We start from the raw sequence: 56619 nt of genomic DNA, 5'->3' as shown, positions 1-56619 counted from the left end.
GGTGGTGGCCGGAGTCAGTGCGGCTCTGGTCAAAGGCGACCCCGTGATCGTCGTGGGGCACGTCTACACCAGCGAGTACGACGATCGCGACGGCAACCGGCGCTCGTCGGTCGAGGTGCGTGCGACGTCCGTCGGACCCGACCTGGCCCGTTGTACTGCACGTATCGACCGTGCCAAGCAGCAGACCGATCAACAGTCCACAGATCAACACGACGAGTCCGGGGACCCGGAGGTCGATGAGGCGGAGCAGTCCGGCGATGCGCTGCCCTTGACGGCGTAGCGCCGGCACGCGGTCGACAGAGCCGCTTGAGTAGCCACTTGAGTAGCTCTGTCGGCTGTGCTCAGACGGCCACGCCTACGATGGTCCGCGGGCATCACCGATACTCGCGATATTCGAAAGGCAACATCACGGCATGGCCGAATTCATCTATTCGATGCGGAAGGTCCGCAAGGCGCACGGCGACAAGGTCATCCTTGACGACGTCAGTCTGAACTTCCTTCCGGGCGCGAAGATCGGCGTCGTCGGTCCGAACGGGGCCGGCAAGTCGAGCGTCTTGCGGATCATGGCCGGACTGGACACCGCCAACAACGGCGACGCCATGCTCCAGCCGGGCGCGACCGTCGGCATCCTGCAGCAGGAGCCGCAGCTCGACGAGACCAAGACGGTCCGCGAGAACGTCGAAGACGGCGTGGCGATCAAGGGCAAGCTCAACCGGTACAACGAGGTTGCGGAGCTGATGGCCACCGACTACACCGACGAGCTGATGGACGAGATGGGTCAGCTCCAGGAGGAACTCGACGCGGCCGACGCGTGGGACATCGATTCGCAGCTCGAGCAGGCGATGGATGCGCTGCGCTGCCCGCCGCCCGACGAGCCGGTTACCCACCTCTCCGGTGGTGAGCGGCGCCGCGTGGCCCTGTGCAAATTGTTGCTGTCCAAACCGGACCTGCTGCTGCTCGACGAGCCGACCAACCACCTCGACGCCGAGAGCGTGCTGTGGCTCGAGCAGCACCTCGCCGACTACAAGGGCGCCATCCTGGCGGTCACCCACGACCGGTACTTCCTGGACAACGTGGCCGAGTGGATCCTTGAACTCGACCGCGGCCGCGCCTACCCCTACGAGGGCAACTACTCGACGTACCTGGAGAAAAAAGCCGAGCGCGTGGCCGTTCAGGGCCGCAAGGACGCCAAGCTGCAGAAGCGACTGCAAGAGGAACTGGCCTGGGTCCGGTCCGGGGCCAAGGCGCGTCAGGCCAAGAACAAGGCGCGCCTCGGCCGCTACGAGGAGATGGCTGCGGAGGCGGAGAAGACCCGCAAGCTGGACTTCGAGGAAATCCAAATCCCGACCGGGCCGCGGCTCGGCAACGTCGTGGTCGAGGTCGAGCACCTCGACAAGGGATTCGAGGGCCGACAGCTCATCAAGGACCTGTCTTTCACGTTGCCGCGCAACGGCATCGTCGGCGTCATCGGCCCCAACGGCGTCGGTAAGACCACGTTGTTCAAGACCATCGTCGGGCTCGAGCAGCCGGACAGCGGCATTGTCAAGGTCGGCGAGACGGTCAAGCTCAGCTACGTCGACCAGAGTCGCGCGGGAATCGACCCCAAAAAGACGGTGTGGCAGGTCGTCTCCGACGGGCTGGACTACATCGAGGTCGGCCAGAACGAGGTGCCGTCCCGCGCTTACGTATCGGCGTTCGGCTTCAAGGGGCCCGACCAGCAGAAGCCGGCCGGTGTGCTGTCCGGCGGTGAACGCAATCGGCTGAACCTGGCGCTCACCCTGAAAGAGGGCGGCAACCTGATCCTGCTCGACGAGCCGACCAACGACCTCGACGTGGAAACACTGAGCTCGCTGGAGAACGCACTGGGCAACTTCCCCGGCTGCGCGGTGGTCATCAGCCACGACCGGTGGTTCCTCGATCGCACCTGCACGCACATCCTGGCGTGGGAGGGCGACACCGACAACGAGGCCAAGTGGTTCTGGTTCGAGGGCAACTTCGGTGGCTACGAGGAGAACAAGGTGGAACGCCTAGGTGCTGAAGCGGCTCGTCCGCACAGGGTGACCCACCGGCGGCTCACACGCGACTAGTGTCGCTCGTGCGGATCACGGAGCCGCGCCGGCGGCGACATGGTCTCAAGGAGCCGCCCCGCGGCGACATCCACTACGGGATGGTTCGTGCCTGAGTCGAGGAGCGTCGCATGTCGGTGAATCCGGGCACCGGAGCCGGTGTTCATGGGGACCCGGTGCTCAGCCAGGAGGCCGTCGCGCGCATGGCGCGGGCCTTCATGGAGACCTACCGCGGCCCGCACGCCGACGCACCCGCCGCCGACGCGGCAGTCACGATGCCGGTGCAGATGTCGGCGGGCCGCGTGGTCTCGCCGGCCATGGTGACCGGCCATCTGCGGCTGGCCCGGCACAGGCCGGTGGGTGATACCCGCGTGGCCGTGTACGTCGCCGACGACCCGGCGGGATTCGGGCCTGCGCTGCAGATCGTCACCGACCACACCGCGATGGTGATGGACTCGGTGACCGTCGTGCTGCACCGGTTCGGCATTGCGTACACCGCGGTGATGAACCCGGTGTTCCGGGTGCACCGCGGTCCGGCCGGAGAGCTGCTCGATGTGCGCCCGCTCGTCGACGCAGGCGGTTCGCGGGACGGCATCGACGAGGCGTGGATTCACGTCCAGCTGTCGGCTACCGCCGACGTGAAGGCAGTGGCCGAGGTGGCGCAGATGCTGCCCAGTGTGCTCGCCGACGCGCACCAGGTCGCCCTCGACTCGGGGGCGTTGTCGTCGACGCTGCGGGGGCTGGCCCATGCCCTCGACGCCGATCCCGAGGGCCGTTTTCCCGGGCCGGATCGCAGGGACGTCGCGGCGCTCCTGCGCTGGCTTGCCGACGGGCACTTCGTGTTGCTCGGATATCAGCGCTGTGCGGTCCATGACGGGCAGGCATCGGTCGATCCGGCCAGCCGGCTCGGCGTGCTGAGAATGCGCCGCGATGTGCTGCCGCAGCTCACCAAGGACGACGATCTACTGGCGCTGGCCCAGGCGACGATTCCCAGCTATCTGCGTTACGGCGCCTACCCCTACATCGTCGTGGTCCGCGAGCGGATTGGCCCCAACGCCGTCGAGCATCGGTTCGTCGGGCTGTTCACCGTCGCGGCCATGAACTCCAACGTGCTCGAGATCCCGCTGGTCTCGCGGCGGGTGAACGAGGCGCTGGCGCTGGCCCAGCGCGACCCCAGCCATCCGGGCCCACTGCTGCTCGACATCATCCAGACCATTCCCCGGTCGGAGCTGTTCGCGCTGTCGGCGCCGCAGCTGCTCGACATGGTCAAAGCCGTGGTCGACCTCGGATCGCGGCGCCGGACGCTGCTGTTCCTGCGCGCGGATTCGCTGGCCCACTTCGTCTCATGTCTGGTGTATCTGCCCCGTGACCGGTACACCACCGCGGTGCGGCTGGAGATGCAGGACATCCTGGTCCGTGAACTCGGCGGCGTCAGCATCGAGTACACGGCGCGGGTGAGCGAATCACCCTGGGCTGTTGTGCATTTCACGGTTCGTATGCCGGCGGACTCCGGTCCGCAGGACATCGACACGTCCCTGGGCAACGAAAGCCGGATTCAGGACCAGCTCACCGAAGCGGCCAGGACGTGGGGCGATCGGCTGATCGGTGCAGTCAAGACAGGCTCGATCGATCAGCGCACGGCCGAGCACTACGCCACCGCGTTCCCCGAGGTGTACAAGCAGGCGATCCCGCCGCTGAACGCGATCGGCGACATCGCAATCATCGAGAAGTTGCAGGACAACTCGGTCAAACTTGTGCTCGCCGACGGCGACGAGGAAGGCGTCTCTCACCTCATCTGGTATCTCGGTGGCCGTTCGGCGTCGTTGAGCCAGCTACTGCCGATGCTGCAGTCGATGGGCGTCATCGTGCTCGAGGAGCGCCCCTTCACTGTGACCAGACCCGACGGGCTGGCGGTGTGGATCTACCAGTTCAAGGTCTCCCCTCACCGGGGTATCCCCGAAGCGCCCAAGGGGCCCGAGCGCGAGGCCACCGCGCAGCGGTTCGCCGATGCCGTCACCGCCATCTGGCACGGTCGCGCCGAGATCGACCGCTTCAACGAACTGGTGCTGCGTGCCGGTCTCACCTGGCAGCAGGTGACCATCCTGCGCAGCTACGCGAAATACCTACGGCAGGCGGGGTTTCCGTACAGTCAGTCGCACATCGAGTCGGTGATCAATGACAACGCCAATACCGCGCGGTCGCTGGTCGAGCTGTTCGAAGCGCTGTTCTCGCCGACAACCGACGGGTCGGAGGGCGCGCCGAAGCGCCGTGACGCGCAAGCCGCCGCAGCCGCGGTGGCCGCCGACATCGACGCGTTGGTCAGCCTGGACACCGACCGGGTACTCCGCGCGTTCGCGTCGATGATCCAGGCGACTTTGCGCACCAACTACTTCGTCAGCCGGTCCGAGTCGGCGCGCCAGCAGAACGTGCTGTCATTCAAACTGAACCCAGGCTTGATCGACGAACTTCCTTTGCCGAGGCCGAAATTCGAGATCTTCGTCTACTCGCCGAGGGTCGAGGGCGTGCACCTGCGGTTCGGGCATGTTGCTCGTGGCGGACTGCGTTGGTCGGACCGCCGGGAAGACTTCCGCACCGAAATCCTCGGGCTGGTCAAGGCGCAGGCGGTGAAGAACGCGGTGATCGTTCCCGTGGGCGCGAAGGGCGGATTCGTTCTCAAGTCACCGCCGGTGCCAACCGGTGACGCCGCCGCCGACCGTGACGCCCATCGCAACGAGGGCGTCGCGTGTTACAAGCTGTTCATCGCGGGACTGCTCGACGTCACCGACAACGTGGACAAGGCCACCGGCGAGGTGACACCCCCGCCCGAGGTGGTGCGCCGCGACGGCGACGACGCCTATCTGGTGGTCGCGGCCGACAAGGGCACCGCGACGTTCTCCGACATCGCCAACGAGGTGGCCAAGTCCTACGGGTTTTGGCTCGGCGACGCGTTCGCGTCCGGCGGGTCCGTGGGCTACGACCACAAGGCGATGGGTATCACCGCCAAGGGCGCGTGGGAAGCGGTCAAACGCCACTTTCGCGAAATGAGCGTCGACACCCAATCCGAGGACTTCACCGTCGTCGGCGTAGGCGACATGAGCGGCGACGTCTTCGGTAACGGGATGTTGCTTTCCAAGCACATTCGGCTGCTCGCCGCATTCGACCACCGCCACATCTTCATCGACCCCGACCCCGATGCGGCGCGATCGTGGGAGGAGCGCAAGCGGCTGTTCGGCCTCCCGCGATCCAGCTGGGAGGACTACGACAGCTCACTGATCAGCGAAGGTGGCGGCGTGTACAGCCGTCAGCAGAAGTCCATCTCGCTCAGTGAGCGGGCGCGCGCGGCTCTCGGCATCGAGAGCGGGGTGGAGGAGTTGACGCCGCCGAACCTGATCAAGGCGATTCTGCGGGCGCCTGCGGATCTGCTGTTCAACGGCGGCATCGGGACGTACATCAAGGCCGAGACGGAGTCCGACGCCGACGTCGGCGACCGGACCAACGATCCCGTTCGTGTCAACGGAAACCAGGTGCGCGCCAAAGTGATCGGCGAGGGCGGCAACCTCGGCGTCACGTCGCTTGGCCGCGTGGAGTTCGACCTCGCCGGCGGCCGGATCAACACCGACGCACTGGACAACTCGGCCGGGGTCGACTGTTCCGACCACGAGGTCAACATCAAGATCCTCATCGACTCGCTGGTGACCGCGGGCAAGGTCAGCCTGCAGGATCGCACTGATCTGCTGCTGTCGATGACCGATGAGGTCGGCCGCCTCGTTCTCAAAGACAACGAGAACCAGAACGACCTGATGGGTACCAGCCGCGCCAACGCGGCCAGCCTGCTGCCGGTGCACGCCCGGATGATCAAGGAGTTCGTCGCCGAGCGCGGGCTCAACCGCGAACTCGAGGCGTTGCCGTCGGAGAAGGAGATCCGGCGGCGCATCGAGGCCGGTCTCGGTTTGACGTCTCCGGAGATCGCGACGCTGATGGCCCACGTGAAGCTGGCGCTCAAAGACGATGTTCTCGCCGGCGACCTGCCCGACCAGGAGGCCTTCGCCGCGCGCCTGCCCTCGTACTTTCCGACCACGCTGCGCGACCAATTCGGTGCCGACATCCGAGCACACCAACTGCGCCGCGAGATCGTGACCACCATGCTGGTCAACGACCTGGTCGACACCAGCGGCATCACCTACGTCTACCGGATCACCGAGGACGTCGGCGTGGGACCGGTGGACGCAGTGCGAAGTTACGTCGCGACCGACGCCATTTTCCGGATCGGTGAGGTGTGGCGCCAGATCCGGGCGGCGGACGTGTCGGTCGCCTTGGCCGACCGGATGACGCTCGACCTGCGCAGGTTGGTCGACCGGGCCGGCCGCTGGCTGCTGAACTACCGTCCGCAGCCGCTGGCCGTCGGCGCCGAGATCAACCGGTTCGCCAAGAAGGTGGCCGCACTGACGCCACGGATGTCGGAGTGGCTTCGCGGCGACGACGAGGCGATCGTCACCAAGGAAGCCGACGACCTCTGCTCGCACGGCGTCCCGAAAGACCTGGCGTACATGGTTGCAACGGGCTTGTACCAGTACAGCCTGCTCGACGTAATCGACATCGCCGACATCGTCGACCGAGAGCCGGACGAAGTCGCCGATACGTATTTCGCGTTGATGGACCACCTCAATACCGACTCCCTGCTGACCGCAGTGTCGCACCTGGAGCGCGATGACCGTTGGCATTCGCTGGCGCGCTTGGCGATTCGCGAAGACATCTACAGTTCGGTGCGGTCATTGTGCTTCGACGTGCTCGCCGTCGGTGAGCCGGACGAAAGCGGTGAGCAGAAGATCCAGGAGTGGGAGGCGACGAACAGCGCGCGCATCGGCCGCGCTCGCCGGACGCTTTCCGAGATCTACGAGAGCGGAGAGCAGGATCTGGCGACGCTGTCGGTCGCGGCCCGCCAAATCCGCAGCATGACACGGACGAGTGGAACGGGGACATCTGGGTGACGGGTTTTGTAGCACCGGTGCATGTGCGGTGGTCGGACATCGACATGTACCAGCACATCAATCACGCCACCATGGTCACCCTGCTCGAGGAGGCTCGTATTCCGTTCCTGCGCGAGCCCTTCGGTCCGTCGATCGAAACGATCGGGCTGCTCATCGCGGACGTGAGAATCTCCTACAAAGCACAACTGCGGCTCATTGATTCGCCGCTGCAGGTGACTATGTGGTCCAAGCGGGTTCGTGCCGTCGACTTCACCATCGGTTACGAGGTGCGGTCGGTCGGCGCGTCGCCGGAGTCGAAGCCGGCGGTCATTGCCGAGACGCAGTTGGCGGCGGTGCACATCAAAGAGCAACGTCTGGAACGACTTTCGACGCAGCAGCGAGAGTATCTGCAACGCTGGACACGATGAGCGAGCGCGGTCTGTGGCTGGACAACTCGAGCCATCGCGAGGACCTCGCGGCGTTCGTGGAGCGGGCGCTACGCCTCGACGAGGCGGCGGTAATCCGGCTACGGGAGCGCGAGGGCGGGCTCGTCGTGGCGTGGGTGTCGACGGGATTCGACGTGCTCGCCAGTCGCGTGGTCGAAGGCAGGCTCAAGCCGGCCGACTTGTCAGCCGGTGCCGACGCGCTCGCAGCCGGGTTGGCCGCGATGCAACGCGACGGTTTTGTGGAGCCCGGGTTCGCGATGGACTCCGCCTGGCGCGGCGGGCTGCCGCCCGAGGCGGGGTTCGTCCACCTCGACGACGTGCCCGCCCGTGTGGTGCTCGACCTGGCGCAGCGTGGAGTGGCGTTGGCCAAGGAACATTCGAGCGCGCACGGGCCGCCGGCGTCGCTGCTCGATCAGGAGGTGGTGGCCGTCAGCTCGGGTGAGGCCAGCGTCGGCATCCCGATGCGGTGCGTATTCGCGTTGACCGCGATGGGATTTCTGCCGCAGACGGGTGAGGCCGTCGCCGCCGACGAGATCGTGCGCGTGCGGGCGATGCCCTCGTGGTTGCGCATCGACGCGCGGTTCGGTTCGGTGTACCGTCGCCGCGGCGACCCCGCGCTGGTCCTGCGCTAGGCCAGCCAGGCGGCGGCGTTGGCCGGTAGGTGGCCGTCGATCACCTCGTCGCTGGCCAACAGCAATTCGCCGCCGGGCAGCGGTACCGCGGTGTCGCCGGCATTCAGCACGCAGACCAAGCCGCCACTGCGCTGGAACGTCAGACACCCGGTGGGGGAGTTCAGCCACTCGATGGACCGGCCGTCGAATTCCCCACGGCTGCTCCGTATCTCGATCGCGCGGCGGAAGAACGACAACGTCGAGCCGGCGTCGTGAAGTTGCTTTTCGACCGTCAGCGCAGCCCATTCCGGCGGCAGCGGCAGCCACGTGTCGGGCGTGTCCGAGAATCCGAACGGTGGAGTGTCGCCGTCCCAGGGAATCGGGATGCGGCATGCGTCGCGCCCACGCCGGGTGTGTCCTGACCGCTCCCACACCGGGTCGCGCAACGCCTCGTCAGGCAGGTCAACGTTGGGCAGACCCAGTTCCTCGCCGTTGTAGAGGAAGACGGCGCCGGGCAGCGCAAGCATGACCATCGCCATGGCTCGTGCCCGGGCGAGGCCGACCTGGCCGCCGCCGTAGCGCGTCGGCTCGCGGTCGACGTCATGGTTGGCCAGCGTCCACGTCGGTGTCGCGTCGGCGATCGCCGCTGCGGCCATCGAGTTCTCGATCGCCCCTCGGATGTCGGCGGCGTCGAACTCGGCGCGCAACAGGCGGAAGTTGAAGCCGAGGTGCAACTCATCAGGACGCACATACCGGGCGAACTGCTCGTTGTCGTACACCCAGACCTCACCGATCGCGACGGAGTGCGGATAGTCGTTGAACACCGTGCGGATCTGGCGGTGGATCTCGTGTACGCCGTCGTTGTTGAAGCGCGGGTCGTCGTCCATGTCGGCCAGCAGCATCTCGGCCTTGACGCCTTCCATGTCGGGCAGGCCCGGCGGCTTGGCCATGCCGTGCGCGACGTCGATGCGGAAGCCGTCGATGCCGCGCTCGAGCCAGAACCGCAACGTCTTTTCGAGGTCATCGAAGACCTCAGGGTTGTCCCAGTTGAGGTCCGGCTGCTCGGCGTCGAACAGGTGCAGGTACCACTGTCCGGGATTGCCGTCGGCCTCGACGATGCGCGTCCATGCGGGGCCGCCGAAGATCGACACCCAATTGTTCGGCGGGTGCAGGCCGTCGGGGCCGGTGCCGTCGCGGAAGATATAGCGCTCGCGCTGGTCGCTGCCGGGACTGCTGGCCAGCGCGGCCTGGAACCACGGGTGCTGCGAACTGGTGTGGTTGGGCACCAGGTCCATCGTGACCTTCATACCCAGTGCGTGGGCGGCCTCGGTCAGCCTATCCAGTGCGGCCAAGCCCCCGAATAGCGGGTCGACGTCGCGCGGGTCGGCCACGTCGTAGCCGTTGTCGGCCATCGGGGAGACCATCACGGGGTTGAGCCAGATGGCGTCGATACCGAGTGTCTTGAGGTAGTCCAGCTTGGCGGTCACGCCGTCGAGGTCGCCGAACCCGTCGCCGTTGCTGTCGCGGAAAGAGCGCGGGTACACCTGATAAAACAGCGCGCGCGACCACCAGGGTGCCGGACCAGGGTGGGGCATCAGAACGCTGAATTCACCATCGAGTGAGCGGCCATCTCCAGGTAGGCGAGCAATTCCCTGCGGTGCTCGTCGTCGAGCGTTTCCGAGTCGATCTCCGCGACGGCCGTGTGCATGCAGCGCAGCCAGGCATCGCGTTCGATGAACCCGATCTTGAACGGTGCGTGGCGCATCCGCAACCGGGGATGCCCACGCTGGTCGGAGTAGGTCCGCGGCCCGCCCCAGTACTGCTCGAGGAACATCCGCAGCCGGACCTCGGCGGCCTCGAGATCCTCGTCGGGATAGAGCGGACGAAGTATCTCGTCCTCGCGCACCAATTCGTAGAAGCGCGACACGATCGCGTGAAACGTCTCGTGGCCACCGACTTCGTCGTAGAACGAACGCTGCGGCTGAGTCACTCCACCATTGTGCTTGGTCGCCGGATGTGGCTGGTCACCGGTCGCGTCACACGATGTTCATTGGACTGACCTGCGAACACGTGCAGAATTGTCGTGCGAGCGGCGGAAATCCATGGTGGACTGTCTTCTCGGAGGACGTATGGCGCATCGGAAAAAGAGCCACCGGCACGGCGCCGGGCCGGCAACGCCAGTGCAGTCGCGTGTCCTTCACAGCGTCGAGATCCATCCGCCGGGTATCAGCGACGGCTCGATCTGGGGCCGTCGTCGAGTCCTTCTGTTGAACTCGACGTTCGAACCGTTGACCGCTCTGCCCATGCGGCGAGCGGTCATCATGCTGATGTGCGGCAAGGCCGATGTGGTGCACGACGACCCCGGCGGGCCCGTCATCCACTCCGCGACCCGCTCGATCGTGGTCCCGACCGTGATCCGGCTGCGGTCCTTCGTGCGGGTGCCGTACCGGGCCCGTGTCCCGATGACCAGGGCCGCATTGATGCACCGCGACCGGTTTCGGTGCGCATACTGCGGCGCGAAGGCCGACACCGTCGACCACGTGGTGCCCCGCAGCCGTGGCGGCGACCACTCCTGGGAAAACTGCGTGGCGGCCTGCTCGACGTGTAACCACCGCAAGGCGGACCGTTTGCTCGCCGAACTGGGGTGGACGCTTCGGAGCACACCCCTCCCGCCGAAGGGGCAGCACTGGCGGCTGCTGTCGAGCGTGAAGGAACTCGACCCGGCGTGGGCGCGATACCTGGGTGAGGGCGCGGCGTAGTCCGCGTCGGTGGCGCTTCGCGCAGGCGCTCATCGCGTTGCGATAGGGTTTGCTTCTGTGAGCACCGCACTGACACACGCGCTACTCGTTCTGGTGCCGCTGGGGCTGACATTGGTGTTGATCTTGCTGATCTGGCGCACCAAGGGCCCGCACCCGGCGAGCTACAAGTTGTCCGAACCCTGGAAGCACTCCCCGATCCTGTGGGCGTCGGAAGAGCCGATGGATCACGGCCACAACACGGGGCAGAGTTATGCGGCCGACTCCGCCGCCCACGGCGGAAACGTAGGCGAGCACGAGTCACATTCGGTGGCGATTGGAGGCGGCGCAAGTGGCAAGTGGTGAAGTTGCGGTACGCGGGCACCGGGCAGCGGTCGAGCACGCCGACCTGCCCAGGGGCTTCGTTGTCACCGCGAGCGGCCGCATCTCAGGAGTTACCGAGCCCGGCACGGTGTCGGTCGACTATCCGTTCCCGGTCAAGGACCTGGTGGTGCTCGACGACGCGCTGAAGTACGGGTCGCGCGCCGCGAAAGCGCGTTTCGCGGTGTACATCGGCGACCTCGGCGCGGACACGGCGGCCACCGCTCGCCAGATCCTTCGTCAGGTGCCGACGCCGGATAACGCTGTGCTGCTGGCGGTCTCGCCCGATCAGCATGCGATCGAGGTCGTCTACGGCATGAAGGTCAAGGGCCGCGGAATCGAAGAGGCTGCGCCACTTGGTGTTTCGGCGGCAGCAGCGTCGTTCAAAGAAGGCAACCTGATGGATGGTCTCATCAGCGCGGTGCGCGTGATGGGTGCCAGTATCTCCCCACCCTGACGGCTGAGCCGTCCGGTGAGCCTATGGTCGCGATGGGTTCAGAACTCCTGGCAGCAGGACGAGGGCCTCGAGCTTCCGACGTGGGTTCAATGGATCGCCGGAGGGTTTGTCGTCCTCGCCGGCGCGCTCTATTTAGGGATCGGAATTTACACCGATCAGCAACAGCTCGATCCCGAGGAACTCACCGCGATTGCGGCGTTGGAGGACACGTTGCGGCCGCGCGGCGCCGTCGAGGACGCGGTGGGCCACTACGAGACGGTGATGCAGCAGATCGCCGACGAGTTGTCCGTTCAACAGCCGGGATTGACATGGCGCTGGGAGCGGCGAACCAGTCGTTTCGGCTGCGAGGGTGAATTCGAAGACACCTCAGCCGTGCACATGCGCACCCGTCATCTCGTGGCCGATGAACCGATTCCCGGTGACAAGTGGGCCGCGGCCCATCAGGTTGTGCGCGACCGTGCGTCGAGCCTCGGCGTCGGCTATGTCAGCGGACTCAAGGTGAGCGATGGCGCCGGCGGCGCGATAGACCTGACTCAGGGCGACGTCGCGGTGCTGTCCGGCGTGACACCGTGTCAGCTGAAGCGCGAAGAATTGGACTCGGCTGGTTAGTCGACCTGCGCGAAAGCGCCGGCGACTTCGTCGGCGGGTGATAGCGAGGCGTCTCGCAGCAGCGACGCGCGTATCTGGACGTAGCGCTCCAGAAATCTTCGCTCGTCGAGACGCTTGCGCCGCATCCACCCGGTGACCTCGTCGTTGCACTTGCTCGTGTTGCACGCTGCGCATGCCGGCACGACGTTGTCGAGTGTGTACCGCCCGCCGCGGGAAATCGCCATGACACAGTCGCGTTGAAGGACGCTGTCGGTCGAGCCGCAGTACGCACAACCTTGCCACGCCGCTTTGATCGCCGCCCACTGAGAAGCCGTCAAGTCGTTGACGACCGCCTTGACTCGGCGCTGACGTCTGCGCGCCGCACGCGCTTTTCGACTTCGGCTAACGGCCATTTCGAAAGCATGCCGCGCTTGCGTGCGCACGTCGCTGTTCGCGAGCGGCGTGTCGCGCAGCAGGAACCACCGCTTGCGCTAGCCGGCGTCGAAGGCGCGGGCCCGCAGCGAGCGTTCCACGCCTGCGCGGCCTTCTATCACCAGTCGGCGCAACGCCGGCGGGACATCCGGATCGGACAGGTAGCGGTCCGCGGCGTCGAGGCCATCCTGGCTGATGTCCCACGACGGGTACAGACCAATCACGACAGTCTGGGCGACCTCACTCGAGCGTCGTTCCCACACACCGGAAATCGCGCCGAAGTAGCGGTCCCGGAACGGGTTGAGCAGCTCCTGCTGACCTGGCCGCACGAACCCGCCGATCACCGAACGCGCGGTGATGTTGGCCAGGGTGTCGTCCTCGATCACCTGCTGCCAGGCCGCCTCCTTCACCGGCGTCTGCGGCCTGGCCGCTGCCGCCGCGGCGGCGTGTCGCCTGCCCGCAGCTGTCGGATCCTCCTGTGCCTCGGCGTCGATCATCGGCGTCGCCGCCCCGTCGCCGTCGATCGCACCCGCCGCCGCCAGCGCCACAACGATGCGCCAGCGCAATTCCGTGTCGACGACCAAGCCAGGCAATCCCTGGTCGGCGGGGTCGGTGTCCAACATTGCCCGCAGGACCCTTGCGTGCGGGCCGCTGAGCACCGAACCGCATAGCGCGTTGACATAGGCCAACTGGTGGTCCGAGCCGGCGTCGGCGCTGCGCGCCAGCTCCAGCAGTCGGTCCGCAAATTCCGGCCAGCCTTGCGAGAGCGCCCACTGCGGCTCGGCGTAAGAGCTCAAGGCGGTCTGAGCCTGCAGTAAGAGCCGCTGCAACACACCGACTTCGGTCTCAGCGTGCACACCGCCGCACACCAGCGACACGAAGTCGCGCGCCTTGAGCTCGGCTTCGCGCGTCATCTCCCACGCCGCCGACCACGCCATCGTCCGCGGCAGTGGTTCGGCGATGTCGGAAATACGCGTCAACACGGTCTGCAGCGAGTCGGGATCGAGCCGCAGGGAGCAGTACGTCAGATCGTCATCGTTGACCAAGATCAACTTGCCACGCGAAATGCTCTGCAGCGCGGGCACATCGGTGTGTTCGCCCTCGATGTCGAGTTCCTCGCGGTGGATCCGGACCAGCTTGCCTGACCCGTCGTCGTCGTACACGCCGACAGCCAACCTGTGCACGCGCGTCTCGCCCGCGCCCGGTGCGGCGCCGCTCTGCGTGATGCCGAACCGGGTGAATCGACCGTCGGCGTCGACGTCGAAGTCTGCGCGCAATGTGTTCAGGCCCGTGGTCTTGAGCCACTGCCGGCCCCACCCCGACAAGTCACGGCCCGACGCCTTCTCCAGCGCACCGAGCAGGTCGCCGAATGTCGCGTTGCCGAATGCGTGGTCGCGGAAGTAGTCCCGAAGACCGGCGAGGAATTCTTCCAGCCCGACGTAGGCGACGAGCTGCTTCAGAACCGAAGCGCCCTTCGCGTAGGTGATTCCGTCGAAGTTCACCTCGACGGCCGCAAGGTCTGGAATGTCGGCCGCCACCGGATGCGTCGACGGAAGTTGGTCCTGCCGGTAGGCCCAGGATTTCTCCACATTGGCGAACGTCGTCCAGGCTTCGGTGTATTCGGTCGCCTCGGCCTGGCACAGCACCGACGCGAAGGTCGCGAACGACTCATTGAGCCACAGGTCGTCCCACCACTGCATGGTGACCAGGTCGCCGAACCACATGTGCGCCATCTCGTGCAGCACCGTCTCCGCGCGCCGCTCGTAGGAGGCCCGGGTGACCTTGCTGCGGAAAACGTAGTCCTCGAGGAACGTCACCGCACCCGCGTTCTCCATCGCACCGGCGTTGAACTCCGGAACGAACAACTGGTCGTACTTGCCGAACGCGTACGGCACGCCGAAGTTCTTGTGGTAGAAGCCGAATCCCTGCTTGGTCTCGGTGAAGAGCCGCTCGGCGTCCATGAACTCCGCCAGCGACTTTCGGCAGAACAGACCCAGGGGGATCTCGCCGTGGTCGTCGGTGTAGGTGTCGTCCCAGCGGGCGTACGGGCCGGCGATCAGCGCCACCAGATAGGTGCTCATCCTCGGGGTGACCGCGAAGGTATGGCGCCTACCCCTGGCCTCGTCGCCGGAGTCCTCCACGCTGACGGTGGCGCCGTTGGACACCACTTCCCAGTGCGCCGGCGCGGTCACCGTGACGTCGAACGTCGCCTTGCGATCGGGTTGGTCGAAGCACGCGAACATCCGCTTGGCGTCGGCGGTTTCGAACTGCGAGTACAGATAGACCTCGTTGTCGACCGGGTCGACGAACCGGTGTAGGCCCTCACCGGTGTTCGAGTAAAGGCAGTCGGCATCGACCACGACCACGTTGTGCTCCGCCAGCCCGATCAGCGGGATGCCGGTCGATTCGTCGTAGCCGGACACGTCGATGGCGTGCCCGTTGAGCGTCGCACTCCGGATCGTGTCGGCGGCGATGTCGATGTAGCTGTCGGCGCCGACCTGCGCGTCGAACTCGACGGTGGTCACCGAACGGAACGTGCGCTCACCCGGCTTTCCGGTGCCGTCGGTGAGGTCGAGCTCGATGCGGTAGTTGTCGACGGTGACCAGCGCGGCGCGTTCGACGGCTTGGTCGCGGGTCAGGTTGGGAAGTGCCACCCGACCAACCTATAGGCCGCCGGGGCTACAGGCCCGGGATGGCCCGCGCTGCAGGGAGCCAGTCCAGGAAGGTGCCGTTGCCGATCGAGGACATGGCCTGCGGGCAGTACATCGAAATCGCGATACCGGTGAAGAAGGCGGCCATCTGCGGTGGGACACCGTTGTTCGACACTTGTGAGTAGACGCTGGCAAGCGACTTGCCCGGTTCGACGAGCATCGGGCACACGGACCGACCGAGGTCGGCCGTGTTCACCGGGTTGTTGTACGCCATACCGCCGTCGCGAAGCGCGCGGAGAAATGAGTCGTCAAGCGGATCTGCGTGGGCGGGCGCGGCGAACATCGCCGCAGCGGTCGTGATGCCGATGCCTAGCGCGAGTGCGCGGGCTGTTCGATCAAGGTGTTTGTTCACTTTGGTAACGATTGTTCACAACAGTCACATCCGAAACACGGTTTGATAACCGTTTGCACATTAAGGCGTTTCTTATGCCGCTGCGTCTCCGTCGCGTGCTTCGGGAACATGATTGTTGGGCACGCCGTTGTGCTGAACGCAGATCTGCCCGCCGATCGAGAGGACACCCATGGCTGAGAAGTCCGTCGCTGATTTCTGGTTCGATCCGCTGTGCCCGTGGTGCTGGATCACCTCGCGGTGGATCCTCGAGGTCGAGAAGGTTCGCGATGTCGAGGTCAACTTCCACGTGATGAGCCTGGCGGTGCTGAACGAGAACAAAGACGACCTGCCCGACGAGTACCGCGAAGGCTTGAAAAAGGCCTGGGGGCCGGTGCGCGTCGCGATCGCCGCCGAGCAGGCCAAGGGCCCAGAGATCCTCGCCCCGCTGTACACGGCGATGGGCACGCGGATCCACAATCAGGGCATCGAAGACTTCGACCTCATCATCAGAGAGTCGCTCGAGGAGACGGGATTGCCCGCCGAACTGGCCGAGGCGGCCACCTCCGACAAGTACGACGAGGCGCTGCGCAAGAGCCACCACGAAGGCATGGATCCCGTGGGCGAGGATGTCGGAACCCCGACCATCCACGTCAACGGCGTCGCATTCTTCGGACCGGTGCTCTCGCGCATCCCACGCGGCGAAGACGCCGGCAAGCTGTGGGACGCATCGGTGACGTTCGCGTCCTATCCGCACTTCTGGGAACTCAAGCGCACCCGCACCGAACGCCCTGAATTCGATTGACCGCTCACGGTCGTGTTCGACTGAGTACGTCGGCCGTGCACTGACCGGCCGCCGTCCTCTGCCAGAATGGCCGCCATGCGCGTCTACCTGGGAGCCGACCACGGGGGCTTCGAGTTCAAGCAGCGGATCATCGAGCATCTGCGGTCGAACGGCCACGAGCCGATCGACTGCGGCGCCTTCGTCAACGATCCCGACGACGACTATCCGGCGTTCTGCATCGCGGCCGCCGAGAAGACGGTGGCCGATCCCGGCAGCCTCGGGATCGTGCTCGGCGGGTCGGGCAACGGCGAGCAGATCGCGGCCAACAAGGTGCCTGGCGCGCGCTGCGCGTTGGGGTGGAGCATCGAGACGGCGAAGTTGGCCCGCGAGCACAACAACGCGCAATTGATCGGCATCGGCGGCCGGATGCACACCGAAGAGGAGGCGCTTGCGATCGTCGACGCGTTCCTGTCGACGCCGTGGTCGGAAGCGCAGCGGCACCAACGTCGTATCGACATCATCGCCGAATACGAGCGGACGCACGACGCGCCACCGGTGCCCGGCGCGTAAGGCATGCCCGAAGGCCACACCCTGCACCGGCTGGCCCGGTTGCACCAGCGCCGCTTCGCGCGCGAGCCGGTCATGGTGTCCAGTCCGCAGGGCCGATTCGCCGATGGAGCCGCGGCGGTCAACGGCCGGGTACTCAAGAAGGCCACCGCGTGGGGCAAGCACCTTTTTCACCATTACGACGGTGGCCGCGTCGTACACGTGCATCTGGGCCTGTACGGGACATTCAACGAAGCGCCGGTTCCGATGCCCCTTCCGGTCGGCCAGGTGCGCATGCGGATGATCGGCACGGAGTACGGCACCGACCTGCGCGGGCCGACGGTGTGCGAGGTGATCGAAGTGCCTGACATCGACGACATCGTGGCGCGGCTCGGACCCGACCCGTTACGGCGGGACGCTGACGGCTCGCTCGCTTGGGCGCGGATTCGAAAGTCGCGCAGGCCGATTGGCGCATTGCTGATGGATCAGTCGGTGCTGGCCGGCGTCGGCAACGTCTACCGCAACGAGTTGTTGTACCGCCACCGCATCGACCCGTACCGGCCGGGCACCCGGATCGATGAGTCCGAATTCGACGCGATGTGGGTCGACCTGGTCGAGCTGATGAGAGTCGGGCTCCGCCGCGGCAAGATCATCACCATTCGGCGCGAGGACGACCACGGGTTCCCGTCGTACCGGCCGGGCAGGCCGCGCACCTACGTGTACCGGCGCGCCGGCGAACCGTGCCGGATCTGCGGCACCGGCATCCGCACCGCGGTGCTTGAGGGTCGGAACCTCTTCTGGTGCCCGAACTGCCAGAAGTAGGCGCTGCCGGGACAATCGGCGAGTGGAATTAATCCTCGTCGTCGTCGGCGCGATCGTCGTCACCGCCATTGCCCACCGCCGCGGGCTGGAACCGGCGCTGATCATCGTCGTCATCGGGGGCGCCGTGTCGTTCCTGCCGGAGTTCGAGGCGCCGGAACTGGATTCGCACATCCTGTTGACCGTGGTGCTGCCGCCGCTGTTGTACTCGGCCGCGCTCGATTTCTCGTTCCCGACGTTCCTGCGCAACATCCGCCCGATCATGGGTCTCGGCGTCGGCCTGGTGGTGGTCACCGCGTTCACGGTGGCCGCGATCTCCTCGTGGCTGGTCGTGGTGCCGCTGACGTTCGCGACGGCGCTGGTGCTCGGCGCGATCGTCGCGCCGCCTGATGCCGTCACCGCCGTGGCAGTGGGCCGCAAACTGGGTCTGCCCAAGCGGGTGATGGCGATCCTGACGGGGGAGAGCCTGATCAACGACGCCGCCGCGCTGACCCTGTTCACCATCGCGGTGAGCCATGTCGCCGGTGGTCACACGTTCATCGAGAACCCCTTCATGCTGTTCGGCTACAGCGCGGTCATCGGGCCGCTGGTGGGTGCGGCGCTGGGCTACGTGACCCTGTGGATCCGCAAGCGACTGGCCAATCCCGGGCTGGAGACGGTGCAGGGTCTGGCGGTGCCGTTCGCGGCCTTCCTCGCCGCCGAAGAGTTGCACGCCTCAGGGGTGCTGGCCGTCGTCGTCGCGGGCTTCGTCGTCGGCAACGGGACGCTGGGCGCCGGTTACCAGACCCGTCTGCAGGAGCGGTACGTCTGGAACTCGGTCGACGTGCTGCTCGAGGCGTTCGTGTTCGCATACATCGGACTGCATCTGCGGTTCGTTCTGGAAGACCTTCGCGAGGCCCACGAATCGCTGCGCCAGGTTGCGGTCGCGTCGGTCATCGTGTTGTTGATCGTGTTGGTGATCCGGCCGCTGTCGGTGTTCGCGATTTTCGGCCGCAACAAGTTGTCGCGCCACGTCGAGACGAAGTTCAGCGTGCCGGTCCCGACCGCCGGTGGCCGCGGCGCGCTGGGCACGCGGCGACGAGACAAGCCGCAGGGCAAATGGCGGTCGCGGATCGACCGTCGCGCGCTGTCGTGGCGGGAGAACGTCGTGGTGTCGTGGACCGGCATGCGTGGTGTGGTGACTTTGGCTGCGGCAGCGGCTATTCCACCCACGACCATCACCGGCGAGCCGTTTCCAGAGCGGGCGACGATCCAGGCGATCGCATTCGTGGTCAGCGTTGGCACGCTACTGATTCAGGGATGGTCGTTGCCGCTGCTGATCCGGCGACTGCACCTGTCGCGCTTCTCCGATGACCACGCCGCCGACCGCGAGGAGGAACTCAAGGCCGAACGGCTGGTGCATGACGCCGCCGACGAGGTACTGGCGCAGTTTCGCGCCAACCCGCCGCGAAACCTGAGTCCGCGGGTGGTCGAGGACATCGAGGCGATCGTGGCACGGCACTCGCAGGACGCCGACGAGATGCCCGATCCGGAGGCGCACACCAAACGGTCGGAGGTGTTCACCGCGCTGTATCGCGATGTGCTGGCCAGTCAGCGGGCCGCGCTGATCGCCGAACGCGACGCCGGGCGCATCGAGGACGAGGCCGTACGGTGGATGCTCGAACGTCTCGACCTGCAGGAGGCGGGCGTGTCGGCGCGCCTGGAGAGCCGCTTCTAGTCCAGCGCTCTTCAGCGCGAACGTTCCGTACCGCTCGACAATTCCGGCGAAACTTCGAGCGGTAACGAACGTTCGCCGCAGAGGGGTTAGAAGCCGCCGCCGAAGTCGCCGCCGCCGCCGAAATCTCCGCCGCCCCAGTCGTTTCCGCCGCCGCCCCAGTCGCTTCCGCCGCCATCGCCGCTGCCGCTATCGCCTGCGCCCTGGTCATGCCCCTGCGCGAAACCCTGTTCGTAGCCGCTGCCATGCATGCCGGAGAACATCGCGTCGAACAGCAGCACCGAACCCAGACCCCAAGCGCCGGCCACCAGCGCCGGCTTCCACCACGGCTCGGAGTACCAGCCTGCGGGCACGGGACGGCCCGCGACGCGACCGCCGGGGTAATAGTTCGGGGTGCGCTCCGACGGGGCCGGCGACGCCTCGATCTGGCGACCTTCGAATTCCACACGACGGTCTTCGGTGACGGCGCCTGCCGACCGCTGCCCGGCCAGGGTCTCCAACTCCGGCCCCGGGTCCATGCCCATCGCCACCCGCGCGGCCCGTACGTAGTAGAGGCCTTCGAGTGCGCTCTCCTTTGCGAGCAACGCCTGCTTGGCCGTCGTGGCCTGCTCGATCTGCGATCCCGCAGCGGTGTAGCGCTCGGAGGCGTCGGCCAGCGCCTGCTTGGACGCGTCGTCGGAGCCGCTGAGGTTGAACACCTGACCACCGAGGCGTTCGATGACGCGACGCGCATCGGCCTTCGCATCGTCGAGCGAAGCGGCCTTCCGCCGGTCCGAGGCCTTCATCGCGGCGTAGATCACCACCCCGAGCGCGACGACGACCAGCACCACAAGGACGAGCAGAACGCCATTCATGATGCCCAGCGTACCTAGCGTAAGTCCTGGAAATCGGGTCGCGAACGGGCCGCGTTTACGCCGAGAGCGGAGTCTCGGTGAGCCCGGCCAGGGCCTCCGGCAGCGGTGCGCGGTGCAACACTCCGAGGCGCTGCGTCGCGCGGGTGAGTGCGACGTAAAGTTCTGCCGCGCCGCGTGGCCCGTCGGCCAGAATCCGGTCCGGCTCGACAACCAGCACGGCGTCGAACTCCAGACCCTTGGTCTGTGACGGCGGTACCGCACCCGGCACGTCCGGCGGACCAATCACGACGCTGGTGCCTTCCCGGCCTGCTTCCGCGCGGTTGAATTCCTCGATAGCAGTGTGCAAGTCGTCGTCGGTGACATGTCGGGACCAGGGCTGCACTCCGGACGCGCGGACCGACTCCGGTGGTTCGGCATCCGGCGCGATCTCGGCGAGCAGCGCTGCGGCCACGGCCATGATCTCGGCGGGCGTGCGGTAGTTGACCGACAGCGGCCGGTAGATCCAACGACCCGGGACATACGGTTCGAGCATCGCGTCCCACGACGTCGCGCCTGCGGCCGACCGGCGCTGGGCGAGGTCACCGACGATGGTGAACGACTTGCTCGGGCACCGCCGCATCAGTACCCGCCAGTCCATTTCGGACAGCTCCTGCGCCTCGTCGACCACCACATGGCGGTAGGTCCAATTACGGTCCGCGGCAGCACGTTCGGCCAGATCGCGGGTATCACGCTCGACGAACCGCTCCGCGAGATCCTCGGCATACAACAGGTCGGTCGCGAGCAGACGGTCCTCGTCGTCCATCAGGTCTTCTCGGCTCTGCATCAGGTCGAGCACCCCCGCTGCATATTCGGCTTCCGCCCGCTGTTCGCGCTCGGCGGTCCGGTCGTCCGGCTTGTCGGGTCCGAGCATGTCCACCAACTCATCGAGCAGCGGCACGTCCGACACGGTCCACGCATCACCGTCTGCGCGCCAAAGCGTTTCGTCGGCGCCCGCCGCGCGCAACCGCTCGCGCGACTGGTACAGCTGCGCCAACAGCGATTCGGGCGTCAGGAGGGGCCAAAGTTCCTCGAGCGCGGCGGCGAACTGTTCGTTGTCCGCGAGTTCGCGCACGAGGTCTTCCCGCAGGTTCTCCCAGGCGCCGCTGTCCTGTCGGGTCAGCCAGCCCTTGCCGATCCTGGCGATCCCGCGTTCGGTGAGCACGTAGGTGATGATGTCGACGAACACCGCACGAGCCTCGTTGTGCGGCAACCCGCTGGCCCGCGCTTCCTCGATGGCCCACTGCGCGGTTTCGGCATCGATGCGCACCGTGACGTCGGTCAGTTCGATCGGCAGCGGCTCGGCCGGTTGTCGCTGCCGGTCCGCGATCGCCGCGGCGAGCACGTCGAGCATCTTCAGCGAGCCCTTGAGCCGCGCGGCGTCGGGACTGTCCTCGGCGGTGGCGTGCAGCCCGGGCACGAGGTCACCGGCGGTCATGAAGACGACATTCGTCTCGCCGAGCGAGGGAAGCACGCGGCCGATGTGGTTGAGGAACGCGGCGTTGGGACCGACGACGAGGACGCCGTGGCGTTCCATCCGCTCGCGTTGCGTGTAAAGCAGGTACGCCACCCGGTGCAGCGCCACGACGGTCTTGCCGGTGCCCGGGCCGCCTTCGATGACGAGCACGCCGTTGTGGTCCAGTCGGATGATCTCGTCCTGCTCGGCTTGGATCGTCGCGACGATGTCGCGCATGCCTTCGCCCCGTGGCGCGTTGACCGCTGCGAGCAACGCCGCGTCGCCGCGCTCGTCGCTGCCGGGCCGACCGAACACTTCGTCGGTGTAGTCGACGAGCTGACGTCCGCGGCTGTGGAATTGCCGTCGGCGCCGCATGTTCTCCGGGTTGGCGGCGGTCGCGACGTAGAACGGCCGCGATGCAGGCGCGCGCCAGTCGAGCAGCATCGGTTCGTAGTCGTTGGCCTCGTCGAACAGCCCGATGCGGCCGATGTAGGACCGCTCGCCGGTTTGGCTGTCGAGCCGGCCGAAGCACAGCCCGTTGTCGGCCACGCTCAGCCGGTTCATCTGCTTGGCAGTCGCCCGCACCTCGGCGTCGCGGTCGACGAGCGTGCCGCCGTCCTGGGCGTCGATCGGGCTGCGCATCGCCGCGCGGTACCGGTTCCGCACGCGCTCGCGCTCGGCGTCGAGCTTGGCGTACAGGCCCGCGACGTAGGTGCGCTCGGACTGCAGCTCGTCGTCGATTGTTCCGGCGGTGAGCAGGTTGGCCGCGGTCGTCGCCCCGTCGGAGCGAACATCGGCGGCCACAGCCTGCGCGCGGCGGCGCACGTCAGGAACAAGAGCAGCGTTCAACGCGGCGGACAGCGATGCGACGGTCGGTATCGGACCGTCGTGTGCCGTCCCGATACCGAGTTCGGCGACGCGAGCGGCCCAGTACGGCTGGTCGGCAGCCTGCGGCACCACCACCTGGGGCACGCCGGCGCGGGCCGCGGTGGTCGTCGTTCCGCCTCCGCCGTGATGCACGACGGCGGCCACCTTCGCGAACAGCGCCTGTTGGTTGACCTCGCCCACGGTGAAGCAGTCGTCCCGATCGTCGATCGGGATCAGCTCGGCCCATCCGCGTGACAGCAAAACGCGCCGGCCTTCTGCCCGGACGGCTTCGATGGCCACCCTGGCGACGTCCGCCGACATGGGCATGCTGCCGAAGCCCACGTACACGGGCGGCGAACCGGCGTCGAGGAACGCCTCGAGATCCGCTTTGAGTGGCCGATCGTCAGGTAGAAGCCACGCGCCGGTCTGGACGACGTCGAGGCCGGCCGCAGGCCGCCAGGGGTCGAGGGTCGGATCGGTCGCCAGCCACGGGCGATCGCCGATGACCTGCTCGCGGACGAAGTCGCGGACATCGTCGACCGCCGGAAGGCCATGGGAGTGGCGGAAGGTGTTGAGCGCCTCGCGGAACATCGCGTTGACATTCGCGGCGCCGGGCATCTCGGGCGGGAAGGGCCTGCCGGGATACAGCAGTGGCGGCTGCTGCGGCGAAGGCAGCATGAGCTGCTGAAAGGTGGCATACACGAAGCTGACCTTGAGCTTCTCGGCGACCGACCGCACCCCGGCCGCGGCGGGCATCATGCCGGTCGCGACGAACGCGTCGCAGCCCTCGGCGGCCGTGACGACGGCATTCGCCGCAGCGAACTGGTCGGCGAACAGGTCGCCCGGCGCGCCCGTCGCGAGATTGCGCGCCGATTGTCCGACCGGTACGTGGTGCACTCCGACGCGGCCGATCAGCTCCGCGAAGTCAGGCGGTGCGCACAGTCGGACCTGCTCGCCGTGGGCCCGCAGTCGCTCGGCCAACGCGACCATCGGTTCGACGTCGCCGCGCGATCCGTACGTCGACAACAGCACACGCAAGTCGCACTCCCAGTTCTCGAGTTTCGGGTCAGGACAGCGAGTTTGAGGCACGACCGGGGCCTTGCCGCAAGCCCCCTGTGCGTTATAAGTTAGTAGTGGCAAGGAGATGGCTCCTTGCCCATTTTTCTTGTCAGCGGCCGGAATGTGAACGGTGGACGGCAGCGTCACCGACTCCCTGGCCCCTTGGTCGAACGCCGACGGACCTGCGCCCGGGCGCGACCGGCTGAAGTCCTGTTGGAGCGGGCGACGGGAATCGAACCCGCGTAGCTAGTTTGGAAGACTAGGGCTCTACCATTGAGCTACGCCCGCGTGTACAGCAAGAGCAAATCGTACCGGCGGCACCCGATTCAAATCCAATTGAAGGCGTCGCGTGTCCAGCCCGTAGTATCTCGCGTGGTCGGCTTGTGTTTTTGGGTCGGCCGCACGGGCGCGGGGTGTAGCGCAGCTTGGTAGCGCATCCGCTTTGGGAGCGGAAGGCCGCAGGTTCAAATCCTGTCACCCCGACTGCAACACGCACCACAAGCACCACACGAAGAACACGAGGAGCATGACCTTGAAGAGCACCGTCGAGAAGTTGAGCCCGACACGGGTTCGCATCAACGTGGAGGTGCCCTTCACGGAAATGGAAGCCGACTTCGACCAAGCCCTCAAGCAGATGGCCAAGCAGGTGCGCCTGCCCGGCTTCCGGCCCGGCAAGGTTCCGGTGAAGCTCCTCGAACAGCGCATCGACAAGCAGGCGATGCTCGACCAGGTGGTCAGCGATGCCCTTCCCGCGCGCTACAGCGAGGCCGTGACGAGTTCGGACGTCCGCCCCATCGGCCAACCGGAGATCGAGATCACCAAGAAGGAGTACGGCGAGGATCTCCAGTTCACCGCCGAGGTCGACATCCGGCCGGACATCGACCTGCCCGACCTTGAAGGGCTCACGATCACCGTCGACCCGATCGAGGTGACCGACGAGGACGTCGACGCCGAACTGCAGTCGCTGCGCGCGCGCTTCGGCACGCTGACCGGCGTGGAGCGGGCCGCCGAGAGCGGTGACTTCGTCTCCATCGACCTGTCGGCCACAGTCGACGGTGAGGATGTCCCGGAGGCTAAGACCGAGGGTCTGTCGCACGAGATCGGTTCGGGTCAACTGATCGAAGGCCTCGACGACGCCATCATCGGCCTGACGGCGGGGGAGACGCGGGTCTTCACCACCACGCTCGCCGCGGGTGACCACGCCGGCAAGGAAGCGCAGGTGACCGTCACGGTCAACTCGGTGAAGGAACGCGAGCTGCCTGAGCCGGACGACGAGTTCGCGCAGTTGGCAAGCGAATTCGACACCATCGAGGAATTGAAGAACAGCCTCACCGAACAGGTGAGCCGCGTGAAGCGTGTCCAGCAGGCCGAGCAGATCCGCGACAAGGCGCTCGAGACACTCCTAGAGCAGGTCGACGTGCCGCTGCCCGAGAAGGTCGTGCAAGCGCAGATCGACGACACGCTGCACAACGCGATCCACGGACTCGACCACGACGAGGCGCGCTTCGCCGAGACGCTCGAGGCCCAGGGCAGCAGCCGCGAGAAGTTCGACGAAGAGAACAAGACGAACGCCGAGAAGGCCATCAAGACCCAGCTGCTGGTCGATGCGATCGCCGACAAGCTCGACGTCCAGGTCGGTCAGAACGACCTGACCGAGCGTTTGGTGCTGATGTCGCAGCAGTACGGCCTGGAGCCGCAGCAGCTGCTGCAGTATCTGCAGGAGAACAACCAACTGCCCGCGATGTTCGCCGACGTGCGCCGCGGATTGACCGTGGCCGCCGTTGTCGACAGCGCCACCGTCAAGGACACGAACGGCAACGTGATCGACACCTCGGAGTTCTTCGGTCGGCCGGACCAGGCCGCCGACAGCGCCGAGGAAGCATCAGATGATGCGCAGGCCGAGTCGGAAGCCGACGCGGAGTCAGCCGACGCCAAGTGACGCTGTGAGCGAACGCGCCCCGTCTGGGGAGTGTGCGGCGCCGCAGGTTGGTTAGTGTCGATGAGTATCGGACGTGAAGAAAGCAGGTATCCAGTCGTGACCTACATGCGTGGCGCCTCACAAGGCCTCAACCTTGTCGACTCGGTCTACGAGCGGCTGTTGGCCGAGCGGATCATCTTCCTCGGCTCGCAGGTCGATGACGACATCGCCAACAAGCTGTGTGCTCAGATCTTGCTGCTGTCTGCTGAGGACCCCACCAAGGACATCCACCTCTACATCAACTCGCCCGGCGGCTCGATCAGCGCCGGGATGGCCGTGTACGACACCATGGTGCTCGCGCCGTGTGACGTCGCGACCTACGCGATGGGCATGGCCGCGTCGATGGGTGAGTTCCTGTTGGCGGCGGGCACCAAGGGCAAGCGCTACGCGCTGCCGCACGCGCGGATCCTGATGCACCAGCCGCTCGGCGGCATCACCGGCGGCGCCGCCGACATCGCCATTCAGGCCGAGCAGTTCACGGTCATCAAGAAGGAGATGTTCCGGCTGAACGCGGAGTTCACCGGGCAGACGCTCGAGCGCATCGAGGCCGACTCCGACCGCGACCGCTGGTTCACCGCGCAGGAAGCCCTCGAATACGGCTTCGTCGACCACATCATCACCAGCGCCAGCATCAACGGCTCAGGACCAGGAGCAGGACTAGACAAATGACCGACCACACGGACCCCCGTCTTGCGCCGCAGGCGCGCTACATCCTGCCGTCGTTCATCGAGCACTCCAGCTTCGGCGTCAAGGAATCCAATCCGTACAACAAGCTCTTCGAGGAACGCATCATCTTCCTCGGTGTGCAGGTCGACGACGCGTCGGCGAATGACATCATGGCCCAGTTGCTGGTGCTCGAGTCGCTCGATCCCGACCGTGACATCACGATGTACATCAACTCGCCCGGTGGCTCGTTCACCTCGCTGATGGCGATCTACGACACCATGCAGTACGTGCGGGCCGACATTCAAACCGTCTGCCTGGGCCAGGCTGCGTCGGCCGCCGCGGTGCTGCTGGCCGCGGGGACGCCCGGTAAGCGCCTCGCGCTGCCCAACGCCCGCATCCTGATCCACCAGCCCGCGCTGTCGGGCGTGATCCAGGGCCAGTTCTCCGATCTGGAGATCCAGGCCAAGGAGATCGAGCGGATGCGGACGCTGATGGAGACGACGCTGGCCCACCACACCGGCAAAGACGCACAGCAGATCCGCAAGGACACCGATCGCGACAAGATCCTGACTGCCGAGGAAGCCAAGGACTACGGCGTGATCGACACCGTCCTCGAGTACCGCAAGCTCTCTGCCCAGACGGCCTAGCGGTCGCCGGGCGCCCGGTGGTTCGGGGGTCTCTTCGCGATTTGGGTACCCACAACCGCACTCTGGGCCGGCGGTATCGTGGGCGACAGCGGGCGGTCTCTCGGTCTGGTAACGGCGACGACACGCCAGCGCGTCCGGAGGGTTCAAGGGGTTGTCAGGCGATATGTTGGCGCAACCACAGATGAATACCACCGACGCGATTCGCCTTTATCGGTCGCACCGCGCCGGAGCAAGCGGGTAGCGTCGGGTTCAACACCTGAGGTGACCGACAAAAGTTTCCCACGGACTGCAAACAGGAAGTAGGACCCCACCACCATGGCGCGTATCGGAGACGGCGGTGACCTGCTGAAGTGCTCGTTCTGCGGCAAGAGTCAAAAGCAGGTTAAGAAGCTCATCGCCGGCCCCGGCGTCTATATCTGCGACGAGTGCATCGATCTCTGCAACGAGATCATCGAAGAGGAACTCGCCGACGCCGACGACGTCAAACTCGACGAACTGCCGAAACCGGCCGAAATTCGGGATTTCCTCGAGGGTTACGTCATTGGTCAGGACACCGCCAAGCGCACGCTGGCGGTGGCGGTCTACAACCATTACAAGCGCATCCAGGCCTCGGAGAAGATGCGTGATTCGCGCGCCGAGCCTGTCGAACTCACCAAGTCCAACATCCTGATGCTCGGTCCCACCGGCTGCGGCAAGACCTACCTCGCGCAGACGCTGGCAAAGATGCTGAACGTTCCGTTCGCGATCGCCGACGCCACCGCCCTGACCGAAGCCGGCTACGTCGGCGAAGACGTCGAGAACATACTGCTCAAGCTGATCCAGGCAGCCGACTACGACGTCAAGCGCGCCGAGACCGGGATCATCTACATCGACGAGGTCGACAAGATCGCGCGCAAGAGCGAGAACCCGTCGATCACCCGCGACGTGTCCGGTGAAGGTGTGCAGCAGGCGCTGCTGAAGATTCTCGAAGGCACGCAGGCTTCGGTGCCCCCGCAGGGCGGTCGCAAGCATCCGCATCAGGAGTTCATCCAGATCGACACCACAAACGTGTTGTTCATCGTGGCTGGTGCCTTCGCCGGGCTGGAGAAGATCGTGTCCGACCGCGTCGGCAAGCGCGGGCTGGGCTTCGGCGCCGAGGTGCACTCCAAGGCCGAGATCGATACCCAGGATCACTTCGCCGAGGTCATGCCCGAGGACCTGATCAAGTTCGGGCTCATCCCCGAGTTCATCGGCCGCCTGCCCGTCGTAGCATCGGTGACCAACCTGGACAAGGAATCGTTGGTCAAGATCCTGTCCGAGCCGAAGAACGCGTTGGTCAAGCAGTACACCCGGCTGTTCGAAATGGACGGCGTCGAATTGGAATTCACCGGCGACGCGCTCGAGTCCATCGCGGATCAAGCCATTCACCGCGGCACCGGCGCCCGTGGTCTGCGCGCCATCATGGAAGAGGTCCTGCTGCCGGTGATGTACGACATCCCGAGCCGCGATGACGTGGCCAAAGTCGTCGTCACGAAGGAGACCGTGGAGGACAACGTCCTGCCGACGATCGTGCCGCGCAAGCCTTCTCGCCCCGAGCGGCGCGACAAGAGCGCTTAAGTCCCGGCGCTCAGGGTCGAACGCCGCCATGTCGAAGCCGGGTCATGACAAGAGGACGTCTGACGCCATAGCGCGACTGCGAACCGCTTACGACACCGTTCGCAAGGCGCTCCTTCTGCAGACCCACGCCGACGGTGGCAAGGATCCCGTTGCGGCAACGGCGGTCGCGGCCAACGCCCGCCTGGCGATGGCGGCCGGTGGTGCGTACCTGCGGTCCCGCATCGATCCGGCCGTTCCGCCGGAACTTGCAGACGCGGTCCGCACCTTCGCCGAAGTGCTTGAGGACATCGCGATGAACGCGCTCGCCGGCGTCGGCAATCACGAGCCGATGCAGGCGGCCCGACTGCGCGACGCCGAAACCGCCAGCAAGCGGGTGGCCGACCTGCTGTAGGAATCCAGGACTGCTCCAGGAGAACGAAAACGCCCCGACAGAATGTCGGGGCGATTTCGTTGCGCGGAACGTCAGTCGGTGCCGTCGGAGCCGCCGGGGCTGCCGCCGGACCCACCTTGGCCGCCTGGGTCGCCACCGTCGCCGCCGTCGCCGCCGGTGGCCGTGCCGCCTAGACCGGTCTCCGTTCCATTGCCGCCGTCACCACCGTTGCCCCCTATGCCGCCGAGCAGAGCGCCGGTGTCGCCGCCGTCGCCGCCGTCGCCGCCAGCACCGACCTGGTTGCCGAAGCCGCGGCCGCTGCCGTCGCCGCCGTCGCCACCTTCGCCGCCGCTGCCGACGATGGCACCGCCCGTTCCGCCGACGCCGCCGGTCCCGCCGGTCCCATTGCCCACCACCGTGGCCTTGCCGTCGCCGCCGTCGCCGCCGTCGCCGCCGTTGCCGACGATCGCACCGCCGCTACCGCTGCTACCGCCGTTGCCGCCGGTTCCGCTTCCAATAACCGCGGTGCCGTTACCGCCGTCACCGCCGTCGCCGCTGTCGCCCAGGTATCCGGCGTTGCCGCTGGCGCCGCCGGTGCCACCGGTAGCGCCGGTACCGCCGGTAGCTGCGCCGCCGTTTCCACCGTCGCCGCTGTTGCCGAGCAGTCCGGCGTTGCCGCCGGCGCCGCCTTCACCGGCATTGGCGTTGCCGAGGCTGGTCGAAGAGGCCCCGTTGCCGCCGTCGCCGCCATTGCCGAAGACTGCTCCGCCGTTGCCGCCGGCGCCGCCGTCGTACTCGGTACCGAGCAGGTTGGGATCAGCGTTGCCACCGTCGCCGCCGCTGCCGAGCAGTCCGGCGTCCCCGCCGTCGCCGCCCACGCCGCCACCGATGACGCCGCCGCCGTCGCCGCCGTCACCGCCATTGCCGAGCAGGGCTCCGCCGTTGCCGCCCGTGCCGCCGGCACCGCCAATGATTGGGCCGCCGTTTCCAGCGTCGCCGCCGTCGCCGATCAGTCCGGCATTACCGCCGTTACCGCCGGCCCCGCCCAGCAAACTCGTGCCGCCGTTACCGCCATTGCCGAGCAGAAGCCCGCCGTTGCCGCCGTTGCCGCCAGTGAGTCCGCCTGCAATGCCGAGGAAGCTGCCGTTGCCGCCGTTGCCGATCAGGCCCGCGTTGCCACCGTTGGCGAACAGGCTGTCACCGCCGTTGCCGAAGAAGAAGCCGCCGTTGCCACCGTTCTGACCGGGCAGCACGCCTGGCGCGCCATTGCCGATCAGCAAGCCGCCGTTCATGCCGGGCAGGAAGCCGTTCCCGACCAGGCCACCGGTGAAGATGTACGTCAGAGGATTGGCGAGAACCGGCGCCGCGATCGCGTTGCCGATGGAGATCCCGGCCTGGCCGGCCCCCACGACGGCGGCGGTGCCCGCGTCGAACCCGCCGATCGCCGTCTGTGTGCCGCCACCGAGCACATCGCAGAAGAACCCTTCGCACGGCGCCGCCGATGCCGTGCCCGTGCTGCCGAAGCCGCCGACCAGCGCGGCGGCGAACGCACCGCTGACGATTGCGGTGCTGGCAGCGCGCTTGGCGGCCGTACGTCGTCGCGCCGTCACATCCGCGCGGTGCCTGCTCGATGTACGTGTCTGCCCCATGGTGCGACCCCCTCGGTTCAATACCGTGCGCCGACTTCGGCCTCCGGGCGTGCCGAATTTTCCCCAGCGACAGTATGTGGGACAGATTACAATTAGCTGACACCGCAAACAGCACAAATAACGAAACGCTTTCGATGTTTCCTACTTGACGCGCATTTCGCGTGTACTAGCCGCTTTTGATCTTGCCCGATGCTTTGCGCGCGTCGCTGAATACGTGCATACGCAACATTCGCAATGTGTGCTCAGTTCACCGGATCGTGCGGCTCGGAAACGACTTCGACGCAGATTGCGGCGGGGATTCGTCGGCAGCAACGCGCCGTCGGCACTCGTCGGGCGGTCTGTGCTCGCGCTGCACCAGCCGGGGTCCAGCGACGTGATCGTCGGCGAACAATCCAGTGACGGAACAGGTCAGACACCAGATCAGAAATGCCGCTGTGGCGAGGAACTGCAACTCGGCAACCATGAATCGAGGCTCCCGTGGGCTTCGACCGTGCGCACGCGTAGCCGACTACGCCATTCGGCCGCGTCGCGGGGATCGATGGAAGGGCGGCAGAACGGGTCGACGCAGGGATTCATGACGTCACTGTCTGGCGTTCGGCGATCACCTCGTCGACCAGCGTCGCGATCTCGGCCACGCCGTTGCGACGGGCGAATGCGGCCTCGAGGCGGTGGGCATTTCGCAGGTACACGTCGTTGTTGAGGATGTCGCGTACCGCAGCCCGCACCGCACCCGAGCTCGGGTTACCGGTCTTGAGATTGATTCCGGCACCGGTCCATGCCACCCGAGCGGCGACTTCCGGTTTGTCCTCGGTGTTGCCCGCAACGATCAGCGGTACCCCCATCGACAGCGCCCGCTGCACCGCGCCGAAGCCGCCGTTGGTGACCATGACGTCGACCTTGGGCAGCAGCAGGTCATGTGGAATGTATTCGGCGACAAACGTATTCGGTGGTAACGGATGGTTCACCTCGGAGATGTCGCGACCACCGGTGGTGGCCACTACCGTGACGTCCTCCTCGGCGAGCGCATCGATTGTTGGTTGCAACAGCCGGCTCAGGTCGGCATTGTCGACGGTGCCCTGAGTGACGTGCACGACGGGCCGGTCGCCGTCGAGCGCCGACCACCACGGTGGTGGGACGAAACCTCGCGACGCACCCGGGTGCACGGCGCCGACGTAACAGACGTTGGCCGGCAGATCGCTCCGGGGATAGTCGAACTCCGGAACAGTCGGTGCGATGTACCGGTCGGCCAGCACCCCGGAGTCGAGGACGAACATCGGCAGCGGCCGGGTGTTCAACTGATCGAGCAGATGGTTGGCAGCCTTCTGCGATTCACGCAGCAGCACCTTCTGTGAGAGCGCGGTCAAGGCCCGGTTGCGCAGGCGGCCGAGCGTCGATGACGACGGCGGTAGCCCCATTCCGCTCGGGCCGGTGTCGCGGCTGCTGATCATCAACGGTGTGGTGGAGTACGCCAGCACCGGCGGCCGGCCGGCGCGGTCGCCGAGCAGGAACGGCAGAATTCCGAAAAACCCCGCGTCGAGGATGATCGCGTCGAACCGGGTGCGCGCCGTGAGTTCTGAGAGCACGCGAGCTTGGTGCGGCATCGGCTGAAGGAACAGGCGCACGATGTCGAAATTGACCCGCTTGATGCCTGAGGTCTCTGCGCGGCCGGGAAGATCGATGTCGAGGCGGGTCAGGTCGAGGTCGGCCTCGAGGGGCATGGCCTCCGGGATGGCGCCAACGCCACGGATCTTGGCGGCGTGGGCGGCCGACGTCAGCATGGTGACGCGGTCTCCGCGGTCGACCAGATCCTGGGCGACATTGAGCAGTGGGCCGAAGTGACCGACCGGGGACAGCGAGACGACGAGTATTTCTGGCATGGGAAAGATGCTCTGGCACCGACGCGGCCCAAGCTTGGAGGTTGTCTGGAGATCGTGTGGAGATTGCAGGTAGGAGGCGTGCGAGCTACCGCAGGATGCGGTCGGGCCGGGTGTAGACGTTCATCGAATCGCCCCGCAGGAACGCCACGAGGGTGAGACCTGACTGGCTGGCCAGGTCGACGGCAAGTGATGACGGCGCCGACACGGCGGCGAGCACCGGGATGCCTGCCATGACAGCCTTCTGGGTCAACTCGAATGACGCGCGCCCGCTGACGAGCAGCACCGTCGCGGCCAACGGAATCCGATGCTGTTCCAGCGCCCAGCCGATGACCTTGTCGACGGCGTTGTGGCGCCCGATGTCCTCGCGGACCACCAAACAGGTCCCGTCGGCGTCGAAGAGGGCGGCCGCGTGCAGGCCGCCGGTGCTGGCGAACACCTTCTGCTCCTCGCGCAGTCTGGCGGGCAAAGCCGACAATGTTTCCGCCGCGACAGTCGACGGGTCGTCGCCGGGGCAGTGGCGGCTGATCGTTCGCACCGCATCCAGAGATGCTTTGCCGCAGACCCCGCACGACGAGGTGGTGTAGAAGTTGCGGGTGACGTCGACGTCGGGCATCTTGACGCCGGACGCGAGGGTCACGTCGAGCACGTTGTAGGTGTTCAGCTGGTCCGGGCCTGCTCCTCGGCAGTACCGCACGGTGAGCACGTCGTCGCGGTGGGCGATGACGCCTTCGGTGAGCAGAAAGCCTTGCGCCAACTCGAAATCAGATCCGGGGGTGCGCATCGTCACGGTGATGGCGGTGCCGTTGACCCGGAGCTCGAGCGGCTCCTCGACGACCAGGGTCTCCGGCCGCGCGACGGCCTCGTCGGCGGTGACGTGCTGCACCCGACGTCGTGACGTCACTCGGCCCACTAGGTGACCACCCGATCTTCTGCCCGCACGCCTGTCGAGCGCTCCAACCGGATGACGACGGCCTTCGACACCGGTGTATTCGATCTTTCCGCGACATGGTCGAGGGGCACGAGCGCGTTGGTCTCCGGGTAGTACGCCGCGGCGTTGCCGACCGGCGTTTCATAAGGCACGACCATGAAGTCCTTCGCCCGACGCTCCTCGAGTCGACCGTCGCGGCCGGGGAACTCGGAAATCAGATCCACCCTGTCGCCCTCGCTCAGACCGAAGCGTTCGATGTCGGCCGTGTTGACGAAGACCACCCGGCGCCCGCCCTTCACGCCGCGGTAGCGGTCGTCGAGGCCGTAGATGGTGGTGTTGTACTGGTCGTGACTGCGCAGCGTCTGCAGAATGAGTCGGCCATCGGGTACGGGAACCCACTGCAGCGGGTTGATCGCGAAGTTGGCTTTGCCTGTGCGGGTGGGAAATTCGCGGGAGTCGCGTGGGGGGTGCGGCAGCTGGAAGCCGTCAGGCTGACGCACCTTGGCGTTGTAGTCGTCGCAGCCCGGCACCACCGCGGCGATTGCGTCGCGGATGGCGTCGTAGTCGATGTTGAATGTTTCCCACGGCACGGGGTGGCCGGTGCCCAGCAGCGTGCGGGCCAATTGACAGATGATCGCGACCTCGCTGCGGACGTCGTCGGACGGCGGATTGAGGCTGCCGCGCGACAAGTGCACCATCGACATCGAATCCTCAACGGAGACCTGCTGTTTGACACCGTTCTTGACGTCGCGGTCAGTGCGCCCGAGTGACGGCAGGATGAGCGCCGTCCTGCCGTGCACGATGTGGCTGCGGTTCAGTTTCGTCGACACCTGCACGGTCAGCGTGCAATTGCGCAGCGCAGCCTCGGTGACCGCGGTGTCCGGTGTCGCGGTCGCGAAGTTGCCACCCATGCCCATGAAGACCTTGGCCGTGCCGTCACGCATCGCGCGGATCGCTCCGACGGTGTCGACGCCGTGCTCACGTGGACTGGTGATGCTGAAGCGGTTGTCCAGTGCTTCGAGGAACGTCTCGGGCATCTTCTCCCAAATGCCCATGGTGCGGTCGCCTTGCACGTTCGAATGTCCTCGCACCGGACACAATCCGGCGCCGGGCTTGCCTATCATGCCGCACATCAGCAGCACGTTGGTGATCTCGGCGATCATCGGCACCGCGTGCCGGTGTTGCGTCAGCCCCATGGCCCAGCACGCGATCGTGCGCTCCGAATCGATGAACATCTGCGCGACTTTGTCGAGCTGCTCGCGGCCGATACCGGTCGCCTCCAACACCGTGTCGAGGTCGACGGTGCGGGCCTGCGCCTCGTACTCGGCGAAGTTCGCGCAGTGCTTGTCGACGAAATCGCGGTCCACGACCGAACCCGGTGCGCGGTCGTCGGCTTCCAGCAGCAAGCGACCCAGGCCGGCGAACAACGCCATGTCCCCGCCGAGACGGATCTGCACGAATTCGTCGGCGATCGGCACGCCGTGCCCGACCACGCCATGCACCTTCTGCGGGTCTTTGAATCTGATCAGCCCGGCCTCAGGCAACGGATTGACGGCAATGATCTTGGCGCCGTTGGCTTTCGCCTTCTCCAGCACCGACAGCATGCGGGGATGGTTGGTGCCGGGATTCTGCCCGGCGATGACGATCAGGTCGGCCTGGGTGATGTCGTCGACCGTGACCGAGCCCTTTCCAATGCCGATCTGGTCAGTCAGGGCCGCACCCGAGGACTCGTGACACATGTTCGAGCAGTCCGGCAAGTTGTTGGTGCCGTAGCTGCGGACCATGAGCTGGTAGAGGAACGCCGCCTCGTTGCTTGTCCGACCGGAGGTGTAGAACACCGCGCCGTTCGGGTCGTCGAGGGAGCGCAGCTCGTCGGCGATCAGCCGGTAGGCGTCGTCCCAGCTGATCGGACGGTAGTGATCATCGCCCTCGCGCAGCACCATCGGATGGGTGAGGCGACCCTGCTGCGACAGCCAGTACTCAGGTCTGCCGTCGAGGTCGAAGATCGAGTGCCGCGCGAAGAACTCGGGGGTGACGACGCGCTTGGTGGCCTCCTCGGCGACCGCCTTGGCGCCGTTCTCGCAGAACTCGGCGAACTTGCGGCCGCCTTGCTCCTCGGGCCACGCGCAGCCGGGGCAGTCGAATCCGTGGCGCTGGTTCAGCCGCACCAGGGAGGTCGCAGTCCGCCACGGCCCCATCGATTTGAGTCCGCGCTGCAACGACACCATGACGGCCTTGACCCCGGCGGCTTCCCGCTCACGTCCGGTCGCGACAGCGCTGTGCTCGTCATAGCGTGCGTCGAAGTCACGGGTGACGTCGCGTCGTCTGCCTAACCGCATATGCCCAGCCTAGGTCGTGGTTGTCCTACGGCAGGGCTACCCACACGGTGACCTTCGCAAGCGGGTGGGGGTAGCTCAGTGAGCAAACGCAGTCTGTCGGTGACGGCGGCGTAACAAGAATGGCATCAGCCGTTCCTATGGTGGGTCGGGCATCGTCCGCAGAGAGCGGACTGCGCGGCGATAGGAAACCAAGTGAGCGGAAACGCAGTACGTCTGCAGGCGATCAACAACGTCGAGGCGTATGTGCCGCCTGCGATCAGCTTCGACCCCGCCGAGGAACCCGGCGAGATCTTCGCCGCGAACGTCTTCACTCTGGCGGAGATGCGACTGCGACTGCCCAAGTCGGTGTACAAGTCCGTGGTCGCGACGATCGAGAAGGGTGCCAAGCTCGACCCGGCTGTGGCCGACTCGGTCGCCTCGGTCATGAAGGACTGGGCGCTGTCGAAGGGTGCGACGCACTACGCGCATGTGTTCTACCCGATGACCGGGCTGACGGCCGAGAAGCACGACAGCTTCCTCGAGCCGGTGTCCGACGGCCAGACGCTGGCCGAGTTCGCGGGCAAGACGTTGATCCAGGGCGAGCCGGACGCATCGAGTTTCCCGTCAGGCGGGCTGCGGAGCACTTTCGAGGCGCGCGGCTACACCGGCTGGGACGTCACCAGTCCGGCCTACATCCTGGAGAACCCGAACGGCAACACACTGTGCATTCCGACGGTGTTCGTCTCGATGACCGGTGAGGCGCTGGACTACAAGACGCCGCTGTTGCGCAGCCAGCAGGCGATGGGTGCGCAGGCCGAGCGCATCCTGAAGCTGTTCGGTCACGCGAACTTCGACCACATCGTGTCATTCTGCGGTCCCGAGCAGGAGTACTTCCTAATTGACCGGCACTTCTTCCTGGCGCGTCCCGACCTGATCAACGCCGGCCGCACCCTGTTCGGCTCAAAGCCCCCCAAGGGGCAGGAGTTCGACGACCACTACTTCGGTGCCATTCCGGAGCGGGTGCTCGGCTTCATGATGGACACCGAACGGGAGCTGTTCAAGCTCGGCATTCCGGCCAAGACGCGCCACAACGAGGTCGCGCCGGGCCAGTTCGAAATCGCGCCGATGTTCGAGCGGGCCAACATCGCCGCCGACCATCAGCAACTCCTCATGACCACGTTCAAGACCATCGCCAAAAAGCACGGCATGGAGTGCCTCTTCCACGAGAAGCCGTTCGCCGGCGTCAACGGGTCGGGCAAGCACGTCAACTTCTCGATGGGCAACGCGCAGTTCGGCAGTCTGTTGGTGCCCGGTGACACCCCTCATGAGAACGCCCAGTTTCTGGTCTTCTGCGCAGCGGTGATCCGGGCCGTGCACAAGTTCTCCGGCCTGCTGCGCGTGTCGGTGGCCTCGGCCACCAACGACCACCGCCTCGGCGCCAACGAGGCTCCGCCGGCCATCATCTCGATCTTCCTCGGCGATCAGTTGGCCGACGTATTCGAGCAGATCGCCAAGGGCGCGGCCACGTCGTCGAAGGGCAAGGGAACGATGATCATCGGTGTCGATACCCTGCCGCCGCTGCCCACGGAGCCGGGCGACCGCAACCGCACCAGCCCGTTCGCCTTCACCGGCAACCGCTTTGAGTTTCGCGCACCCGGCTCCGGGCAGACCATCAACGTGCCGATGATCATCCTCAATACGATCATGGCCGACTCGCTCGATTACATGGCGACTGTGCTGGAGAAGGCCGTCGACGAGGGCAAGGACTTCGACAAGGCCGTGCAGACGCTGCTGACCGAGATCATCACCGAGCACGGCGCCGTCGTCTTCAACGGTGACGGCTACTCGGAGAACTGGCAACTCGAGGCCGCCGAGCGCGGCTTGCCGAACCTCAAGACCACGCTCGACTCGATTCCGGAGCTGGTCAAGCCGGAAGCGATCGAGGTGTTCGAAAGGTACGGCGTCTTCAACGCGCGCGAGCTGGAGAGCCGCGTCGAGGTGCGCTACGAGATGTACGCCCTTACGGTCGCCGTCGAAGCAAAGCTCACGCTTGAGGTCGGCTCCACAGTGATCCTCCCTGCGGCAATGCGCTACCAGACCGAGCTGGCACAGAATGTCGCGACGCTCAAGGCGGCGGGCATGGAGCCGGACACGACGCTGCTCGAAGCGGTCTCGATGCCGATCTCCGACCTGACCGCTGCGCTTTCGACGCTCAAAGCGGCGATGGCCGAGCACGGCGGCGACTCCGCGGCCGAGGAAGCCGCACACGCGCAGCGCCTGTTGCCGTTGATGGATGCGGTGCGGATGGCCGCCGACACACTGGAGGGCGTCGTGGCCGACGACCTGTGGCCGCTGCCCACCTACCAGGAGATGCTCTACATCCTGTGAGACAACTCTGACGACGTCGTCGAGTGTGGGGGTCGTGTCCGCAACATGTGGGCATTGGTGACCCGCGCCCCCACACTCGGCGGCTACTGCGGCAGGGCCACCCACGCAGCGTCGGCGCCATGCGACGCGATTGTCGCTTCAACGAACTGGACGCCCCTGAGGCCGTCCACCCCGGTGGGGATCGACAATTCGCGCTGCCGCCCGGTGCGCAGGATCTCGGAAAGATCGGTGTAGAAGTTGGCGAACGCTTCGAGGAAGCCCTCCGGGTGGCCCAGCCCGACGCGGGTGAGGCGTGCGGCGTCGTCGGACAGCGTGGACATGCCGTGCGCCAGGATGGTGACGCCGCCGTCGGGGTGGCGGACGGTCAGGTGCTGGGGGTCCTCGTGGTGCCACTGAATGCTCGCGTCGTCGCCGAATACCCGGATCCGGAGCCCGTGTTCCTGCCCAGTGGCGGCCATCGTGGCCCACACAGTGGCCGGAGCGCCGTTGGACATCGTGAGCCGGACGGTCGCGTTGTCGAACACGGGCCTGCCTTCGACGAGGATGCTGAGCTCTGCCGAGATGCGGGTGGCCTCCATGCCGGTGATGTAGCGCAGTAGGTGGTAGGCGTGGGTACCGACATCGGCGACGGCAGTGGCGACGCCACCCTTGGCAGGGTCCATGCGCCACTGATCGACCGGAGCCGAGGCCCAGCCGGAGGCGTGCTCGGCGGCGACGAACCGCACCCGGCCGAGTTCGCCGTCACGGACCATGCGGGCCGCGTGGCGCACCATCGCGTATGCCGAGTAGATGTGGGGGACCGCGAGGAACGTTCCGTTGGCCTCGGCCAGCGCGACCAGTTCCGCCGCCGACGCCGAATCGTTGGTCAGCGGCTTCTCGCACACCACCGCCACGCCTTTCTCGAGGAACGCGGCGGCGATCTCGAAGTGCGAATCGTTGGGTGTGACGACCGCGACCAGGTCGAGCTCGTGCGCCTGTTCGGCCATCTGCCGGTAGTCGGCGTAGGACCGCTCGACACCCAGGGTGTCGGCGAAGTCGCGTGACGTGGCTTCGTCTCGGCTGAAAACACCTGCTGTCAGGGCGTATTGGTTGTCCAGCCACATTGCGTGGCGGTGCGCCGTGCCGATCATCGCGCCCGGCCCGCCGCCGACCATTCCCGCCTTCAGTCGCCGATCCGTCATCCCCCCAGTCTGCGCGAGCGTGCTTGTCCACATGCAGACACGCCCGCTATCGGTGCGCACTGCGTGCACGCGCGCCAAGGTCCTCCCTACGGAAGTTGAAAGAACAACCGCCTGACGGGGGGTAGGCGACCGCCTAACGCGACACCCCTAAACCCCAGTTTCGAGGGGAGGCACGTTGATCCGTCCGGGGCAATCATCCGATGGAGCGCCAGCCGCTGATGTTGGGATCGGTATCGGTGCGAGTGCGATGTCATTTCCCATGACCGTCGCGGTGAGCGGCGCCCGAAAGAATGGACCCACGTGATGACCACGATGAACGCTACGAAGCTTGCGCTGATCGCAACAGCGACGACCGTGGCATCTCTTGCGCTGCCGGCAACCGCTCACGCCGAGCCCAGTCAGATGTTCCAGTTCGTTTCACCGTCGGGAAACATCGCCTGCGAGATGGACGAACACTTCGACGGCACGGCAGAGGCGTGGTGCAAGATCCGGGACCACAGCTGGGCTGCACCGACGGACACGATCTGTCCTGTAGCCAACGTGACCGGAGCCATCGGTGAACCGGCCGATGACTTCCAGCTTCGCCAGGGCAGGGCCGCGTGCACGGGCTTTGTGATGAATCAGATCTTCTTCTCTGGTCCATATCTGCCGGGCACGTTGGCCTATGGGCAGACCCACACCGTCGGCCCTATCACCTGCGCCAGCGAGCCTTCCGGGGTGACGTGCTCCGACTCCAGTACCGGTCATCTCTTCCGAGTGTCGCAAGAGTCTTACCAGCTCGGCTGATCATGTCGTGCCACCGACGCCGCACGCGCGATCTAGGGTGATTTCATGACCGCGGCGATCGGATTTCTCGGGTCCATCTCGATCGACTGTCCCGACCCGGACGCGCTGGCGCCGTTCTACCGGGGCCTGTTGGGGCTCGATGAAGCGTTCGCGACGCCCGACCGCGGCGTGGTGTCGCTCTCCGGGGCGGGACCGATGGTGACGCTGATGCGGGTCGATGAGTACGTCGCGCCGTCGTGGCCCAACGGTCCGCAGAAGCAGCAGATGCATCTCGACGTCGGCGTCGACGATCTGGACACTGCGGTGGCAGCGGCGATCGAACTGGGCGCTGCCGAGGCCGCGCACCAGACTGCACCGGACCGGTGGCGGGTCCTGCTCGACCCCGTCGGCCATCCGTTCTGTCTGAGCACGGTGCGCCCCGACTAGCGCACCGTCACTTATTCTGCGGGAAGCCGAGTTCGAGGCCGCCGTGGCTGGGATCGAGCCATCGGCTGGTGATCGCCTTGCCGCGGGTGAAGAACTGCACGCCGTCCATACCGTGCGCGTGGGTGTCGCCGAACAGCGAGGCCTTCCAGCCGCCGAAGCTGTAGTAGGCCATGGGCACCGGGATCGGCACGTTGATGCCGACCATGCCGACCTCCACCTCGTTCTGGAACCTGCGCGCTGCGCCGCCGTCGTTGGTGAAGATTGCGGTGCCGTTGCCGTAGGGGTTGTCGTTGATCAGTTGCAGTGCGTCGTCGTAGGACTCGACGCGCACAACCGACAGGACGGGGCCGAAGATCTCGTCTGTGTAGACGCTCATCTCGGGGGTGACGTGATCGATCAGCGTGGGGCCCAACCAGAACCCGTCGGCGCCGCCGTCGGGCGTCACCTCGCGGCCGTCGACGATGATCTTTGCGCCGTCGGCCTCGCCGGCGTCGATGTAGGACGCGACCTTGTCGCGGTGGGCCTTGGTCACCAGCGGGCCCATGTCGGAGTTCTTGGCGCCGTCGCCGGTCCTGATGGTGCGGGCGCGTTCGGCGATCTTGGCGACCAGGTCGTCGGCGACCGGTCCGACTGCCACACACGCCGAGATCGCCATGCAGCGCTCGCCCGCCGAACCGAATCCGGCGTTGACCATGGCGTCGGCCGCCAGGTCGAGGTCCGCGTCGGGAAGGACCACCGCGTGGTTCTTGGCACCGCCCAACGCCTGCACGCGTTTACCGGCGGCGGTGCCGGTGGCATAGACGTACTGCGCGATCGGGGTGGACCCGACGAACGACACCGACTTGATGGCTTTGTTCGTGAGTATTTCGTCGACGGCGGTCTTGTCGCCCTGCAGCACGTTGAACACCCCTGGCGGAAGGCCGGCTTCGGCCCACAGTTCGGCCATCCAGATCGACGCCGACGGGTCCTTCTCGCTGGGTTTGAGCACCACGGTGTTGCCCGCGGCGATCGCGATGGGGAAGAACCACATCGGCACCATGGCCGGGAAGTTGAACGGGCTGATGATGCCGACCGGTCCCAGCGGCTGGCGGATCGAGTAGACGTCGACCTTCGTCGAGGCGTTCTCGGTGAAACCGCCCTTCAGCAGATGCGGGATGCCGCAGGCGAACTCGACGACCTCCTGGCCGCGGCTGACCTCCCCGAGCGCGTCGGAGACGACCTTGCCGTGCTCGCTGGTGATGATCTCGGCAAGTTCGCCCTTGCGCGCGTTGAGTAGTTCACGGAAGTTGAACAGCACCGCGCTGCGCTTCGCTAGTGAGGTGTCGCGCCAGGCGGGAAAGGCCGCGGCCGCGGCGTCGATGACGACTCGGGCATCCTCGACCGTCGCCAGTGTCACCTCGCCGGTGATCTCGCCGGTAGCCGGGTTCGTCACGGGCTGCGTCGTCTCGTTGCTGCCGGAGAAAGTCGTGTTGTTGACCCAGTGGGTGATGCTCGTGCTCATCGCTGCTTTCCGTGCTTTGAGAGGTATTCGGTCATGGTCTTGAGTTGGTAGCGGGACACGTCGTGCGCGGCCTCGTCCTCGGCGAACACCGAGGACACCATCACGGTGTCTTCGCGGTCGTAGAAGCCGAGCGCGGCGAGACCGCCGAAGAATTCGTCCCAGTTGACGTCGCCGTCGCCGATCTTGAGGTGCTGGTGCACCCGGGCCGAATTGCCTGGGGGATTGGTGATGTAGCGCAGACCATGGCTGCGGTGATGGTCCATCGTGTCCGCGACGTGGACCAGGCGCAGCTTGTCGCCCGCGGCCCGCATGATCTCGATCATGTTGCCACCCATGTGATACGTGTGGCAGGCGACGTACACCATCCCGACGTTCGGTGAGTTGAGGCCGCGGATGATGCGCAGCGCCTCAAGGCCATCCTCGACGAAATCGTCTGGATGCGGGTCGATCCGGACGTCGATTCCCTCGCGCTCGAAGATCGGCAGCAGCTCCTCCATCGAGCGGAAGAAGGCCCGCTCGGACTCCTCGGGCATTTCCGGCCGGCCGGAGAATTCGGTGTTGATCACATTGACGCCGAGGTCGACGGTGATCTGGACGACGCGTTTCCAGTTGCGCACGGCGGCTTCGCGCGCATCCTCGTCGGGTCCCGACCATCGCAGCACCGGCAGGACGGACGCGATGCCAACGCCGGCCTCGGAACAGGCTTTGCGGAACTCGGCGACCAGGTCGTCGTCGGCCCTCGGGTGGTTGTAGAACGGGATGAAGTCCCGATGCGGGGTGAGCTGGAGGTACTCGTAGCCGAGTTCGGCCACCAGCGAGGGGAATTCGAGAAGGTCATGGCTGTGGTGAAAAGGTGTCGGATCCAACGCGATCTTCATGATCCGATCCTTGTTGCGAGTTCGACGGCGACTGGCGCGCCGCTCTCCAGTGACTGCACACCCGCCTCGCACACTGCCGCGGCCGCGTAGCCGTCCCATGCGGTCGGTCCGTCGACGTTCGCTCCGGATCGCACCGCGTCGACCCAACGCTGCACCTCGGTGTCGTATGCCTGGCCGAACCGTTCCTTGAAGCTCGGCGTGATCTGGCCGCCCCAGGTACCCGGGAAGCTCCTCCGTACCAGGCCGACATCCAACCCGATCATCGCGCTGCCCCGCTCGCCGACGACCTCGGTGCGCACCTCGTAGGCGACGCCGGTCGTGACGAACACCTCGACGTCGACATGCTTGCCCGACTGCGTTCTGAAGATCGCGATCTGGGGGTCCTGCAATCCCCGCGGCGCGACGGAATTGGCTGCCGGGCAGATGATCTGCACCGAAGCGATCTCCTCACCGAAGAGGAACCGTGTCACGTCGACCTCGTGGACTAGCGAGTCCTTGACGATCATGGAGCTGTCGAAATTCGGCGGCACGGAAGGATTGCGATGCGCGCAGTGCATCACCAAGGGCGCTCCGAGTTCACCCGCGTCCAGCAGTGCCTTCAACTGGGCGTACTCGTGGTCGAAACGACGCATGAAGCCGACTTGAATGAGTTTGTGCCCGAGTTCGACTTCCCGTTTGACGACCTCCAAAGACGTTGCCACGTCGGTCGTCAGGGGTTTCTCACACAGCACCGGCTTGCGGTGTTCGAGGCAGGCCAGCAACTGCTTCTCATGCGTGGGCCCGGGCGTGGCCAACAGCACGGCGTCGACGTCGGAGTCGGCGATCGCGTCGAGTGGGTCACCGATGACGCGGCAACCGGGAACCGTCGCCGCGACCCGCTCGGCCTTCTCGGCCAGGTAGTCGTTAACGACGGAGACCCGAGCGCCCGCGATTCTCGAGGTGATCCGGGCGACGTGATCGGCGCCCATCATTCCGACGCCCAGAACGGCAATACGTAGATCGGACATGTTGGTTCGTTCCTGACTAGTTGAAACGGACTGACGAGATCCCGCACGTTCCGAGGTAAGAGCGGGTGCGCTGCGCGATCGGCAGCGGCGCATCGACGGCACACGGATACATGTCCTGCTCGACGATCGCGAATACGTCGACACCGAGCTTGTCGATCTCCGCCAACAGCGGTGGTATCTCCGGAATGCCCAGTGGCGGTTCGATCATCGCGCCGAGCTTGACCGCCTCACCGAACGGCAAGTCCTCCGCCTCGACCTTGGCCCGTACTTCAGGATCGACCTGCTTGAGGTGCAGGTAACCGATGCGCTCGGGTGCCCGCCGAATGATCGCGATGTTGTCGCCGCCGCAGTAGCTGATGTGACCGGTGTCGAGGCACAGATTGACGAATGCGCCGTCGGTGCCATCGAGGAAGCGGTACACGTTCTCTTCGGTGTCGACGTGACTGTCGGCGTGTGGATGGTATTGCGCTCGCACACCGTACTTCTCGAACATTGCTTTGCCGAGCGCGTTCATGCCCTCGGTCTTTCTGCGCCACTGCTCGGCCGTCAGCCTGCGGTTCTCGAGGACTGCCCCGGTAGACGGATCGCGCCACATCTCGGGGATGACGACGACGTGCTTGCCGCCGACGGCCGCGGTCAGCTTGGCGACGTCCTCGATCTGGGTCCACACCGCATCCCACGAGTCCTCCTGATGCAGGTGCTCGAAGACGGTGCCTGCCGACAGCTTCAGGTCACGCTTGGCGAGCTCGTCGGCGAGCTGCTCTGGATCGGTGGGTAGGTAGCCGAACGGGCCGAGCTCGATCCACTCGTAGCCGGAGGCGGCGACCTCGTCGAGGAATCGGGTGTACGGCGTCTGGCCGGGGTCGTCAGGGAACCAGACCCCCCACGAGTCGGGTGCAGATCCAACAAGGATGGTGCTCAAGACAATTCGTCCTATCGGTCTGATGGGTTGATCAGGGGACGCTGGATCTTCTTCCACTCGGCGTACGTCTCGTACGCCTCGCGGGTGGAACTCAGCGTGGACACTTCACTCACCGGCACGTCCCACCAGGACTGGCTGTCGGGTGCGGAGATCATGGGGTCGGTCTCGACATGAATGACCGTGGTGTGGTCATTGCCCTTCGCAACCTTCACGGCGTCAGCGAACTCGGCGCCGGTGGTGACGCGGATGACCTCCGCGCCCAGGCTGGCTGCGTTGGCGGCGAGATCGATCGGCAGTTTCGGGCCGTCCAGCCGGCCGTCGGCGGTGCGATAGCGATAGGCCGTGCCGAACCGTTGCGAACCGAGCGATTCCGACAGCGAACCGATGGATGCGAAGCCGTGGTTCTGCACCAACACCACAATCACCTTGATGCCTTCCTGCACCGCGGTGACCAGTTCGGTCGCCATCATCAGGTAGGAACCGTCACCCACCATGACGAAGACGTCGCGGCTTGGATCGGCCATCCGCACACCGATACCACCGGCGACCTCGTAGCCCATGCACGAATATCCGTACTCGACGTGGTACCCCTTGGCGTCGCGGGTCCGCCACAGCTTGTGCAGATCGCCCGGCATCGAGCCGGCTGCGCACACCACCACATCGCGCGGATCCGACAGCGTGTTGGTCAAGCCGATGACCTGATTCTGATTGAGCGCGGTGCCGTCATCGGTCACGCGATAGACCGACGACACGGTGTCGTCCCATTCGCGCACCAGTTCCGTTGCCCGCGTGCGATAGTTCGCTTCGACAGCGTGGCCGCTCAACGAGGCCGACAGGGCCTCGAGCGTCTCCCGCGCGTCGGCGACGACCGATAGCCCGCCCTGCTTCACCGAGTCGAACGACGCCACGTTGATGTTGACGAACCGGACGTCAGGGCCGTTGAACGCGGTACGCGACGCGGTGGTGAAGTCGCTGTAGCGGGTGCCGATGCCGATCACGACGTCGGCCTCTGTCGCAAGCGCGTTGGCGGCGGTGCTGCCCGTCGAGCCGATGGCACCTACCGCTTGGGGATGGTCGTAGGGCAGAGACCCCTTGCCCGCCTGCGTCTCAGCGACAGGTACGCCGGTCCGCTCGGCGAAGGCAGCCAACGCGTCGGTGGCGCCCGAGTAGACGACGCCGCCGCCCGCCACCATCAGCGGTCGTTTAGCCGAGCGGATCACGTCCACGGCGCGCGCGACAACCGAAGGCTCGGGAAGTGGGCGGGCGATGTGCCAGGTCCGTTCGGCGAACAGCGATTCGGGCCAGTCGAACGCCTCGGCCTGGACATCCTGGGGGAGGGCTATCGTCGCCGCGCCGGTCTCCACCGGATCGGTGAGCACCCGCATCGCGCCCAGCAGCGCCGAGGGCAGCTGCTCGGGTCGCCATACCCTGTCGAAGAATCGCGACAGCGGCTTGAACGCGTCGTTGACCGTCATCTCGCCGTCATACGGCTGTTCGAGTTGCTGCAGGACCGGCGCACTGGCGCGCGTCGCGAACGTGTCGGAAGGGAGCAGCAGCACGGGAAGCCGGTTGATAGTGGCGAGTGCGGCTCCGGTGAGCATGTTCGTCGAGCCGGGTCCGATGCTTGCCGTCACCGCCCACGCCTGCAGGCGGTTCTTGTGCCGGGCATAGGCCGCCGCGGTATGTACCATCGCCTGTTCGTTGCGGCCCAACACATAACGAAGCAGCGGTGCCGCGTCGGCCTCGGCAGCTTCGACCTCGTCCTGCAGGAGCGCTTGTCCGACGCCGGCCACGTTGCCGTGACCGAAGATGCCGAAGCAGCCGGCGAAGAACTTGCCCCGTTCGCCGTCGCGCTCGACATACTGGTTGGCCAAGAACCGTACCGTCGCCTGCGCGACGGTCAGGCGAACGGTCGGTTCGACGTCAGGTGTCTTGGCCGAGGTCATATCAGCTTTGGAAACCACGTTCCGCTCCTCGTGAATGCAGTGGCAGACGGGGGTCGACGTCCTGGTTCTCCCAGGTGCCGCGCAGCCAGGCGTGTTCGGGATCGTCGACGATCTTCCACGCACGTTCGTCCCCAGGTCCGGCCATCACGTTCAGGTAGTACATGTGGTAGCCGGGCGCGGCGACAGACGGCCCGTGGAAGCCGTGGGGGACCAGCACCACGTCACCGCTGCGGACCTCTTCGAGCACCTCGATGGGACGTGCAGGGGTGCCGTAAACCCGGTGGTAGCCGAATCCGCGTGACCCGCCCGGTCCGTCGTCGATCTCGAAGTAGTAGATCTCCTCGAGCGCGGACTCGACCGCTGACTGCTCGTCATGCTTGTGCGCCGGGTAACTCGACCAGTTGCCGCCCGGCGTGATCACCTCGCACGCGATCAGCGAGTCGGCCTCGAACACTCCTGCAGTGCCGAAGTTGTGCACCTGTCTGCTGCAGTTGCCGGTGCCACGCAGTTCGACAGGCACGTCGGCCGCGGCCACGCGACGGTTCGGCAGCTGTCGCTTCGCGCGCGCCGCGCAGATCGCGATGCGGCCCTCGCCGGTGAGTGTGTAGGAGTTCTGCACGCCGATGTAGACCATATCGGCGGGCCCGTCGAAAACCGAAGCGCGCGAGGACAGTTCAAACACATCCCCGCCGGTTTCCACCGTGCCGCCGCCGGCCAGGGGAAGGATCATCACCTCGGTGTCACCGGTCTGGCGCGCGACGCTCTGGCCGCTGCCAAGCTCGACCACCGCAAGGCTGGCCTCCGACCATCCCGCCGACTCGGGGGTGATGTCGACGGTGTACGGGGCAGCCGCGCTGCCTGCGGGGATGTAGTACTTGCTGAACAAGTTTCACCTCACCATCGCTACGGCGGTCGCTACCGCGGAACTGACGTCGTCATCGGCCGGGTAGAGCAGCGTGCGCCCGACAATGAGCCCGCGCACCGATGGCAGTGCAAGTGCCTTCTCCCAACTGGCGAAGGCCTCGTCGGGATCGGCCGGATCGCCACCCAGCAAGAGTGTCGGGAGGGTCGTCGCGGCCATCACGCGATCCATCTCCTCGACCACCGGCAGCTTCAGCCAGGTGTAGGCCGACGTCGACCCGAGTCCCTGGCCGATGTGGATCGACTTGATCACCGCGTCGGGAGACAGGTCGTTGGTCGCCTTGCCGTCGACCCGCCTGGACATGAACGGCTCCACCATCGCGATCAGACCGTTGTCGGCCAGTTCATCGACGGCCCGTGCGCAGGCGGTCATGGTCGAAACGGTGGCAGGGTCGTCGAGATCGATGCGACACAGCATCTTTCCGCCGTTCATCTTCGCCGCGGCGGTCGACTTGGGAGTGGCCGCCGTCATCCGGTCGTCGAGTTCGAACGAGGCGCCCGCCAGTCCACCGCGGTTGAACGAAGAGAACACCACTTTGTCGTCGAGTGCGCCGAGCAGCAGCAGGTCGTCGAGGATGTCGGAGGTGGCCAGGACGCCGTCAACACCCGGGTCGGCCAGCGCGGCGCGCAACCGGTCGAGCAGATCGGTGCGGCTGTTCATCGCCGTCGGGCGACCGCCGACGGCGAGCGCCCCGCGTGCCGGATGGTCAGCCGCGACGATCATCAGGCGTCCGTCGCCGCGTACCACCGGGCGCGTGATGCGGCGCTGCCACGCCTTGGCGATGGCGCCGGGATCGGTGGCGCGCAGGCTGGTCACGGCCGCGTAATCCGTGCACAGCGCGCTAGACATTGACAGCCTCCACAGCGGTCTGTTCGGCGAGCGCGGCCACTTCTTCAGCGGTGGGCATGGCCGTTGAGCATTCGAGTCGCGAGGCGACAATGGCGCCTGCGGCGTTGGCGTAGCGAAGTGTCCGCTCCAGCGGCCAGTCGTGCAGAAGCCCGCGACAAAGGCTGCCGCCGAACGCATCTCCGGCGCCCAGGCCGTTGAGCACGTCGACCTCGTTGGGCGCCACGGTCACCGCGCTGTGCCGGGTCTTGCCGAGCACGCCGCGCGGGCCCTGCTTGACGATCGCCAGTTCGACGCCGAAGTCGAGCAGGGCGTCGGCGGCCTTGCGCGGGTCGGACTCGCCAACGGCGATCTCGCACTCCTCGCGGTTGCCGACGGCCACGGTGACGTGGCGCAGGGCGCGCTGCACCTGTTCGGTCGCGGCGGCCGGCGATGCCCAGAACATGGGACGGTAGTCGAGGTCCAGTACTGTCAGCGGCCGACGATCGCGGGCATCCCAAGCCGTAAAATGCGCGCTGCGACTTGGCTCTTCGGCAAGACCGGTAACAGTCGACCAGTACAGCCGAGCAGAGCGCACGGCGTCGGTGTCGATCTCCTCAGGCCGGATCTGCAGGTCCGGGGCGCTGGGACGACGATAGAAGTAGAGGGGGAAGTTGTCGGGCGGAAAGATCTCGCAGAATGTCACCGGGGTGGGGTACTCGCCGTGCGTCGTCACGAATCCACTGTCGACACCTAATTCGGCCAGTTCCTTGCGGACATAGCGGCCGAACGGGTCGTCGCCGACACCTGAGATCAGTGCGGTGCGCGCACCCAAACGCGCTGCGGCCACAGCGACATTGGCGGCACTGCCGCCAAGAAATTTGCCGAAGGTCTCGACCTCCTCCAAGCCGACACCGGTCTGTAGTGGGTAGATGTCGACGCCACATCGCCCGATGGCGAGTACGTCGAAAGGCTGGGTGGTCATCAAGATCTCCGCGAAGTTGGGAACGACTGCTACGACTGTGCCCGCCACCACTCAGATATGTCAATAGTTTGTCCTGACATTCTAACCTTTGACACCGCGATGCTACGATGCAGCTAAGGTTCGACTGGCCCGCCCCGAGATCGGAGACAACGTGCCTTTGACGGTGGAGCTCGACAGGTCAAGCCCTGTTCCCCTCTACTATCAGCTCGCCCAGGCGATCGAAGCTGCGATCCGCGATGGCGAACTCGTGCCCGGTGACCGCTTCGAAAACGAGCTCGCGTTGGCCAAGCGGCTGACGCTTTCCAGACCCACCACCCGCCGAGCGATTCAAGAACTCGTCGATAAAGGGCTGCTGGTGCGCAAGCGTGGTGTCGGCACCCAGGTCGTACAGAATCCGGTACACCGCCGCGTCGAATTGACCAGTCTCTTCGACGATCTCGCGCGGGCGGGACAGGAGCCATCCACCCAACTTCTCGATTACCGGGTTGGTACGCCCGACGAAGAGGTAGCTCGCGAGCTGTCGATTGCCACGGACCGCGAGGTGGTGGCGATCCAACGATTGCGATGTGCCAACGGTGAGCCGCTGGCGGTGATGATCAATCATCTCCCCAAGGAGATTGCGCCCGAGCCGGACGAGCTTGAGATGAATGGCCTGTACCAGTCGCTGCGATCGCGAGGTGTGCACATCCGGTTGGCACGGCAGCGCATCGGCGCGAAGGGTGCGACCCGAAACGAAGCGCGGTTGCTCGGCGAGAAGGTCAACGCGCCGCTGCTCACGATGGCTCGCACGGCGTTCGACGACTCGGGCGCGGCGGTTGAGTTCGGTACACACTGTTACCGTGCCTCGCGGTACTACTTCGACACCACGCTCGTCGACCGATAGGTCGGCGCTGCGGTGGTCCGCGGATCACAAGGCTCGGTCGAAGCACGACGTCGGTTTTCACGTCGTCGACACCCTCGAGCATCGCCACCGCCAACTGGACCGCGTGTCGCGCCAGCGCGGCCGCTCCTGGTGAACTGTGGTCACGTCGATCCGCGGATTGTCCGACAGGCGGGCGTCGTCGTAGCCCATCAGTGAGCGCTCACCCGGTATCTCAACACCCGCCCGGGTGAATACGTCGAGCAGTCCGAGTGCGCATCTATCGCTGCTTGCGAGCACGGCTGTCGGAAGCGAGGTGCTCTTGAGTATCTCGCGAGCCGCGGCAGCGCCGGCTGCCTCGTTGTGAGCGCCGGGTACGGCGTTGTCTTCGGTGAGTATCTTGTGACGCCGCATGGCCCCGAAGAGTTGGTGAGGCACGTGTGTGTGGCTTCTGCTGTCGGAAATCTTCCCGCTCAGTATCCGCGGGTTCGCCATGGGCATCGCAGTCTTCGTGCTGTGGTGCACCAACGCGATCATCTTGTTCGCGTTCCCGGTGCTGAACTCGGCGCTCGGATCGACGGGCACCTTCCTCTCTTTGTGGCCGTCAACGTCGGTTCGTGGGTGTTCGTCCGCCGACGGTGCCCGAGACCAAGGGCACCACGCTCGAGGAACTGGAGGACCGGTCGAGGCCGAGGGTTTGGAGCGCGAGGCGGCGAACGCCTGACTAGTCGAGTGTGAAAGCCGCCCTGAACGACGAGAGGGCGGCTTCACTGTGTTCGGGACCGCCGGAAGCCCATGCCTCCATGCCGACGGTCCCGGTGAACCCGATGTCGCGCAACACCTTTGCGATGGCGGGGTAGTTGATCTCGCCGGTGCCCGGCTCACAGCGGCCGGGGACGTCGGCCACCTGGATCTCGCCGATCGCATCGCCGCACCGGCGTATCAAATCGATGAGGTTTCCCTCGCCGATCTGCGCGTGGTACAGGTCGAGCATCATCCGCACGTTCGGATGGCCCACACCTTCGACCAACGCCAGCGTGTCCTTGGCCCGGGCCAGCGGGACTCCGGGGTGATCGACGATCGTGTTGAGGTTCTCTAGGCAGAACGTCACACCGGCAGCGGCCCCGAGTTCGCCGATACGCTCGAGCGTCCGAATTGCAGTCACCCACATCTGACCGGTCGAGCGCAGTCGGGGGCGTGCGGCCTGACCGTCGACGAGCTCGGCGGTGTGGAGATTGAGTCGTGAAACCCCCAGTGTCTCAGCGGCCTTGATCGACAGCTCCGCTGTTCGTACCACCTGCTCCGCGGTGTCGGGATCGACGAGGTCTCCCATCAGGTATCCCGTCATCGACGAGAATCGGGCGCCGGTCGCGGCCAGCGCCTCCAGGTCCTTGTCATGCCAGCTCCAGATCTCCACCGCGAAGTCCATGCCGGCTATCCGGCGCACGCGTTCAACGATCGGCAGGTGTGTGAACACCATCTCGGAGCACACCGCGAGCTCAAACCCGTTCACGCACACCTCCACCACCTCACCAGGTGGGACGGACTCTAGCATTTGATATGCAGTCCTAATGTCCGAACAAAGTGTTGACTTTCCGGTGTGAGGCGTATTACATCGACTCCTGAGCGTGCTGCGTCGCACGCGCAGAGCGGAGGAATGATGAAGTTCAGTCGGCTCGCGGCGGTTGCCGGGGCGAGCGCGCTCGTGCTCGGGATCGCGTCGTGCTCTTCGACCGGGGGCAAGCCCCGTGAGACGGGTGGCGGCATGGGTGCCGGTACCGCTGACACCCCGCGCGCGGTCGTCGCGATGATCACTCACGAAGTACCGGGTGACTCGTTCTGGGACCTGATCCGCAAGGGCGCGCAGGCCGCCGCCGACAAGGACAACATCGAGTTGCGATACTCGAACGATCCCGAGGCACCCAATCAAGCGAACCTGGTGCAGACCGCGATTGACAGCAAGGTCAACGCGATCGCCTTGACGCTGGCCAAACCGGATGCGATGGCACCTGCGGTGAAAGCCGCGTTGGACGCGGGCATCCCAGTCGTCGCGTTCAATTCGGGATTTGACGACTGGAAGACCATGGGCGTGCAGGAGTACTTCGGCCAGGACGAGAAATTGGCCGGGATCTCGGCGGGTGAGCGTCTGCAGAAGGACGGCGCGAAGAAGGTCGTCTGCGTCATCCAGGAGCAGGGTCAGGTGGCGCTCGAATCGCGGTGCGCCGGTGTCCGTCAGGGCTTCAAAGGTCAGTCCGAGATTCTGAACGTCAACAGCAAGGACATGCCGTCGGTGGAGTCGACGATCACCGCCAAACTCCAGCAGGATCCGTCCATCGACCATGTCGTCGCCCTCGGTGCGCCCATCGCGTTGGCTGCCGTTCAGTCGGTCAGCAACGCAGGAAGCGACGCGGAGGTGGTCACCTTCGACACCAATGCCGCGCTCGTCGACGCGATCAAAGCCGGCGATGTGAAGTGGGCGGTGGACCAGCAGCCGTTTCTCCAGGGCTATCTGGCCATCGACTCGCTGTGGCTGTACCTGAACAACAAGAACCTGATCGGCGGCGGCCAAGCCACCTTGACCGGTCCGTCGTTCATCGACGACACCAACATCGATTCGGTCGCCGAACTGGCCAAGGCCGGGACCCGTTAGCCCGCGGCGGAAGAGAGCACAACATGAGTACACAGACCGGCCTGGACATCGGCGGCCACAAGATTGTCCGCGACGAACGCGTCAAGGAACGAAACCGGGCGCAGCGGCTGCTGATCCGGCCCGAAATGGGTGCGGCGATCGGCGCGGTGTGCATCTTCGTCTTCTTCCTCGTCGTCGCCCCGCCGTTCAGGACGCCGGAGGCCCTGGCCACCGTGCTGTACGCGAGCTCGACCATCGGGATCATGGCGTGTGCTGTCGCTTTGTTGATGATCGGGGGTGAATTCGACCTGTCGTCGGGCGTGGCCGTGACCACGAGTTCACTAGCCGCCTCGATGCTGGCGTACAACTTGCATTTGAACCTCTGGGCCGGCGCCGCGCTGGCGTTGATAGTCGCGCTGGCGGTCGGCTTCTTGAACGGCTACCTGGTGATGAAGACCAAGATCCCCAGCTTCTTGATCACCCTCGGCACTCTGCTGATGCTCACCGGTATCAATCTCGCAGGCACGAAGTTGATTTCAGGCCAGGTTGCCACACCGAGCGTCAATGACATGCAAGGCTGGGACTCCGCGCAGACGGTATTCGCGTCGTCTTGGCCCATCTTCGGCGTCGAGGTGCGCATCACGGTCTTCTGGTGGCTGTTGTTCACCGCTGCCGCCACTTACGTGTTGTTCAAGACACGCATCGGCAACTGGATCTTCGCCGTCGGTGGTGATCAGGAAAGCGCACGCGCTGTAGGTGTTCCGGTCACCATGGTGAAGGTCGGGCTGTTCATGTTCGTCGGCTTCGCGGCGTGGTTCGCCGGAATGCACCTGCTGTTCACGTTCAACACCGTGCAGTCGGGCCAGGGCGTCGGGAACGAGTTCATCTACATCATCGCGGCTGTCATCGGCGGATGCCTGCTCACCGGCGGATACGGCACGGCGATCGGCGCCGCCATCGGCGCGTTCATTTTCGGTATGGCGCAGCAGGGAATCGTCTACGCCGGCTGGAATCCCGATTGGTTCAAGTTCTTCATGGGCGTGATGCTGCTCTTCGCGGTGATCGCCAACAACGCATTCCGCAACTACGCCGCGAAGAGGTGACCCGTGACCGCAACAGTTGACCCGGCCGTTGACGAGGCTCCGTCCGGCGGCCGAGTGCCGCTCGTCGAGTTGAAGAGCATTGGCAAGACCTACGGCAACATCACTGCGCTGAGCGACATCTCGCTGCGTGTCCATGCGGGTGAGGTGACCGGCATCCTCGGTGACAACGGGGCAGGCAAGTCGACGTTGATCAAGATCATCGCCGGCTATCATCCGCCGACGGACGGTGAATTGCTCGTGGATGGTGAGCCGACCCGGTTCACCTCGCCCAAAGATGCGTTGAGCAAGGGCATCGCGACGGTGTATCAGAACCTGGCCGTCGTGCCGTTGATGCCGGTGTGGCGCAACTTCTTTCTCGGCCAGGAGATTCGGAAGAAGACGTTTCCATTCTCGTTGGACTCCAACGCGATGCGCGCCACCACCCTGACGGAATTGTCGAAGATGGGCATCGACCTGCCCGACGTCGACGTGCCGATCGGCTCATTGTCGGGCGGCCAGAAGCAGTGCGTGGCCATCGCTCGGGCGGTGTTCTTCGGCGCCCGTGTGCTCATCCTCGACGAGCCGACGGCCGCACTGGGCGTCAAGCAGTCGGGAGTGGTGCTCAAATACATCACCGCGGCCAAAGAGGCGGGTTTCGGGGTGGTGTTCATCACGCACAACCCTCACCACGCGCACATGGTGGGTGACCACTTCGTACTGCTCAATCGTGGCCAGCAGAAGCTCGACTGCACATATGACGACATCACGCTGGAGCATTTGACCCAGGAGATGGCCGGCGGCGACGAACTCGAGGCGCTCTCACACGAATTGCGGGGTAACGGTGCGTGAGCCGGCCGGGTCGCGCCGCTTGATTCATTGCGGTCGCGCACACTTGCGCAACTCATCGAGGTAGGCCGTCATCGCGTCGCGGTTGCGCGTCATCGCGTCAATGCGGTCGGTCATGCGGTCCCGTTCGCGGAGCAGGACGGCGATGATTTCCGGCGAGGCGTCGGCGAAGTGTATGTCCCGCGGCGTCTTCAAGCACGGCAGGACCTGCCTGATCACCCGGGTCGGCAAGCCTCCCTCGAGCAGCCCTCGAATTTGGATGACCTGATCCGCGAACGCCTCGGTGTACTCGCGATATCCGTTCGCCGATCGCGCAGGCACGATGAGCCCCTGCTCCTCGTAGTAGCGCAGGAGACGCGTGGAGACGCCTGTCCGGCGCGCCAGTTCGCCGATGCGCATGTGGCCCACCTCACACGGTTGTCTCGTTGACCTTCACATCGGTGTGAAGGTTTCAGCATAGGTCATGGACAGCGATCTCATCACCTACACACCGATAACCGAGCGCCCACAGTTGAATTGGCCCGGCGGCGCCCGCATCGCGTTCTACATCGGCCTCAACGTCGAACACTTCGAAATCGACCGTCCGTCGACCAGCATCCACTCCGACACCGCCCAACTCGTTCCTGATCCGTTGAATTACGGTTGGCGCGACTACGGTGCGCGAGTGGGCATCTGGCGTCTGATCGAGGTGTTCGACAAACATGGAATCAGGCCGAGTGTGTTGCTCAACTCCGATGTCGTGCAACGTTATCCGCAGGTCATAGCGGCGGGATGCGCGCGCGATTGGGCGTGGCTGGCGCACGGTAAGAACAACTCGACACTGCAGTCCGGCATGGGCCGCGACGTCGAGCGCGGTTACCTGCACGACGTCATCGCGACGATCGAGGCCGCCACAGGCCGGCGACCGAAGGGTTGGCTGGGCCCTGCGCTCACCGAGACGTTTCATACACCCGAACTGTTGGCGGAAGCCGGGCTGCAGTACACCTTGGACTGGACCAACGATGACCAGCCCTATGCCCTGAATGTGCCGGGCCTCTTCAGCGTTCCGTACTCCGTCGAACTGAACGACATTCCGCTCTTCGTGGGCAAAAGTCTCGGCGGAGCTCAGTTCAATCAGATCGTCCGCGACCAACTTGATCAGCTGTATGTGGACTCCGAGCACAGCGGACGGGTGATGGCATTGGCGTTGCACCCGTTCGTGACGGGACAGCCCTTCAGGGTCAAGTACTTAGACCAAGCGCTCGAGTATGTCGTCAATCACCCAGGAGTGTGGGTCACGACCGCCGACGAAATCGTCGAACACTACATCCGGACGACAACCACGTGACTCGAGTTCGGCACCAATTCACCAGGTCGACACCGTGGGACAGCGCGCCAGGCAGGTCGGTGTCCGACGGAGACGGCACAATGGGTGCGTGCAGACCGAACCCGATCTGAACCGCCACGCTCCCGTCTGGCGTGACCCGCTGTCGGCAGGATGGCGGGCGCACCGAGGCCTGCTACTTCTGCGCTTGCGCTGGCATGAGCGCCGCGCGCAGACACTGCGCGAC

At 65.8% G+C, this 56619-nt stretch carries 51 protein-coding genes, 2 tRNA genes and 2 pseudogenes (2 of these 55 running past the window's edge); 29 read left to right on the top strand and 26 right to left on the bottom strand.

Annotated features, from left to right (window positions below; all coding sequences use genetic code 11):
- The 5 genes from ssb to N4S67_RS19030 form a co-directional block, all read left to right on the top strand.
- On the top strand, nucleotides 1–280 hold the 3' portion of the coding sequence (gene ssb, locus N4S67_RS19050) for a single-stranded DNA-binding protein (RefSeq protein WP_260994544.1). Its footprint begins 176 nt before the window's first position; 280 of the gene's 456 nt are visible here — the last part of the coding sequence; its start codon lies beyond the left edge, outside the window; the stop codon is at nucleotides 278–280.
- A gap of 133 nt (nucleotides 281–413) precedes the next feature.
- Nucleotides 414–2087 carry an energy-dependent translational throttle protein EttA gene (gene ettA, locus N4S67_RS19045; protein WP_260994543.1) on the top strand — a complete coding sequence of 558 codons (1674 nt, stop codon included), beginning with the start codon at nucleotides 414–416 and terminating at the stop codon, nucleotides 2085–2087.
- Between the two features lie 110 nt (nucleotides 2088–2197).
- Nucleotides 2198–7054: an NAD-glutamate dehydrogenase gene (locus N4S67_RS19040; protein WP_260994542.1), complete on the top strand. Its 4857-nt coding sequence runs from the start codon at nucleotides 2198–2200 to the stop codon at nucleotides 7052–7054.
- A 44-nt stretch (nucleotides 7055–7098) separates the two neighbouring features.
- Entirely contained in the window at nucleotides 7099–7461 is a 363-nt protein-coding gene (locus N4S67_RS19035) for an acyl-CoA thioesterase (RefSeq protein ID WP_390893450.1), read from the top strand.
- Entirely contained in the window at nucleotides 7449–8111 is a 663-nt protein-coding gene (locus tag N4S67_RS19030; RefSeq protein ID WP_260994732.1) for a hypothetical protein, read from the top strand. Before N4S67_RS19035 ends, N4S67_RS19030 begins: the two co-directional genes overlap by 13 nt.
- Here N4S67_RS19030 and N4S67_RS19025 read toward each other — a convergent pair.
- Complete coding sequence (locus N4S67_RS19025; protein ID WP_260994540.1) at nucleotides 8108–9685, bottom strand: glycoside hydrolase family 13 protein; 1578 nt, start codon at nucleotides 9683–9685, stop codon at nucleotides 8108–8110. The two genes, N4S67_RS19030 and N4S67_RS19025, sit on opposite strands and share 4 nt — an antisense overlap.
- Nucleotides 9685–10080, bottom strand: coding sequence for a globin (locus tag N4S67_RS19020; RefSeq protein WP_260994539.1), 396 nt, complete (start codon nucleotides 10078–10080; stop codon nucleotides 9685–9687). The genes N4S67_RS19025 and N4S67_RS19020 overlap by 1 nt, the downstream gene beginning before the upstream one ends.
- Nucleotides 10081–10219: 139 nt before the next feature.
- Between N4S67_RS19020 and N4S67_RS19015 the strand changes: the two genes are divergently transcribed.
- Genes N4S67_RS19015 through N4S67_RS19000 form a run of 4 tightly spaced genes read left to right on the top strand, consistent with a single transcriptional unit; the run spans nucleotide 10220 to nucleotide 12272 of the window.
- On the top strand, nucleotides 10220–10849 hold the full coding sequence (locus N4S67_RS19015) for an HNH endonuclease (RefSeq protein ID WP_260994538.1): 630 nt from the start codon (nucleotides 10220–10222) through the stop codon (nucleotides 10847–10849).
- 57 nt (nucleotides 10850–10906) lie between these two features.
- Nucleotides 10907–11191, top strand: a complete 285-nt coding sequence (gene ctaJ, locus N4S67_RS19010; RefSeq protein WP_260994537.1) for an aa3-type cytochrome oxidase subunit CtaJ — start codon at nucleotides 10907–10909, stop codon at nucleotides 11189–11191.
- Nucleotides 11178–11663 (top strand): DUF5130 domain-containing protein, encoded by a 486-nt coding sequence (locus N4S67_RS19005; RefSeq protein WP_260994536.1) that lies wholly within the window; start codon nucleotides 11178–11180, stop codon nucleotides 11661–11663. The genes ctaJ and N4S67_RS19005 overlap by 14 nt, the downstream gene beginning before the upstream one ends.
- Before the next feature lie 15 nt (nucleotides 11664–11678).
- Nucleotides 11679–12272: an LppA family lipoprotein gene (locus tag N4S67_RS19000; protein ID WP_260994535.1), complete on the top strand. Its 594-nt coding sequence runs from the start codon at nucleotides 11679–11681 to the stop codon at nucleotides 12270–12272.
- On the opposite strand, the gene N4S67_RS18995 is transcribed toward N4S67_RS19000, so the two are convergent.
- From N4S67_RS18995 to N4S67_RS18985, 3 genes are all read right to left on the bottom strand, one after another.
- Nucleotides 12269–12664, bottom strand: coding sequence for an HNH endonuclease (locus tag N4S67_RS18995; RefSeq protein ID WP_260994534.1), 396 nt, complete (start codon nucleotides 12662–12664; stop codon nucleotides 12269–12271). The two genes, N4S67_RS19000 and N4S67_RS18995, sit on opposite strands and share 4 nt — an antisense overlap.
- A gap of 78 nt (nucleotides 12665–12742) precedes the next feature.
- The gene (gene pepN / locus N4S67_RS18990; protein ID WP_260994533.1) at nucleotides 12743–15337 is read right to left on the bottom strand and encodes an aminopeptidase N; all 2595 of its coding nucleotides are present in this window, start codon (nucleotides 15335–15337) and stop codon (nucleotides 12743–12745) included.
- Nucleotides 15338–15362: 25 nt separating this feature from the next.
- Complete coding sequence (locus tag N4S67_RS18985) at nucleotides 15363–15746, bottom strand: DUF732 domain-containing protein (RefSeq protein ID WP_390893425.1); 384 nt, start codon at nucleotides 15744–15746, stop codon at nucleotides 15363–15365.
- Nucleotides 15747–15915: 169 nt separating this feature from the next.
- Here N4S67_RS18985 and N4S67_RS18980 point away from each other — a divergent pair, with 169 nt between their 5' ends.
- The 4 genes from N4S67_RS18980 (at nucleotide 15916) to N4S67_RS18965 (ending at nucleotide 19588) form a co-directional block, all read left to right on the top strand.
- The gene (locus N4S67_RS18980; protein ID WP_260994532.1) at nucleotides 15916–16527 is read left to right on the top strand and encodes a DsbA family protein; all 612 of its coding nucleotides are present in this window, start codon (nucleotides 15916–15918) and stop codon (nucleotides 16525–16527) included.
- A gap of 75 nt (nucleotides 16528–16602) precedes the next feature.
- A complete protein-coding gene (locus N4S67_RS18975; RefSeq protein ID WP_260994531.1) occupies nucleotides 16603–17076 on the top strand; it encodes a ribose-5-phosphate isomerase in 474 nt (157 codons plus the stop codon).
- Nucleotides 17077–17079: 3 nt separating this feature from the next.
- The gene (locus N4S67_RS18970; protein WP_260994530.1) at nucleotides 17080–17874 is read left to right on the top strand and encodes an Fpg/Nei family DNA glycosylase; all 795 of its coding nucleotides are present in this window, start codon (nucleotides 17080–17082) and stop codon (nucleotides 17872–17874) included.
- Nucleotides 17875–17896: 22 nt separating this feature from the next.
- A complete protein-coding gene (locus N4S67_RS18965; protein ID WP_260994529.1) occupies nucleotides 17897–19588 on the top strand; it encodes a cation:proton antiporter in 1692 nt (563 codons plus the stop codon).
- Nucleotides 19589–19674: 86 nt separating this feature from the next.
- Here the strand turns inward: N4S67_RS18965 and N4S67_RS18960 are convergent, their stop codons facing one another.
- The 4 genes and pseudogenes from N4S67_RS18960 to N4S67_RS18945 form a co-directional block, all read right to left on the bottom strand.
- Entirely contained in the window at nucleotides 19675–20439 is a 765-nt protein-coding gene (locus tag N4S67_RS18960; RefSeq protein ID WP_260994528.1) for a DUF1542 domain-containing protein, read from the bottom strand.
- A 55-nt stretch (nucleotides 20440–20494) separates the two neighbouring features.
- The gene (gene helR, locus N4S67_RS18955) at nucleotides 20495–22690 is read right to left on the bottom strand and encodes an RNA polymerase recycling motor ATPase HelR (protein ID WP_260994730.1); all 2196 of its coding nucleotides are present in this window, start codon (nucleotides 22688–22690) and stop codon (nucleotides 20495–20497) included.
- A gap of 36 nt (nucleotides 22691–22726) precedes the next feature.
- A pseudogene (locus tag N4S67_RS28065) lies at nucleotides 22727–23830 on the bottom strand (glycosyltransferase); the annotation flags it as partial.
- A 241-nt stretch (nucleotides 23831–24071) separates the two neighbouring features.
- Nucleotides 24072–24145: transfer RNA gene (locus N4S67_RS18945), tRNA-Gly, on the bottom strand.
- A 121-nt stretch (nucleotides 24146–24266) separates the two neighbouring features.
- Between N4S67_RS18945 and N4S67_RS18940 the strand changes: the two genes are divergently transcribed.
- The 6 genes from N4S67_RS18940 to N4S67_RS18915 all read left to right on the top strand — a co-directional run bounded on the left by N4S67_RS18940 (nucleotide 24267) and on the right by N4S67_RS18915 (nucleotide 29135).
- Nucleotides 24267–24340 (top strand) — tRNA-Pro (locus N4S67_RS18940).
- Nucleotides 24341–24383: 43 nt separating this feature from the next.
- Nucleotides 24384–25796 carry a trigger factor gene (gene tig / locus N4S67_RS18935; protein WP_260994527.1) on the top strand — a complete coding sequence of 471 codons (1413 nt, stop codon included), beginning with the start codon at nucleotides 24384–24386 and terminating at the stop codon, nucleotides 25794–25796.
- 60 nt (nucleotides 25797–25856) lie between these two features.
- Entirely contained in the window at nucleotides 25857–26504 is a 648-nt protein-coding gene (locus N4S67_RS18930; protein ID WP_260994526.1) for an ATP-dependent Clp protease proteolytic subunit, read from the top strand.
- Nucleotides 26501–27148, top strand: a complete 648-nt coding sequence (gene clpP2 / locus N4S67_RS18925) for an ATP-dependent CLP protease proteolytic subunit ClpP2 (RefSeq protein ID WP_260994525.1) — start codon at nucleotides 26501–26503, stop codon at nucleotides 27146–27148. Before N4S67_RS18930 ends, clpP2 begins: the two co-directional genes overlap by 4 nt.
- Before the next feature lie 315 nt (nucleotides 27149–27463).
- A complete protein-coding gene (gene clpX, locus N4S67_RS18920; RefSeq protein ID WP_260994524.1) occupies nucleotides 27464–28744 on the top strand; it encodes an ATP-dependent Clp protease ATP-binding subunit ClpX in 1281 nt (426 codons plus the stop codon).
- A gap of 28 nt (nucleotides 28745–28772) precedes the next feature.
- Entirely contained in the window at nucleotides 28773–29135 is a 363-nt protein-coding gene (locus N4S67_RS18915) for a hypothetical protein (RefSeq protein WP_260994523.1), read from the top strand.
- A gap of 71 nt (nucleotides 29136–29206) precedes the next feature.
- On the opposite strand, the gene N4S67_RS18910 is transcribed toward N4S67_RS18915, so the two are convergent.
- The 5 genes from N4S67_RS18910 to N4S67_RS18890 form a co-directional block, all read right to left on the bottom strand.
- Nucleotides 29207–30406 carry a hypothetical protein gene (locus N4S67_RS18910; RefSeq protein WP_449288838.1) on the bottom strand — a complete coding sequence of 400 codons (1200 nt, stop codon included), beginning with the start codon at nucleotides 30404–30406 and terminating at the stop codon, nucleotides 29207–29209.
- A 604-nt stretch (nucleotides 30407–31010) separates the two neighbouring features.
- Complete coding sequence (locus N4S67_RS18905) at nucleotides 31011–31226, bottom strand: hypothetical protein (RefSeq protein ID WP_260994521.1); 216 nt, start codon at nucleotides 31224–31226, stop codon at nucleotides 31011–31013.
- A 109-nt stretch (nucleotides 31227–31335) separates the two neighbouring features.
- A complete protein-coding gene (locus N4S67_RS18900; RefSeq protein WP_260994520.1) occupies nucleotides 31336–32640 on the bottom strand; it encodes a nucleotide disphospho-sugar-binding domain-containing protein in 1305 nt (434 codons plus the stop codon).
- Between the two features lie 85 nt (nucleotides 32641–32725).
- Complete coding sequence (fdhD, locus tag N4S67_RS18895; protein WP_260994519.1) at nucleotides 32726–33550, bottom strand: formate dehydrogenase accessory sulfurtransferase FdhD; 825 nt, start codon at nucleotides 33548–33550, stop codon at nucleotides 32726–32728.
- Nucleotides 33550–35907, bottom strand: coding sequence for an FdhF/YdeP family oxidoreductase (locus tag N4S67_RS18890; RefSeq protein WP_260994518.1), 2358 nt, complete (start codon nucleotides 35905–35907; stop codon nucleotides 33550–33552). The genes fdhD and N4S67_RS18890 overlap by 1 nt, the downstream gene beginning before the upstream one ends.
- Nucleotides 35908–36099: 192 nt before the next feature.
- Between N4S67_RS18890 and N4S67_RS18885 the strand changes: the two genes are divergently transcribed.
- Nucleotides 36100–38274 carry a glutamine synthetase III family protein gene (locus tag N4S67_RS18885; RefSeq protein WP_260994517.1) on the top strand — a complete coding sequence of 725 codons (2175 nt, stop codon included), beginning with the start codon at nucleotides 36100–36102 and terminating at the stop codon, nucleotides 38272–38274.
- Between the two features lie 83 nt (nucleotides 38275–38357).
- Here the strand turns inward: N4S67_RS18885 and N4S67_RS18880 are convergent, their stop codons facing one another.
- Nucleotides 38358–39455: a Gfo/Idh/MocA family protein gene (locus N4S67_RS18880; RefSeq protein WP_260994516.1), complete on the bottom strand. Its 1098-nt coding sequence runs from the start codon at nucleotides 39453–39455 to the stop codon at nucleotides 38358–38360.
- 300 nt (nucleotides 39456–39755) lie between these two features.
- Here N4S67_RS18880 and N4S67_RS18875 point away from each other — a divergent pair, with 300 nt between their 5' ends.
- Both N4S67_RS18875 and N4S67_RS18870 read left to right on the top strand, forming a co-directional pair.
- Entirely contained in the window at nucleotides 39756–40241 is a 486-nt protein-coding gene (locus tag N4S67_RS18875) for a hypothetical protein (protein WP_390893424.1), read from the top strand.
- 45 nt (nucleotides 40242–40286) lie between these two features.
- Nucleotides 40287–40667: a VOC family protein gene (locus tag N4S67_RS18870; protein ID WP_260994515.1), complete on the top strand. Its 381-nt coding sequence runs from the start codon at nucleotides 40287–40289 to the stop codon at nucleotides 40665–40667.
- A 7-nt stretch (nucleotides 40668–40674) separates the two neighbouring features.
- On the opposite strand, the gene N4S67_RS18865 is transcribed toward N4S67_RS18870, so the two are convergent.
- From N4S67_RS18865 to iolC, 8 genes are read right to left on the bottom strand one after another with little or no spacing between them, the layout of a single operon-like run.
- A complete protein-coding gene (locus tag N4S67_RS18865; protein WP_260994514.1) occupies nucleotides 40675–42168 on the bottom strand; it encodes a CoA-acylating methylmalonate-semialdehyde dehydrogenase in 1494 nt (497 codons plus the stop codon).
- Complete coding sequence (locus tag N4S67_RS18860) at nucleotides 42165–43046, bottom strand: sugar phosphate isomerase/epimerase family protein (protein ID WP_260994513.1); 882 nt, start codon at nucleotides 43044–43046, stop codon at nucleotides 42165–42167. The genes N4S67_RS18865 and N4S67_RS18860 overlap by 4 nt, the downstream gene beginning before the upstream one ends.
- A complete protein-coding gene (locus N4S67_RS18855; RefSeq protein ID WP_260994512.1) occupies nucleotides 43043–44053 on the bottom strand; it encodes a Gfo/Idh/MocA family protein in 1011 nt (336 codons plus the stop codon). The genes N4S67_RS18860 and N4S67_RS18855 overlap by 4 nt, the downstream gene beginning before the upstream one ends.
- Before the next feature lie 16 nt (nucleotides 44054–44069).
- Nucleotides 44070–44975 (bottom strand): sugar phosphate isomerase/epimerase family protein, encoded by a 906-nt coding sequence (locus tag N4S67_RS18850; RefSeq protein WP_260994511.1) that lies wholly within the window; start codon nucleotides 44973–44975, stop codon nucleotides 44070–44072.
- 11 nt (nucleotides 44976–44986) lie between these two features.
- A complete protein-coding gene (gene iolD / locus N4S67_RS18845) occupies nucleotides 44987–46921 on the bottom strand; it encodes a 3D-(3,5/4)-trihydroxycyclohexane-1,2-dione acylhydrolase (decyclizing) (RefSeq protein WP_260994728.1) in 1935 nt (644 codons plus the stop codon).
- Between the two features lies 1 nt (nucleotide 46922).
- A complete protein-coding gene (gene iolB / locus N4S67_RS18840; RefSeq protein WP_260994510.1) occupies nucleotides 46923–47807 on the bottom strand; it encodes a 5-deoxy-glucuronate isomerase in 885 nt (294 codons plus the stop codon).
- 3 nt (nucleotides 47808–47810) lie between these two features.
- On the bottom strand, nucleotides 47811–48692 hold the full coding sequence (locus N4S67_RS18835) for a Cgl0159 family (beta/alpha)8-fold protein (RefSeq protein ID WP_260994509.1): 882 nt from the start codon (nucleotides 48690–48692) through the stop codon (nucleotides 47811–47813).
- Nucleotides 48685–49653, bottom strand: coding sequence for a 5-dehydro-2-deoxygluconokinase (iolC, locus tag N4S67_RS18830; RefSeq protein WP_260994508.1), 969 nt, complete (start codon nucleotides 49651–49653; stop codon nucleotides 48685–48687). The genes N4S67_RS18835 and iolC overlap by 8 nt, the downstream gene beginning before the upstream one ends.
- A gap of 151 nt (nucleotides 49654–49804) precedes the next feature.
- On the opposite strand from iolC, the gene N4S67_RS18825 reads away from it, so the two are divergent.
- Nucleotides 49805–50536, top strand: a complete 732-nt coding sequence (locus N4S67_RS18825; RefSeq protein ID WP_260994507.1) for a GntR family transcriptional regulator — start codon at nucleotides 49805–49807, stop codon at nucleotides 50534–50536.
- A 57-nt stretch (nucleotides 50537–50593) separates the two neighbouring features.
- Here N4S67_RS18825 and N4S67_RS18820 read toward each other — a convergent pair whose 3' ends face one another.
- Nucleotides 50594–50926, bottom strand: a complete 333-nt coding sequence (locus tag N4S67_RS18820) for a substrate-binding domain-containing protein (protein ID WP_390893423.1) — start codon at nucleotides 50924–50926, stop codon at nucleotides 50594–50596.
- 19 nt (nucleotides 50927–50945) lie between these two features.
- On the opposite strand from N4S67_RS18820, the pseudogene N4S67_RS18815 reads away from it, so the two are divergent.
- A pseudogene (locus N4S67_RS18815) lies at nucleotides 50946–51240 on the top strand (MFS transporter); the annotation flags it as partial.
- Here the strand turns inward: N4S67_RS18815 and N4S67_RS18810 are convergent.
- Nucleotides 51237–52025, bottom strand: coding sequence for a TIM barrel protein (locus tag N4S67_RS18810; protein ID WP_260994506.1), 789 nt, complete (start codon nucleotides 52023–52025; stop codon nucleotides 51237–51239). The pseudogene N4S67_RS18815 and the gene N4S67_RS18810 sit on opposite strands and share 4 nt — an antisense overlap.
- 147 nt (nucleotides 52026–52172) lie before the next feature.
- On the opposite strand from N4S67_RS18810, the gene N4S67_RS18805 reads away from it, so the two are divergent.
- The 3 genes from N4S67_RS18805 to N4S67_RS18795 are packed head-to-tail and all read left to right on the top strand — an operon-like array spanning nucleotide 52173 to nucleotide 55072.
- The gene (locus N4S67_RS18805; RefSeq protein WP_260994505.1) at nucleotides 52173–53162 is read left to right on the top strand and encodes a substrate-binding domain-containing protein; all 990 of its coding nucleotides are present in this window, start codon (nucleotides 52173–52175) and stop codon (nucleotides 53160–53162) included.
- 23 nt (nucleotides 53163–53185) lie between these two features.
- Nucleotides 53186–54244 carry an ABC transporter permease gene (locus N4S67_RS18800; RefSeq protein WP_260994504.1) on the top strand — a complete coding sequence of 353 codons (1059 nt, stop codon included), beginning with the start codon at nucleotides 53186–53188 and terminating at the stop codon, nucleotides 54242–54244.
- 3 nt (nucleotides 54245–54247) lie between these two features.
- The gene (locus N4S67_RS18795; protein ID WP_260994503.1) at nucleotides 54248–55072 is read left to right on the top strand and encodes an ATP-binding cassette domain-containing protein; all 825 of its coding nucleotides are present in this window, start codon (nucleotides 54248–54250) and stop codon (nucleotides 55070–55072) included.
- Between the two features lie 24 nt (nucleotides 55073–55096).
- Here N4S67_RS18795 and N4S67_RS18790 read toward each other — a convergent pair whose 3' ends face one another.
- Nucleotides 55097–55468, bottom strand: coding sequence for a MerR family transcriptional regulator (locus N4S67_RS18790; protein ID WP_260994502.1), 372 nt, complete (start codon nucleotides 55466–55468; stop codon nucleotides 55097–55099).
- A gap of 64 nt (nucleotides 55469–55532) precedes the next feature.
- On the opposite strand from N4S67_RS18790, the gene N4S67_RS18785 reads away from it, so the two are divergent.
- Together N4S67_RS18785 and N4S67_RS18780 are read left to right on the top strand one after the other, a co-directional pair.
- The gene (locus N4S67_RS18785) at nucleotides 55533–56396 is read left to right on the top strand and encodes a polysaccharide deacetylase family protein (protein WP_260994501.1); all 864 of its coding nucleotides are present in this window, start codon (nucleotides 55533–55535) and stop codon (nucleotides 56394–56396) included.
- 88 nt (nucleotides 56397–56484) lie between these two features.
- A protein-coding gene (locus N4S67_RS18780; protein WP_260994500.1) for a hypothetical protein crosses the window boundary here: on the top strand, nucleotides 56485–56619 show its 5' portion. Its footprint extends 12 nt past the window's final position; 135 of the gene's 147 nt are visible here — the first part of the coding sequence; the start codon lies at nucleotides 56485–56487; the stop codon falls past the right edge of the window.

It is taken from the genome of Mycobacterium deserti, from assembly GCF_025345615.1.
Lineage (GTDB): Bacteria > Actinomycetota > Actinomycetes > Mycobacteriales > Mycobacteriaceae > Mycobacterium > Mycobacterium deserti.
This window is presented reverse-complemented; position numbering and strand designations above follow the sequence as displayed.

Excerpts from the sequence above, each read along its gene's own strand:
- ettA (WP_260994543.1), top strand. The coding sequence starts at position 414 with ATGGCCGAATTCATCTATTCGATGCGGAAGGTCCGCAAGGCGCACGGC.
- N4S67_RS19040 (WP_260994542.1), top strand. The coding sequence starts at position 2,198 with ATGTCGGTGAATCCGGGCACCGGAGCCGGTGTTCATGGGGACCCGGTG.
- N4S67_RS19035 (WP_390893450.1), top strand. The coding sequence starts at position 7,099 with ATGTACCAGCACATCAATCACGCCACCATGGTCACCCTGCTCGAGGAG.
- N4S67_RS19025 (WP_260994540.1), bottom strand. The coding sequence starts at position 9,685 with ATGCCCCACCCTGGTCCGGCACCCTGGTGGTCGCGCGCGCTGTTTTAT.
- N4S67_RS19015 (WP_260994538.1), top strand. The coding sequence starts at position 10,220 with ATGGCGCATCGGAAAAAGAGCCACCGGCACGGCGCCGGGCCGGCAACG.
- N4S67_RS18995 (WP_260994534.1), bottom strand. The coding sequence starts at position 12,664 with ATGGCCGTTAGCCGAAGTCGAAAAGCGCGTGCGGCGCGCAGACGTCAG.
- N4S67_RS18980 (WP_260994532.1), top strand. The coding sequence starts at position 15,916 with ATGGCTGAGAAGTCCGTCGCTGATTTCTGGTTCGATCCGCTGTGCCCG.
- N4S67_RS18975 (WP_260994531.1), top strand. The coding sequence starts at position 16,603 with ATGCGCGTCTACCTGGGAGCCGACCACGGGGGCTTCGAGTTCAAGCAG.
- N4S67_RS18970 (WP_260994530.1), top strand. The coding sequence starts at position 17,080 with ATGCCCGAAGGCCACACCCTGCACCGGCTGGCCCGGTTGCACCAGCGC.
- N4S67_RS18960 (WP_260994528.1), bottom strand. The coding sequence starts at position 20,439 with ATGAATGGCGTTCTGCTCGTCCTTGTGGTGCTGGTCGTCGTCGCGCTC.
- tig (WP_260994527.1), top strand. The coding sequence starts at position 24,384 with ATGACCTTGAAGAGCACCGTCGAGAAGTTGAGCCCGACACGGGTTCGC.
- N4S67_RS18930 (WP_260994526.1), top strand. The coding sequence starts at position 25,857 with ATGAGTATCGGACGTGAAGAAAGCAGGTATCCAGTCGTGACCTACATG.
- clpP2 (WP_260994525.1), top strand. The coding sequence starts at position 26,501 with ATGACCGACCACACGGACCCCCGTCTTGCGCCGCAGGCGCGCTACATC.
- clpX (WP_260994524.1), top strand. The coding sequence starts at position 27,464 with ATGGCGCGTATCGGAGACGGCGGTGACCTGCTGAAGTGCTCGTTCTGC.
- N4S67_RS18915 (WP_260994523.1), top strand. The coding sequence starts at position 28,773 with ATGTCGAAGCCGGGTCATGACAAGAGGACGTCTGACGCCATAGCGCGA.
- N4S67_RS18910 (WP_449288838.1), bottom strand. The coding sequence starts at position 30,406 with ATGAACGGCGGCTTGCTGATCGGCAATGGCGCGCCAGGCGTGCTGCCC.
- N4S67_RS18905 (WP_260994521.1), bottom strand. The coding sequence starts at position 31,226 with ATGGTTGCCGAGTTGCAGTTCCTCGCCACAGCGGCATTTCTGATCTGG.
- N4S67_RS18900 (WP_260994520.1), bottom strand. The coding sequence starts at position 32,640 with ATGCCAGAAATACTCGTCGTCTCGCTGTCCCCGGTCGGTCACTTCGGC.
- N4S67_RS18890 (WP_260994518.1), bottom strand. The coding sequence starts at position 35,907 with ATGCGGTTAGGCAGACGACGCGACGTCACCCGTGACTTCGACGCACGC.
- N4S67_RS18880 (WP_260994516.1), bottom strand. The coding sequence starts at position 39,455 with ATGACGGATCGGCGACTGAAGGCGGGAATGGTCGGCGGCGGGCCGGGC.
- N4S67_RS18870 (WP_260994515.1), top strand. The coding sequence starts at position 40,287 with ATGACCGCGGCGATCGGATTTCTCGGGTCCATCTCGATCGACTGTCCC.
- N4S67_RS18865 (WP_260994514.1), bottom strand. The coding sequence starts at position 42,168 with ATGAGCACGAGCATCACCCACTGGGTCAACAACACGACTTTCTCCGGC.
- N4S67_RS18860 (WP_260994513.1), bottom strand. The coding sequence starts at position 43,046 with ATGAAGATCGCGTTGGATCCGACACCTTTTCACCACAGCCATGACCTT.
- N4S67_RS18855 (WP_260994512.1), bottom strand. The coding sequence starts at position 44,053 with ATGTCCGATCTACGTATTGCCGTTCTGGGCGTCGGAATGATGGGCGCC.
- iolD (WP_260994728.1), bottom strand. The coding sequence starts at position 46,921 with ATGACCTCGGCCAAGACACCTGACGTCGAACCGACCGTTCGCCTGACC.
- N4S67_RS18835 (WP_260994509.1), bottom strand. The coding sequence starts at position 48,692 with ATGTCTAGCGCGCTGTGCACGGATTACGCGGCCGTGACCAGCCTGCGC.
- iolC (WP_260994508.1), bottom strand. The coding sequence starts at position 49,653 with ATGACCACCCAGCCTTTCGACGTACTCGCCATCGGGCGATGTGGCGTC.
- N4S67_RS18820 (WP_390893423.1), bottom strand. The coding sequence starts at position 50,926 with ATGCGGCGTCACAAGATACTCACCGAAGACAACGCCGTACCCGGCGCT.
- N4S67_RS18805 (WP_260994505.1), top strand. The coding sequence starts at position 52,173 with ATGAAGTTCAGTCGGCTCGCGGCGGTTGCCGGGGCGAGCGCGCTCGTG.
- N4S67_RS18800 (WP_260994504.1), top strand. The coding sequence starts at position 53,186 with ATGAGTACACAGACCGGCCTGGACATCGGCGGCCACAAGATTGTCCGC.
- N4S67_RS18790 (WP_260994502.1), bottom strand. The coding sequence starts at position 55,468 with ATGCGCATCGGCGAACTGGCGCGCCGGACAGGCGTCTCCACGCGTCTC.
- N4S67_RS18785 (WP_260994501.1), top strand. The coding sequence starts at position 55,533 with ATGGACAGCGATCTCATCACCTACACACCGATAACCGAGCGCCCACAG.